Annotated in this window: 47 protein-coding genes; 15 read left to right on the forward strand and 32 right to left on the reverse strand. The window is 72.1% G+C overall.

The window, feature by feature from the left end:
• Positions 1-251: 251 nt before the first annotated feature.
• The 3 genes from DT019_RS36120 to thyX all read right to left on the reverse strand — a co-directional run bounded on the left by DT019_RS36120 (position 252) and on the right by thyX (position 3916).
• Positions 252-1937, reverse strand: a complete 1686-nt coding sequence (locus tag DT019_RS36120; protein WP_114041231.1) for a ribonuclease J — start codon at positions 1935-1937, stop codon at positions 252-254.
• Between the two features lie 126 nt (positions 1938-2063).
• Positions 2064-2963: a 4-hydroxy-tetrahydrodipicolinate synthase gene (gene dapA / locus DT019_RS36125; RefSeq protein ID WP_114041232.1), complete on the reverse strand. Its 900-nt coding sequence runs from the start codon at positions 2961-2963 to the stop codon at positions 2064-2066.
• Positions 2964-3175: 212 nt separating this feature from the next.
• Positions 3176-3916: an FAD-dependent thymidylate synthase gene (gene thyX / locus DT019_RS36130; RefSeq protein ID WP_114041233.1), complete on the reverse strand. Its 741-nt coding sequence runs from the start codon at positions 3914-3916 to the stop codon at positions 3176-3178.
• 199 nt (positions 3917-4115) lie between these two features.
• On the opposite strand from thyX, the gene DT019_RS36135 reads away from it, so the two are divergent.
• Together DT019_RS36135 and DT019_RS36140 are read left to right on the forward strand one after the other, a co-directional pair.
• Entirely contained in the window at positions 4116-4355 is a 240-nt protein-coding gene (locus DT019_RS36135) for a hypothetical protein (protein ID WP_114041234.1), read from the forward strand.
• A gap of 116 nt (positions 4356-4471) precedes the next feature.
• Positions 4472-5032 (forward strand): hypothetical protein, encoded by a 561-nt coding sequence (locus DT019_RS36140; protein WP_114041235.1) that lies wholly within the window; start codon positions 4472-4474, stop codon positions 5030-5032.
• A gap of 16 nt (positions 5033-5048) precedes the next feature.
• Here DT019_RS36140 and DT019_RS36145 read toward each other — a convergent pair whose 3' ends face one another.
• The 6 genes from DT019_RS36145 to eccD all read right to left on the reverse strand — a co-directional run bounded on the left by DT019_RS36145 (position 5049) and on the right by eccD (position 12189).
• Positions 5049-5501: a tetratricopeptide repeat protein gene (locus tag DT019_RS36145; protein ID WP_114041236.1), complete on the reverse strand. Its 453-nt coding sequence runs from the start codon at positions 5499-5501 to the stop codon at positions 5049-5051.
• A gap of 17 nt (positions 5502-5518) precedes the next feature.
• Positions 5519-6271: a 4-hydroxy-tetrahydrodipicolinate reductase gene (gene dapB, locus DT019_RS36150; RefSeq protein ID WP_114041237.1), complete on the reverse strand. Its 753-nt coding sequence runs from the start codon at positions 6269-6271 to the stop codon at positions 5519-5521.
• Between the two features lie 19 nt (positions 6272-6290).
• Positions 6291-7670 (reverse strand): M16 family metallopeptidase, encoded by a 1380-nt coding sequence (locus DT019_RS36155; protein WP_114041238.1) that lies wholly within the window; start codon positions 7668-7670, stop codon positions 6291-6293.
• Positions 7667-9886: a polyribonucleotide nucleotidyltransferase gene (locus DT019_RS36160; RefSeq protein ID WP_114041239.1), complete on the reverse strand. Its 2220-nt coding sequence runs from the start codon at positions 9884-9886 to the stop codon at positions 7667-7669. The genes DT019_RS36155 and DT019_RS36160 overlap by 4 nt, the downstream gene beginning before the upstream one ends.
• A 321-nt stretch (positions 9887-10207) precedes the next feature.
• Positions 10208-10498 carry a 30S ribosomal protein S15 gene (rpsO, locus tag DT019_RS36165; RefSeq protein WP_006346214.1) on the reverse strand — a complete coding sequence of 97 codons (291 nt, stop codon included), beginning with the start codon at positions 10496-10498 and terminating at the stop codon, positions 10208-10210.
• 191 nt (positions 10499-10689) lie between these two features.
• Positions 10690-12189, reverse strand: a complete 1500-nt coding sequence (eccD, locus tag DT019_RS36170) for a type VII secretion integral membrane protein EccD (RefSeq protein WP_114041240.1) — start codon at positions 12187-12189, stop codon at positions 10690-10692.
• A gap of 248 nt (positions 12190-12437) precedes the next feature.
• Between eccD and eccCa the strand changes: the two genes are divergently transcribed.
• Positions 12438-16403, forward strand: coding sequence for a type VII secretion protein EccCa (eccCa, locus tag DT019_RS36180; protein WP_114041241.1), 3966 nt, complete (start codon positions 12438-12440; stop codon positions 16401-16403).
• A gap of 199 nt (positions 16404-16602) precedes the next feature.
• Positions 16603-16896 (forward strand): DUF397 domain-containing protein, encoded by a 294-nt coding sequence (locus DT019_RS36185; RefSeq protein ID WP_114041242.1) that lies wholly within the window; start codon positions 16603-16605, stop codon positions 16894-16896.
• Between the two features lie 79 nt (positions 16897-16975).
• Here DT019_RS36185 and DT019_RS36190 read toward each other — a convergent pair whose 3' ends face one another.
• The 7 genes from DT019_RS36190 to eccB all read right to left on the reverse strand — a co-directional run bounded on the left by DT019_RS36190 (position 16976) and on the right by eccB (position 24376).
• Positions 16976-17278, reverse strand: a complete 303-nt coding sequence (locus DT019_RS36190) for a WXG100 family type VII secretion target (protein WP_114041243.1) — start codon at positions 17276-17278, stop codon at positions 16976-16978.
• A gap of 71 nt (positions 17279-17349) precedes the next feature.
• Positions 17350-17715 (reverse strand): WXG100 family type VII secretion target, encoded by a 366-nt coding sequence (locus DT019_RS36195; RefSeq protein WP_114041244.1) that lies wholly within the window; start codon positions 17713-17715, stop codon positions 17350-17352.
• A 115-nt stretch (positions 17716-17830) separates the two neighbouring features.
• Entirely contained in the window at positions 17831-19012 is a 1182-nt protein-coding gene (locus DT019_RS36200; RefSeq protein WP_223279939.1) for a S8 family serine peptidase, read from the reverse strand.
• Positions 19013-19161: 149 nt separating this feature from the next.
• Positions 19162-20829, reverse strand: a complete 1668-nt coding sequence (locus DT019_RS39970; RefSeq protein ID WP_189390246.1) for a WXG100 family type VII secretion target — start codon at positions 20827-20829, stop codon at positions 19162-19164.
• Positions 20830-20831: 2 nt separating this feature from the next.
• The gene (locus DT019_RS36205) at positions 20832-21257 is read right to left on the reverse strand and encodes a hypothetical protein (RefSeq protein WP_114041246.1); all 426 of its coding nucleotides are present in this window, start codon (positions 21255-21257) and stop codon (positions 20832-20834) included.
• Between the two features lie 321 nt (positions 21258-21578).
• Positions 21579-22835 (reverse strand): type VII secretion-associated serine protease mycosin, encoded by a 1257-nt coding sequence (mycP, locus tag DT019_RS36210; RefSeq protein ID WP_114041247.1) that lies wholly within the window; start codon positions 22833-22835, stop codon positions 21579-21581.
• A gap of 14 nt (positions 22836-22849) precedes the next feature.
• Positions 22850-24376, reverse strand: a complete 1527-nt coding sequence (gene eccB, locus DT019_RS36215; protein ID WP_114041248.1) for a type VII secretion protein EccB — start codon at positions 24374-24376, stop codon at positions 22850-22852.
• 184 nt (positions 24377-24560) lie between these two features.
• On the opposite strand from eccB, the gene eccE reads away from it, so the two are divergent.
• From eccE to DT019_RS36255, 8 genes are all read left to right on the forward strand, one after another.
• The gene (eccE, locus tag DT019_RS36220) at positions 24561-25922 is read left to right on the forward strand and encodes a type VII secretion protein EccE (RefSeq protein ID WP_114041249.1); all 1362 of its coding nucleotides are present in this window, start codon (positions 24561-24563) and stop codon (positions 25920-25922) included.
• On the forward strand, positions 25922-26656 hold the full coding sequence (locus tag DT019_RS36225) for a hypothetical protein (protein ID WP_114041250.1): 735 nt from the start codon (positions 25922-25924) through the stop codon (positions 26654-26656). The genes eccE and DT019_RS36225 overlap by 1 nt, the downstream gene beginning before the upstream one ends.
• A 359-nt stretch (positions 26657-27015) precedes the next feature.
• A complete protein-coding gene (locus tag DT019_RS36230; RefSeq protein WP_223279940.1) occupies positions 27016-30585 on the forward strand; it encodes an SCO5717 family growth-regulating ATPase in 3570 nt (1189 codons plus the stop codon).
• Positions 30586-30803: 218 nt separating this feature from the next.
• On the forward strand, positions 30804-32651 hold the full coding sequence (locus DT019_RS36235) for an ABC transporter substrate-binding protein (RefSeq protein ID WP_114041252.1): 1848 nt from the start codon (positions 30804-30806) through the stop codon (positions 32649-32651).
• 3 nt (positions 32652-32654) lie between these two features.
• Complete coding sequence (locus DT019_RS36240; RefSeq protein WP_114041253.1) at positions 32655-33722, forward strand: ABC transporter permease; 1068 nt, start codon at positions 32655-32657, stop codon at positions 33720-33722.
• Between the two features lie 31 nt (positions 33723-33753).
• Complete coding sequence (locus tag DT019_RS36245; RefSeq protein ID WP_114041254.1) at positions 33754-34662, forward strand: ABC transporter permease; 909 nt, start codon at positions 33754-33756, stop codon at positions 34660-34662.
• The gene (locus tag DT019_RS36250; protein WP_114041255.1) at positions 34659-35627 is read left to right on the forward strand and encodes an ABC transporter ATP-binding protein; all 969 of its coding nucleotides are present in this window, start codon (positions 34659-34661) and stop codon (positions 35625-35627) included. Before DT019_RS36245 ends, DT019_RS36250 begins: the two co-directional genes overlap by 4 nt.
• A complete protein-coding gene (locus DT019_RS36255) occupies positions 35624-36616 on the forward strand; it encodes an ABC transporter ATP-binding protein (RefSeq protein ID WP_114041256.1) in 993 nt (330 codons plus the stop codon). The genes DT019_RS36250 and DT019_RS36255 overlap by 4 nt, the downstream gene beginning before the upstream one ends.
• On the opposite strand, the gene DT019_RS36260 is transcribed toward DT019_RS36255, so the two are convergent.
• From DT019_RS36260 to rimP, 13 genes are all read right to left on the reverse strand, one after another.
• Positions 36603-37109 carry a hypothetical protein gene (locus DT019_RS36260; RefSeq protein ID WP_114041257.1) on the reverse strand — a complete coding sequence of 169 codons (507 nt, stop codon included), beginning with the start codon at positions 37107-37109 and terminating at the stop codon, positions 36603-36605. The genes DT019_RS36255 and DT019_RS36260 overlap by 14 nt on opposite strands.
• Entirely contained in the window at positions 37087-38409 is a 1323-nt protein-coding gene (locus DT019_RS36265; protein WP_114041258.1) for a WXG100 family type VII secretion target, read from the reverse strand. Before DT019_RS36265 ends, DT019_RS36260 begins: the two co-directional genes overlap by 23 nt.
• Complete coding sequence (locus DT019_RS36270) at positions 38406-38708, reverse strand: DUF6317 family protein (RefSeq protein ID WP_114041259.1); 303 nt, start codon at positions 38706-38708, stop codon at positions 38406-38408. Before DT019_RS36270 ends, DT019_RS36265 begins: the two co-directional genes overlap by 4 nt.
• Positions 38705-39100, reverse strand: coding sequence for an SAV_915 family protein (locus tag DT019_RS36275; RefSeq protein ID WP_223279941.1), 396 nt, complete (start codon positions 39098-39100; stop codon positions 38705-38707). The genes DT019_RS36270 and DT019_RS36275 overlap by 4 nt, the downstream gene beginning before the upstream one ends.
• Before the next feature lie 182 nt (positions 39101-39282).
• Positions 39283-40242: a bifunctional riboflavin kinase/FAD synthetase gene (locus DT019_RS36280; RefSeq protein WP_114041260.1), complete on the reverse strand. Its 960-nt coding sequence runs from the start codon at positions 40240-40242 to the stop codon at positions 39283-39285.
• A gap of 44 nt (positions 40243-40286) precedes the next feature.
• On the reverse strand, positions 40287-43853 hold the full coding sequence (locus DT019_RS36285; protein WP_114041261.1) for a serine protease: 3567 nt from the start codon (positions 43851-43853) through the stop codon (positions 40287-40289).
• Between the two features lie 183 nt (positions 43854-44036).
• Complete coding sequence (gene truB / locus DT019_RS36290; protein ID WP_114041262.1) at positions 44037-44942, reverse strand: tRNA pseudouridine(55) synthase TruB; 906 nt, start codon at positions 44940-44942, stop codon at positions 44037-44039.
• Entirely contained in the window at positions 44939-45382 is a 444-nt protein-coding gene (gene rbfA, locus DT019_RS36295) for a 30S ribosome-binding factor RbfA (protein ID WP_114041263.1), read from the reverse strand. The genes truB and rbfA overlap by 4 nt, the downstream gene beginning before the upstream one ends.
• A 33-nt stretch (positions 45383-45415) precedes the next feature.
• Complete coding sequence (locus tag DT019_RS36300; protein WP_114041264.1) at positions 45416-45709, reverse strand: DUF503 domain-containing protein; 294 nt, start codon at positions 45707-45709, stop codon at positions 45416-45418.
• Positions 45710-45886: 177 nt separating this feature from the next.
• Positions 45887-49006: a translation initiation factor IF-2 gene (infB, locus tag DT019_RS36305; protein WP_114041265.1), complete on the reverse strand. Its 3120-nt coding sequence runs from the start codon at positions 49004-49006 to the stop codon at positions 45887-45889.
• A gap of 148 nt (positions 49007-49154) precedes the next feature.
• Positions 49155-49433 (reverse strand): YlxR family protein, encoded by a 279-nt coding sequence (locus tag DT019_RS36310; protein ID WP_114041266.1) that lies wholly within the window; start codon positions 49431-49433, stop codon positions 49155-49157.
• A 126-nt stretch (positions 49434-49559) separates the two neighbouring features.
• Complete coding sequence (nusA, locus tag DT019_RS36315) at positions 49560-50549, reverse strand: transcription termination factor NusA (RefSeq protein ID WP_114041267.1); 990 nt, start codon at positions 50547-50549, stop codon at positions 49560-49562.
• Positions 50550-50551: 2 nt separating this feature from the next.
• Positions 50552-51088: a ribosome maturation factor RimP gene (rimP, locus tag DT019_RS36320; RefSeq protein ID WP_114041268.1), complete on the reverse strand. Its 537-nt coding sequence runs from the start codon at positions 51086-51088 to the stop codon at positions 50552-50554.
• 233 nt (positions 51089-51321) lie between these two features.
• Between rimP and DT019_RS36325 the strand changes: the two genes are divergently transcribed.
• From DT019_RS36325 to DT019_RS36335, 3 genes are read left to right on the forward strand one after another with little or no spacing between them, the layout of a single operon-like run.
• Positions 51322-51795 carry a hypothetical protein gene (locus DT019_RS36325; protein ID WP_317617848.1) on the forward strand — a complete coding sequence of 158 codons (474 nt, stop codon included), beginning with the start codon at positions 51322-51324 and terminating at the stop codon, positions 51793-51795.
• Positions 51792-52238 (forward strand): ferritin-like domain-containing protein, encoded by a 447-nt coding sequence (locus DT019_RS36330; RefSeq protein ID WP_114041270.1) that lies wholly within the window; start codon positions 51792-51794, stop codon positions 52236-52238. Before DT019_RS36325 ends, DT019_RS36330 begins: the two co-directional genes overlap by 4 nt.
• Before the next feature lie 39 nt (positions 52239-52277).
• Positions 52278-53177 carry an aminoglycoside phosphotransferase family protein gene (locus DT019_RS36335; RefSeq protein ID WP_114041271.1) on the forward strand — a complete coding sequence of 300 codons (900 nt, stop codon included), beginning with the start codon at positions 52278-52280 and terminating at the stop codon, positions 53175-53177.
• Between the two features lie 237 nt (positions 53178-53414).
• Here the strand turns inward: DT019_RS36335 and DT019_RS36340 are convergent, their stop codons facing one another.
• From DT019_RS36340 to DT019_RS36350, 3 genes are all read right to left on the reverse strand, one after another.
• Positions 53415-55115: a proline--tRNA ligase gene (locus DT019_RS36340; protein WP_114041272.1), complete on the reverse strand. Its 1701-nt coding sequence runs from the start codon at positions 55113-55115 to the stop codon at positions 53415-53417.
• 91 nt (positions 55116-55206) lie between these two features.
• The gene (locus tag DT019_RS36345; RefSeq protein ID WP_114041273.1) at positions 55207-55770 is read right to left on the reverse strand and encodes a GNAT family N-acetyltransferase; all 564 of its coding nucleotides are present in this window, start codon (positions 55768-55770) and stop codon (positions 55207-55209) included.
• Between the two features lie 15 nt (positions 55771-55785).
• Positions 55786-56631: a GNAT family N-acetyltransferase gene (locus DT019_RS36350; protein ID WP_189390248.1), complete on the reverse strand. Its 846-nt coding sequence runs from the start codon at positions 56629-56631 to the stop codon at positions 55786-55788.
• Positions 56632-56953 lie beyond the last annotated feature (322 nt).

A 56953-nucleotide genomic window follows, 5' to 3' on the forward strand; every position in this document is an offset into this window, starting at 1 on the left:
TTTTGGCACGCTGTTGAGTTCTCAAGGAACGGACGCTTCCTTCGTACTCACCCTCACGGGCTTTCCTCCGGGCGCTTCCCTTCGGTATTTCGTGTTCCGACTCTATCAGACTCTTTCGTGTCCGATTCCCCGTCGAATTGGGGTTCGCTTTCCGGTTCCCGCTTTCGCGTTTCCCTTTCGGCGTGGCCCGACTTTATCAGAGATTCTGGAGCCGGATTCCCGCCCCGCTCCGGGTGTGCGATCGCGGTGCGTCAGACCTCGACGACCACGGGGAGGATCATCGGGCGCCTGCGGTAGGTGTCCGAGACCCACTTGCCGACCGAGCGGCGGATCAGCTGCTGGAGCTGGTGAGGCTCGACGACGCCGTCCTGGGCGGACCTGTTCAGCGCTTCCTCGATCTTCGAGACCACGGGTCCGAAGGCCGAGTCGTCGATGCCGGAACCGCGCGCCTGGATGTGCGGGCCGCTGGTGATCTTGCCGCTGCTGGAGTCCACCACCACGTACACCGAGATGATGCCCTCGTCGCCGAGGATGCGGCGGTCCTTCAGGGAGGTCTCCGTGACGTCGCCGACCGAGAGGCCGTCGACGTAGACGTAACCCGCCTGGACCTTGCCGACGATGCGCGCGGCGCCGTCGACCAGGTCGACGACCACGCCGTCCTCGGCGATGACGATGTGGTTCTTCGGCACGCCCGTGAGGGCTCCGAGCTCCGCGTTCGCCCGCAGGTGGCGCCACTCGCCGTGGACCGGCATGAGGTTCTTCGGCTTGCAGATGTTGTAGAAGTACAGCAGCTCGCCGGCCGAGGCGTGGCCCGAGACGTGCACCTTGGCGTTGCCCTTGTGGACGACGTTGGCGCCCCAGCGGGTCAGCCCGTTGATGACGCGGTAGACCGCGTTCTCGTTGCCCGGGATGAGCGACGACGCGAGGATCACGGTGTCGCCCTGGACGATCCGGATCTGGTGGTCGCGGTTGGCCATGCGGGACAGCGCGGCCATCGGCTCGCCCTGCGAACCCGTGCAGACCAGTACGACCTCGTCGTCCGGCAGGTCGTCCAGCGTCTTGACGTCGACGACGAGGCCGGCCGGGACCTTCAGGTAGCCCAGGTCGCGCGCGATGCCCATGTTGCGGACCATCGAGCGGCCGACGAAGGCGACCCGGCGGCCGTACTCGTGGGCCGCGTCCAGGATCTGCTGGATGCGGTGCACGTGGCTGGCGAAGCTGGCCACGATGATGCGCTTGTCGGCGTTCGCGAAGACGTTGCGCAGGACGTTGGAGATGTCCCGCTCCGGCGGCACGAACCCGGGGACCTCGGCGTTCGTCGAGTCGGAGAGGAGGAGGTCGATGCCCTCCTCGCTCAGCCGGGCGAAGGCGTGCAGGTCGGTGAGGCGGCCGTCCAGCGGGAGCTGATCCATCTTGAAGTCGCCGGTGGCGACGGCCATGCCCGCGGGGGTGCGGATGGCCACCGCGAGGGCGTCCGGGATGGAGTGGTTGACCGCGACGAACTCGCAGTCGAAGGGGCCCAGGCGCTCGCGGTCGCCCTCGGCGACCTCCAGCGTGTAGGGGCGGATGCGGTGCTCCTGGAGCTTGGCCTCGATCAGCGCGAGGGTCAGCTTGGAGCCGATCAGCGGGATGTCCGGCTTCTCGCGGAGCAGATACGGCACGCCGCCGATGTGGTCCTCGTGGCCGTGCGTCAGGACGATGCCCTCGATGTCGTCGAGGCGGTCCCGGATCGAGCTGAAGTCCGGCAGGATCAGATCGATGCCCGGCTGCTCCTCCTCGGGGAAGAGGACGCCGCAGTCGACGACGAGCAGGCGGCCGCCGAACTCGAAGACGGTCATGTTCCGGCCGATTTCGCCGAGACCGCCGAGCGGGGTGACGCGCAGGCCGTTCTTGGGAAGCTTCGGCGGGGTGCCGAGTTCAGGATGCGGATGACTCAAAAGACTCTCCTCACCACACGCGCCACGTACCGGTAGGGCACGTGGCGCGTATGTCATTCGTGCACTTGCTGTTGTGTGTGGGTTTCGCGCGTACTTCCGGCGCGTATTCAGTTGTGAAGTCTGTGGTTAGAGCTGTACCCCACCGGCCGCCAGATCGAGCGCCAGCTGGCTGGATTCTTCCGGCGTGAGCTCGACCAGGGGAAGGCGCAGCGGCCCGGCGGGCAGGCCCTGGAGAGCCAGGGCCGCCTTGGTGGTGATGACGCCCTGGGTGCGGAACATGCCCGTGTAGACGGGGAGCAGCTGCTGGTGGATCTCGGTGGCCTTGCGCACGTCGCCCGCGAGGTAGGCGTCCAGCAGGGCGCGCAGCTCGGGGGTGACGAGGTGGCCGACCACGGAGACGAAGCCGCAGGCCCCGACGGAGAGCAGCGGCAGGTTGAGCATGTCGTCGCCGGAGTACCAGGCGAGGCCGGAGCGGGCGATGGCCCAGCTGGCGCGGCCGAGGTCGCCCTTGGCGTCCTTGTTGGCGACGATCCGGGGGTGCTCGGCGAGCCGGACGAGGGTCTCGGTGTCGATCGGGACGCCGCTGCGGCCGGGGATGTCGTACAGCATCACCGGGAGTTCGGTGGCGTCGGCGATGGCCGAGAAGTGCCGGAACAGTCCCTCTTGCGGGGGCTTGTTGTAGTAGGGCGTCACGGCGAGCAGGCCGTGCGCGCCGGAGCGTTCGGCCGTACGGGCGAGTTCGAGGGTGTGGCGCGTGTCGTTGGTGCCGATTCCGGCCACGACGTGGGCCCGGTCTCCGACGGCCTCCAGTACGGCCCGTACGAGCTGGTCTTTCTCCGCGTCGCTGGTGGTCGGGGACTCGCCGGTGGTGCCGTTGACGATCAGTCCGTCGTTGCCTGCGTCGACCAGATGGGCCGCCAGTCGCTGGGCGCCGTCGAGGTCGAGTGCGCCGTCCGCCGTGAAGGGCGTGATCATGGCGGTGAGGACCCGCCCGAAGGGGGTCTGCGGAGTGGAGATCGGAGCCATGGGTAACACGCTACTCGCTGCTCAACGCCAGGTGCCCCCTCGGGGGCCGGTGGCTGAGGGAGCCCGGCACTGCCTGCTCGGGGGTTCAAGCAGTGCCGGGTCCGTTTGATCAGCCTAGATGAACTTCACGAAACGCCGCAATACGGACACTTTGCGCGGCGTATCCGCACATCTGTGCCGGTATGACCGGCGCACCTCGCGGGACGACCCGGTTACGGGGCCACCCGGCCGTTGGTGTTGAAGGCCGCATAGGTGAGCGGCATCAGCGCGGCCCACTCCTGCTCCATCTTCTCGCCGACCATCTCGATCTCCCGCTGCGGGAAGGAGGGGACCTTCGCCAGCTCGTGCTGGGTGCGCAGACCGAGGAAGTGCATCAGCGAACGCGCGTTGCACGTCGCGTACATCGAGGAGAAGAGCCCCACCGGGAGGGTGGCCCGGGCCACCTCGCGGGCGACGCCGGCGGCCAGCATCTCCTGGTACGCCTCGTAGGAGCGGCGGTAGGAGTCCTCCATGACGCGGGAGGTCAGCTCCTGCTGGTCCGCCGAGCCCTCGACGAACTCGTACTTGCCGGGGCGGCCCTGCTGCACCAGCTTGCGCTCGGCGCCCGGGACGTAGAAGACCGGCTGGAGCTCCCTGTACCGACCCGACTCCTCGTTGTACGACCAGCCCACGCGGTGCCGCATGAACTCGCGGAACACGAAGATCGGGGCGCTGATGAAGAAGGTCATCGAGTTGTGCTCGAAGGGGCTGCCGTGCCGGTCCCGCATCAGGTAGTTGATGAGGCCCTTGGAGCGCTCGGGGTCCTTCTGCAACTCCTCAAGGGACTGCTCGCCCGCCGTGGAGACACGGGCTGCCCACAGCACGTCCGAGTCGGAAGCCGAGTGCTTCACGAGCTCGACGGTGACGTCGCTGCGGAAGCTGGGCTTGAGGTCTGGGGCGGGGGTGTCGGTCACCGGCGGGTCCTTCCGATTGCGTCGCTCGGGCGGCGCCCACTCTACGGCCCGGCACCGACAACTCTGTCCCTGACGGGTCGTCACCACATTCTTCGGCCAATTCGGGGAATTCGGGCACCAATCGGCACTGCCGTGCGTCTGTACCAGTAAGCAGCAGACAGTTCGACAGCCCCTCGAGTTTCCCAGGAGATGTGCCCCCATGTTCCGCCGGCGTGAGCCCGTTCCGTTCGCATTCGTCGCCGAAGCCGACCGCTACCGCAGCAATGTCGAGCCGCCGCCGCGCCAGCGCGCGAGCGCAGGTCAGCTCGTCGGGCGGACGCTGGTCGGCCTCACCGTCATAGCCGGGCTCACCGGTGCGCTGCTGTTCGGTCTGCCTGCCATGGAGAGCCCCCAGTCCCCCGCGCACAGTCAGCAGTCCGAGGCCTCCAACGGCCGCTGACCGGCGCCGGACGCGCCGACGCGCGCCCGGACCCCCGGAGGTGGCCGCGCGGTGACCTCCTGGGTAGCCTCACCCCGCACAGCCCAATCGAGCGTGCTTGTGAGTGAGGATCAGTCGTGCCCCTGCCCTTCCTGACGGCCGACCGCGCAGTTGACGCACCCGGTGAGTACCCCGACGACATCGCGCTGCCCTTCGACGACCACGACCGCTGGCGGCGGCCCTACCGGCCCGGCCCGTGGCGCGTGGGCGCGGCGGCCGTGCTGCTGCTCCTCGCCTCGTTCGTGCTGCTCGCCGCCGTGATCATCGCGGCCGCCGGTGCGCCGCCGGCCGCGCTCGCCGTGCTGGTCGTCGCCGCGCTCGTGATCGGCTCGGCCCTACGGCTGCTCCGGGTCGGGGTCTGGGTCAGCCGGGCCGGCCTGCGGCGGGTCGCGTTCTTCTCCACCACCACCGTGGCGTGGCCGCGGATCCGGGGCGTACGGACGGTGCAGCAGCCGGTGCGCTGGCTCGGCCTGCCGCGGACCGTGCAGGGGCAGGCGCTGATCGCCGAGCAGGGGAACGGCCAGGCGCTCGCGCCGCTGCTCACCGACCACAACGCGGACTTCCTGGGGCGGCGCGAGGCCTTCGAGCGGGCCGCCGACCTGGTCGAGGCGTGGGGCGACGAGTACCGCCTGGGCTGAGCGGCACCCCGCCCCGCTAGACCGCGGCCGGCCTGTTCTCGTGCAGGGCGATCGCCCGCTGCATCGCCTTGCGCGCCCGCGGGGTGTCGCGGGCGTCCTGGTAGGCGACGGCGAGGCGGAACCAGCAGCGCCAGTCGTCGGGGGCGTCCTCGGTCTCCGCCTTGCGGCGGGCGAAGACGGCGTCGGCCGAGTCGCGGTCGATGCGGCCGCCCGCGGTGCGGACCAACTCGTCGACGGGCAGCCCGCCTTCGGCCTCCAGTTCGGCGGCCAGCCTGTTGGCCTTGGTCACGAACCGGGTGTTCGCCCAGAGGAACCAGATGCCGATCAGCGGCAGGATCAGCACGGCCACGCCCATGGTGACCGTGATCCAGGTGCCCTGCTCGATGAGCAGCACGCCGCGGCTGCCGGCCAGGACGAAGTAGAAGACCAGGACGGCGGCCGTGACGAGATAGGTGATTTTTGCGCGCATGAGGCCGACGGTGCCGCTCAGTTGAGGTCGAGGAAGTGTTCCAGGCCGAAGGTGAGGCCCGGAGTGGTCACCACGCGGCGGGCGCCGAGCAGGATGCCCGGCATGAAGCTGCTGTGGTGCAGGGAGTCGTGGCGCACGGTCAGGGTCTCGCCCTCGGCGCCGAGGAGCACCTCCTGGTGGGCCAGGAGGCCGCGCAGCCGCACGGCGTGCACGGGGATGCCGTCCACGTCGGCGCCGCGGGCACCGTCGAGCGCGGTCTGGGTGGCGTCCGGCGCGGGGCCCACCCCGGCCTCGGCGCGGGCCGCCGCGATCAGCTGGGCGGTGCGGGTCGCGGTGCCCGAGGGGGCGTCGACCTTGTTGGGGTGGTGCAGTTCGACGACCTCGACCGACTCGAAGTACGGGGCCGCGAGCTGAGCGAACTTCATGGTCAGGACCGCGCCGATGGAGAAGTTCGGGGCGATGAGCACACCGGTCCGGGGAGACCCGGCGAGCCAGGTGTTCAGCTGCGCGAGGCGGTCCTCGGTCCAGCCCGTGGTGCCGACGACGGCGTGGATTCCGTGGCGTACACAGAACTCCAGGTTCTCCATCACCGAGGCGGGGGTGGTCAGTTCGACCGCGACCTGGGCGCCCGTCTCGGCGAGCGTCTCCAGCTCGTCGCCGCGGCCGAGGGCCGCGACCAGCTCCATGTCCTCGGCGGCCTCCACGGCTCGCACCGCTTCGGAGCCGATCCGGCCCTTGGCACCGAGGACCGCCACGCGCAGCTTGCTCATTCGCTTGATTCCTTAGGGGTTACGAGACCGCTTCGTGGAGGCGGTCGGCCTGCTTGTCCTTCAGCGGGCCGATGACGGACAGCGAGGGACGCTGCCCCAGGACATCACGAGCCACCTCGCGGACGTCGTCCGGGGTGACCTCGGCTATCCGGGCCAGCATGTCGTCGACCGACATCTGCTCGCCCCAGCACAGCTCGCTCTTGCCGATGCGGTTCATCAGCGCACCGGTGTCCTCGAGGCCGAGCACGGTGGAACCGGAGAGCTGGCCGACCGCGCGGCGGATCTCGTCGTCGGAGAGGCCCTCGTGCGCGACCCGGTCCAGTTCGTCCCGGCAGATCTTCAGGACGTCGTGGACCTGGTTCGGGCGGCAGCCCGCGTACACGCCGAACAGGCCGCAGTCGGCGAAGCCCGAGGTGTACGAGTACACGCTGTAGGCCAGGCCCCGCTTCTCGCGGACCTCCTGGAACAGCCGGGACGACATGCCGCCGCCCAGCGCGGTGTTCAGGACGCCCAGCGCCCAGCGGCGCTCGTCGGTGCGGGCCAGGCCCGGCATGCCGAGGACCACGTGGGCCTGTTCCGTGCGGCGGTTGAGGAGCTCCATCCGGCCCGCGGCCTTCAGGGTGCGCGCTCCGCCGCGCGGGGTGAGGGGGACGGCGTCCGTGCGGGACAGCGCGCCGGCCTTCTCGAACGCCTTGCGGACCTGGCGTACGACGGTGGCGTGATCGACGTTGCCCGCGGCCGCGACGACCAGGTGGCGCGGGTCGTAGTGCTTCTTGTAGAAGCGTGAGATCTGCGCCTGGGTGAGGGAGTTGATCGTGTCCACGGTGCCCAGGACCGGGCGGCCGAGCGGCGTGTCGCCCAGCATGGTGTGCGCGAACAGGTCGTGCACGCAGTCGCCCGGGTCGTCCTCGGTCATCGCGATCTCTTCGAGGATCACGCCGCGCTCGGCGTCGACGTCCTCGGCGAGGATCAGCGAGTCCGTCAGCATGTCGCACACGACGTCGATCGCCAGCGGCAGATCGGTGTCGAGCACCCGCGCGTAGTAGCAGGTGTACTCCTTCGCCGTGAAGGCGTTCATCTCCCCGCCGACCGCGTCGAGCGCGGAGGAGATGTCGAGGGCACTGCGCTTGCTCGTGCCCTTGAAGAGGAGGTGCTCCAGGTAGTGGGTGGCGCCGTTCAGCGTCGGCGTCTCGTCGCGCGACCCCACCTGGACCCAGATGCCGAAGGTCGCGGACCGTACGGAGGGAAGGGTTTCGGTGACGACCCGCAGGCCGCCGGGGAGGGTCGTACGGCGGACGGTGCCGATGCCGTCTCGACCCTTCAGAAGCGTTTGGGTACGGGCGACGGCCCGCCCCTCCGAAGAGGGGCGGGCCGTCGTCGCGGAACTACGGGACGTCACTTGGCAGCGTCGTCCTTGTCACCCTCGGCGGCCTCTTCGCCCTCGATCACGGGGATCAGGGAGAGCTTGCCGCGGGAGTCGATCTCGGCGATCTCGACCTGGACCTTGGAGCCCACGGCCAGGACGTCCTCGACGTTCTCCACACGCTTGCCGCCGGCGAGCTTGCGGATCTGCGAGATGTGCAGCAGACCGTCCTTGCCCGGGAGCAGCGACACGAACGCGCCGAAGGTCGTCGTCTTCACGACGGTGCCCAGGTAGCGCTCGCCGACCTCCGGCATGGTCGGGTTGGCGATGCCGTTGATCGTGGCGCGGGCGGCCTCGGCGGCCGGGCCGTCGGCGGCACCGATGTAGATGGTGCCGTCGTCCTCGATCGTGATCTCGGCGCCGGTGTCCTCCTGGATCTGGTTGATCATCTTGCCCTTGGGGCCGATGACCTCACCGATCTTGTCCACGGGGATCTTGACGGTGATGATCCGCGGGGCGTTGGGGGACATCTCGTCCGGCGTGTCGATCGCTTCCATCATCACGTCGAGGATGTGGAGGCGGGCGTCACGGGCCTGCTTGAGGGCGGCGGCCAGAACGGAGGCCGGGATGCCGTCGAGCTTGGTGTCGAGCTGGAGCGCGGTGACGAACTCCTTCGTACCGGCGACCTTGAAGTCCATGTCGCCGAACGCGTCCTCGGCACCGAGGATGTCGGTGAGGGCGACGTAGTGCGTCTTGCCCTCGATCTCCTGGGAGATCAGGCCCATGGCGATACCGGCGACGGGGGCCTTGAGCGGCACACCGGCGTTCAGCAGCGACATGGTGGAGGCGCAGACCGAGCCCATGGACGTCGAGCCGTTGGAGCCGAGGGCCTCGGACACCTGACGGATCGCGTAGGGGAACTCCTCGCGCGTCGGCAGCACCGGCACGATGGCGCGCTCGGCGAGCGCGCCGTGGCCGATCTCGCGGCGCTTGGGCGAGCCCACGCGGCCGGTCTCGCCGACCGAGTACGGCGGGAAGTTGTAGTTGTGCATGTAGCGCTTGCGGGTCACCGGGGAAAGGGTGTCCAGCTGCTGCTCCATGCGGAGCATGTTCAGGGTGGTGACGCCCAGGATCTGGGTCTCGCCACGCTCGAACAGAGCCGAGCCGTGCACGCGCGGGATGGCCTCGACCTCGGCGGCCAGCGTGCGGATGTCCGTGATGCCACGGCCGTCGATGCGGACCTTGTCCGTGATGACGCGCTCGCGGACCAGCTTCTTGGTCAGCGCGCGGTACGCGGCGGAGATCTCCTTCTCGCGGCCCTCGAACTGCGGAAGCAGCTTCTCGGCGGCCAGACCCTTGACGCGGTCCAGCTCGGCCTCGCGGTCCTGCTTGCCGGCGATCGTCAGCGCCTGGGCGAGCTCGCCCTTGACGGCGGCGGTGAGCGCCTCCAGGACGTCGTCCTGGTAGTCGAGGAAGATCGGGAACTCGCCGGTCGGCTTGGCAGCCTTGGCGGCCAGGTCGGACTGGGCCTTGCAGAGCACCTTGATGAAGGGCTTCGCGGCGTCCAGACCGGAGGCGACGACCTCCTCGGTCGGCGCCTCGGCGCCGCCCTTGACCAGCTGGATGGTCTTCTCGGTGGCCTCGGCCTCGACCATCATGATCGCGACGTCGCCGTCCTCCAGGACGCGGCCCGCGACGACCATGTCGAAGACGGCGTCCTCGAGCTCGGTGTGCGTCGGGAACGCGACCCACTGGCCGTTGATCAGCGCGACGCGGACGCCGCCGATCGGGCCGGAGAAGGGCAGACCGGCCAGCTGGGTGGACGCGGACGCGGCGTTGATCGCGACGACGTCGTACAGGTGGTCGGGGTTGAGCGCCATGATCGTCGCGACGACCTGGATCTCGTTGCGCAGGCCCTTCTTGAAGGACGGGCGCAGCGGGCGGTCGATCAGGCGGCAGGTGAGGATCGCGTCCTCGGAGGGGCGGCCCTCCCGGCGGAAGAAGGAGCCGGGGATCTTGCCGGCCGCGTACATCCGCTCCTCGACGTCCACCGTGAGGGGGAAGAAGTCGAGCTGGTCCTTGGGGTTCTTGGACGCGGACGTGGCCGAGAGGACCATCGTGTCGTCGTCCAGGTACGCCACGGCGGAGCCGGCGGCCTGCTTGGCCAGGCGGCCCGTCTCGAAGCGGATGGTGCGGGTGCCGAAGGAGCCGTTGTCGATGACGGCCTCGGCGTAGTGGGTCTCGTTCTCCACTAGCGTTTTCTCCATTTGCTTGGCTGCAGTGTCGTCTTTTCGTCCCGGAGCCCGTGTGGCGCGGGGACGGTGGTGACGGCGGAGAAGCGCTCCTGGGGGCGGGCCGGTCTTCGATCGAAGCACCCGGGGTGCCTTGCGTTCCGGGGGCCACTACCGAGGACCGGCGGCGGGAGGAGGCTTCTGCTCGCTCGTCGGTGAAGCGTCTTGCGGTGAAGCTTGTTCTGTTGTGCGTACCAGACTACTGAGCGTTCGGTACGTCGCGCATGTACAGCAAAGGGAGCGGCCCCCTAATAGGTGGGAACCGCTCCCTCGACCGCATGCTTACTTGGCGCCGCCGGCCGCACCGCGACGGATGCCGAGGCGGTCGACCAGCGTACGGAAGCGCTGGATGTCCTTCTTGGCCAGGTACTGCAGAAGGCGGCGGCGCTGGCCGACGAGGATCAGCAGACCACGGCGGGAGTGGTGGTCGTGCTTGTGCGTCTTGAGGTGCTCGGTCAGGTCCGAGATGCGGCGGGACAGCATGGCGACCTGAACCTCGGGGGAGCCGGTGTCGCCCTCCTTGGTGCCGAACTCGGCCATGATCTGCTTCTTCGTAGCGGCGTCGAGAGACACTCGGTACTCCTCAGTGGTGTTCGTGCGCCCACGAGTGCCCCTGGTCTTGATCTCAGGGGAGCTTCCGTGACTCGGAGGCGAAGGTCCGATGAGCGCAGCTTCCAGATCATCCGGAAACGCGTACACAAACGGCCGTCACACAGCGTACCAGCACCCCGGGTGGCGGCTGACCCGCGGTGAGCGGGCCCCGGTCAGCTGGTCAGGGCCCGGGCCCTGGCGTACACGTCGAAGACGGCCAGGGTCAGCGGCAGCAGCGTGAGCAGCACGAACCCCTCGGCGATCTCCAGGAAGCGGCCCCAGAACGGGGTGACGCCCCGGTTCGGGACGATCAGCGCGATCGCGGTGACCAGCGCCGCCGCGGCGGCGATCGCGGCGATCAGCCACAGGGTGCGGATGTCGAGGGCCGCGGTGTCGCCCTTGAGGGCGTCCGCCATCAGACCGCGGGGCGCGTTGATGCACAGGCCGAGGCCGAGCAGGACGAGTGCGCCCAGGCCCGCGGCCAGGGTGGCGCCGACCTGCGCGGTGTAGCGGAAGAGGTGGGCGCGCATCAGCAGGGCCACGCCGGTGGCCAGCGCGAGCAGCCGGCCCCAGGTGTCGTCGCCGAAGCCGAGCACCGCGGCGCCCGCGACGGCCAGCAGGGCGCAGCCGCCCACCAGGCCGACGAGCAGCTCGTGGCCGCGCCGGGCCTGGGCGGCGACGCGCTCGGCGTCGACGGGCTGCGGGGCCGGGTCCTCGCCGAGGTCGCGCTGGGAGCCGTGCGGCGCCTCGAAGCCGATGGGCAGCCGGGCGAAGCGCATGGACAGGCCGGGCAGGAACGCGAGCGCGCCGACGGCGAGCTGGGTGCACACGGCGGCGGTCTCGGCGGGCTTCATGCCGGTCAGGATCGAGACGAACACCACGAGCGCGCCCACCGCCGAGGCCAGCACGAACGCCACGAAGGGCCCGTCGCCGCGGGGCGAGAGCAGGGTGAGCACCAGCGAGGCGATCAGCACGGCGGCACAGGCGAGCAGCAGCTGGAGCCGTCCGACGCCGTGGTGGGCGGCGAGCGGGAGGAGGCCGGAGCCGGCCACCGCGATGTTGGGCAGCGAGCCGAGGCCGAGGGCGACGGCGGACAGCTGGTCGTCGTAGATCCGGGCGCGTACGGCCGCGAGGGTGAGCAGGAGCACACCGGCGACGGCGGCGAGGATGCCGGGAAGGCCGTGCATGTCGTGCCGGGGGTCGGCGGTCCAGGCCGCGAAGGCGAGCAGGGCGGGCAGGACACCGCCGCCGACGAGGCCGGCCGCGCGGGTCAGCTCCGGGTTCCACAGGGTGCGGTCCTGGGTGACCGCGGAGGCGACGGCCTCGGACACGTCGTCGAAGACGGCGGGCGGCAGCGACTCGGAGAAGGGGCGCAGGCTGAGCAGCTCGCCGTCGAGGATCGACTGGGCGGCGAAGGAGCGGGCGCTGTCGAGGACGGTGCCGTCCCGGCGCACCAGCGAGTAGCCGACGGGGGCGCCCTCGGCCGGGCTCTGCTGCGACAGGCGCAGGATCTCCGGGTAGATGTCGGCGACCGGGATGTCGTCGGGCAGCGCCACGTCGACGCGGCCGTCCGGCGCCACGATCGTCACGCGGCAGAAGCCGAGGCCCGCCCCGGTCGCCTGGGCCGGCCGGTTCGGCTCGGCGGCCGTCGTCGTGGTGGTGGTCGTGCTCACCCTCGGCTCCCCCTTCACTCGCTTCACTCGCTTCACTCGCGGTGCCCGGTCCGCCCGTGCCGGGCCGTCCGTTCGGCGCGCCAATTGCCCGCTTTTCTTCGCTCTGTTCGCGGGTGCTTACGCGAACAGACGGCACCCTATCGCCAGCCGATCACATCGGATGTCAGTAGGATCCCACCGCGGTCGGCGTTCGCCGGACACGGGGCGGCGGGCTGAACTTCTCCGGCTGCCAAGAGAATTGGTGCGTTGTGAGCCACATCATCGTCAAGCGCCCGCCACGGGTCCTGCCGTCCGAGGTGCCCACGGAGGAGGTCGTTCTCCAGCCTCCGCCGGAGCTGCCCCGCGGACAGCAGGAGGGTGCGCTGATGCAACTGCTGCCCATGCTGGGCATGGGCGGCTCGGTCGTGTTCTTCTTCATGCCGAATTCGCAACCGTTCATGAAGGTCATGGGCATGGTGATGGTCGCCTCGACGGTGGCCATGTCGGTGGCGATGATCGTCCGCTACCGCAAGGGCTCCCAGGGCCAGTTGGCGGACCTGCGCCGCGACTACCTGCGCTACCTCGGCCAGACCCGCCGCTCGGCCGCCGAGGCCGCGCGCAAGCAGCGCGACGCGCAGTACTACCTGCACCCCTCCCCCGAGCAGCTGTGGGCGCTGGTCGCCGAGGGCAGCCGGGTGTGGGAACGACGGGCGGGCGACGAGGACTTCGGGCAGGTGCGCATCGGGCTCGGCCCCCAGGCCCTCGCCACCCCGCTGGTGCCGCCGGGGACCGCGCCGGTCGACCAGCTGGAGCCGCTGACCGCGGGCGCCATGCAGCGCTTTCTGGCCACCCACCAGACGGTGGAGGACCTGCCGATGGCGGTCTCGCTGCGCGCCTTCTACCACCTGACGGTCAGCGGGGAACCCCAGACGGTCCGCGCCTGCGCCCGCGCCCTGACCGCCTCGCTCGCCTCCCTGCACTCCCCCGAGGACCTGGTGATCGCGGTCGCCGCGTCCCCGTCCGCGTCCGCGCAGTGGGAGTGGACGAAGTGGCTGCCGCACACCCAGGCACCCGGTCTCACCGACGGCGCGGGCAGCCGCCGCCTGATCAGCCGCAGCGCCGCCGAGCTCGAAGAGCTGCTCGCCCCCCGCCTCACCGGCCGCCCCCGCTTCCACCCCGAAGGCGCGCCCCTGCCGGAGGAGCCGCACATCGTCATCGTGCTCGACGGGGTGTCACCGCCCCCGATGTCGGTCCTCGCCTCCGCCGAGGGCCTCCAGGGCGTCACCGTCGTCGAGGTCGTCCCCGGCGAACTCACCGGCGCCCGCGGCGACCTGGCCGTCGTCGTGCACCCCCGGGCACTCCGCCTCGAATCGGGCCACGGCCTCGTGTACGAGGGCACGCCCGACCTCCTGTCCTACGAGTCCGCCGACGCGCTGGCCCGCCAGCTCGCCCCCCTGCGCATGGCCACCGGTGGCGACGACGACGAACCGCTGCTCGCCAACCTGGAGTTCACCGACCTGCTGAACCTGGGCGACGCCGACTCGGTGGACACCGCGCGCACCTGGCGGCCGCGCTCCAACTCCGAACGGCTGCGGGTGCCCATCGGCGTCGGCGAGGACGGCCGCCCGGTCATGCTCGACCTCAAGGAGGCCGCGCAGGACGGCATGGGCCCGCACGGCCTGTGCGTCGGCGCGACCGGCTCCGGCAAGTCCGAGCTGCTGCGCACCCTGGTGCTCGGCCTCGCCGTGACGCACTCCTCCGAAACCCTGAACTTCGTCCTCGCCGACTTCAAGGGCGGCGCCACCTTCGCCGGGATGGCGCAGATGCCGCACGTCGCGGCCGTCATCACCAACCTCGCCGACGACCTCACCCTGGTCGACCGCATGGGCGACTCGATCCGCGGCGAGCTCAACCGCCGCCAGGAGATGCTGCGCGACGCCGGCAACTACGCCAACATCCACGACTACGAGCGGGCCCGGCTCGCGGGCGCCGCGCTCCAGCCCGTCCCCTCGCTCGTCCTGGTCATCGACGAGTTCAGCGAACTGCTCACCGCCAAGCCGGACTTCATCGAGATGTTCGTGCAGATCGGCCGCATCGGCCGGTCCCTCGGCGTGCACCTGCTGCTCGCCTCGCAGCGCCTGGAGGAGGGTCGCCTGCGCGGTCTGGAGACCTACCTCTCCTACCGGATCGGCCTGCGCACCTTCTCCGCCGCCGAGTCCCGCGCGGCGCTCGGCGTGCCGGACGCCTACCACCTGCCCAGCATCCCCGGCTCCGGCTACCTGAAGTTCGGCACCGACGAGATGACCCGCTTCAAGGCGGCGTACGTCTCCGGCGTGTACCGCAACGGGGCCGAACGCTCCGCGGCGCTCGGCGGACCGGTGCCCGTGGACCGGCGGCCGGTGCTGTTCACCGCCGCCGAGGTGCCGGTGACGTACGCCCCGCAGACCGTGCCGGGGCCGCGCGCCGAGAGCGGGCCGCGCACCGACGACGCGCTCGCCGACACGGTGCTCGACGTGATCGTGCGCCGCCTTGAGGCGCGCGGGCCCGCCGCGCACCAGGTGTGGCTGCCGCCGCTGGACAGCCCGCCGGCGCTCGACTCGCTGCTGCCCGGCCTCGCCCCGGTGGCGGGCCGCGGGCTCACCCCGCCCGGCTACGAGGGCGCCGGACGCCTGGTCGTGCCGCTCGGCCTCGTCGACAAGCCCTACGAGCAGCGCCGCGACCCACTGTGGTGCGACTTCTCGGGCGCGGCCGGCCACCTGCAGATCCTGGGCGGCCCGCAGTCCGGCAAGTCGACGCTGGTGCGCACCCTGCTCGCGTCGTTCGCGCTCACCCACACCCCGCACGAAGTGCAGTTCTACGGGCTCGACTTCGGCGGTGGCGGCATGGCCGCGGTCGCCGGTCTGCCGCACGTCGGCGGGGTCGCCTCGCGCCTGGACCCGGAGCGGGTGCGGCGTACGGTCGCCGAGGTGTACGGCGTGCTGACCCGCCGCGAGGAGTACTTCCGCTCGGCGGGCATCGCCTCGATCGCCGACTTCCGGACCCGCCGGGCCCGCGGCACCATCTCGGTCGCCGACCAGCCGTGGGGCGACGTCTTCCTCGTCATCGACGGCTGGGGCAACTTCCGTACCGAGTACGAGGGCCTGGAGCAGGTCGTCCTGGACATCGCGGCCCGGGGCCTCGGCTACGGCATCCACCTGGTGCTGACCGCGTCGCGCTCCATGGAGGTGCGGGCCAACCTCAAGGACCACCTGATGAACCGCCTGGAGCTGCGGCTCGGCGACACCATGGACTCCGAGTTCGACCGCAAGGTCGCCGCCAATGTGCCCGTCGGGGTGCCCGGCCGCGGCCAGTCGCCGCAGAAGGCGCACTTCATGGCGGCCGTACCGCGCATCGACGGCCTCCAGTCCGACACCGACCTCGCCGAGGCGACCGCCGCGCTGGCCACCGAGGTCGCCCGGCACTGGACGGCGCCGGGCGCGCCCGCGGTCCGGCTGCTGCCGCGCGAACTCCCGGCGGCCCAACTGCCGCCCGGCTACGCCTCGCCCGACCGCGGCATCGCCTTCGCGCTCGACGAGAACAACCTGGAGCCGGTGTTCGTCGACTTCGAGCAGGACCCGTTCTTCCTGATCTTCGGCGAGGGCGAGTCCGGCAAGTCGAACCTGCTCCGCCTCCTGATCACCCAGCTCACCCAGCGGTACGAGGGCGACGCCTGCAAGCTGTTCGTGGTGGACAACCGGCGCGCCCTGCTCGATGTGACCCCGCCCTCGCACCTGGCCGAGTACATCCCGATGTCCAACGCCATGGACCACCACATGGACGCCCTGGCCGATCTGATGCAGCGCCGCGCGCCCAGCGCGGAGGTGACCGCACAGCAGCTGCGCGACCGCAGCTGGTGGCGCGGGCCCACGGTCTACGTGGTCGTCGACGACTACGACCTGGTGTCGACGTCGAGCGGCAACCCGCTGAGCAAGCTCACCGAGCTGCTGCCGTTCGCCCGTGACGTGGGTGTCCGCTTCATCATCGCCCGCTCCACGGCGGGCGCGGGCCGCGCCTCGTACGAGCCGTTCATCCAGCGCATGAAGGAGCTGGGCGCCCAGGGCGTGGTCCTGGCCGGCGACCCCGCCGAGGGCGACATCCTGGCCGGCGTCCGCCCCCGCCCGATGCCGACGGGCCGCGGCACCTTCGTCTCCCGCAAGCGCGGCAAGCCGCTGGTGCAGACGGGGTTCATGGGGTAGGGCCGCCCCGTGCGGAGGGGGCGCCCGCCGCGCCGTGCGGAGGGGGCGCCCGGCGCCCCCTCCCCCGTACCCATGAATCCTCCCCGGCCCGCCGTGCGCGCCGGGTGGTGCCAAGTAGGGTGAGCGGACAGCTGGTTGGTGCCCGCACCGCCGCGCTGGGCACGCCCGGGTCGGCACGTCTGGAAGGAATCGCTCCGTCATGGCTGAGGAACAGGACAGGGAACTCCAGGAGCGCAAGGAGCGCGAGAAGAACGAGCTGTACGCCCTCGACATCTCGGGGGTCGAGTGGCACAGCGCGCCGGGCACCTCCGAGGACGAGGAGCGCGTCGAGATCGCCTATCTGCCGGCCGGCGCCGTGGCGATGCGGTCCTCCGTGGATCCCGACACCGTGCTGCGGTACACCGAGGCGGAGTGGCAGGCGTTCGTCCTGGGGGCGCGGGACGGGGAGTTCGACCTGGAGCCGTCGGTGCGCAACGGGGGTATCGAGGCGTAGCGCCCGCCGCGCGCGGACGCAGGACGGGGCGGGCACCTCCCGCGCGTGCCCACCCCGTTCCTGCCGCTGTCCGGCGCCTCTACTGGAAGTAGCCCGCCGCCTTGTGGTCACCGGCACGGTAGGTCGGGCCCGCCTCGGCCACGGCGTTGGCGATCTGCGTCAGCGAGGTCTGAACGCTCTGGGCGGTGTTGGTCCAGTCCCGCTGCTTGGTGGCGTACACCTCGTGGGCCTGGCCGTGCCAGTTGTTGGCGGCCCTGTCGACCAGCTTGCGGATGTCCTCCAGATCCTGCTGGAGCTTGCCGGCCTGCTTCCGGATGCTCTCGGCGGCTTCGGTCAGGCTGCCGTAGTGGACTCCGAGGACATCGCCGCTGTTGTCGGGCATGACTTCCCCAATCTCTGTGGTGAACAAGGTGGTGGTGGGCCGGCACCGCGAGGCGGGCGAGCCCGGCGCGACTAGTACGTGCTGAGGTTCGAGGTGATCGCGGCCGTGGCCCCCGCGTCACCGCTGTAACCGTCCACGACGTCGACGCCCATGAGGGCCTTGCGGACCTCGTCGTCGGTGTCGCCCTTGAGGGTGCGGGTCGCCTTCATCGCCTCGAGGAAGTCCAGGAGCAGCCGCCCCATGTGGACCATCTTGTGGTTGATGTCGGTCTGCTTGCGGTCGAACGCGTGGGCACCGATGCCCTCCCACGCCCCTTCGAGGCTGTTGATCACGTTCTGGAGATGGTTGACCTGGCTCTTCACCGAGTCGAACCGGTGGAGGATCTGCTCCTCCAGCTTGGCCATCTCGCTGTCTGATACCCGCTGGTCCTGCGTCATGCCAGACCTTCCCTTCGTGGTGGTGTTGATGGTGGTGCGGATGGCTGTGGTGGTTGCGTCGGCTCGGCGCGCCGCGGCGGCCGATGCGGTGGGCCGATGCGGTGGGGCCGGCCGCTCAGGCGCCGCGGCGGCGCGTCCTGAGCACGGCGAACACGCCGCCCGCGATCACGACGAGCCCGGCGAGCACCCCGCCGACGACCCAGGGCGTGCTTCCCCCGCCCCCGCCCGTGCCCTCACCCTTGGCAGCGGCCTGCCCCTGGGCGGGTGCCGAAGCGCTGGGCGCGGCGGATGCGGCCGGGGGCGTGCCGCTCCCCCCGTTCTCCTTGCCGAGCGGGTCGACGTCGGCGGGCCCGGGATTGATGTCCGCCTTCTCCAGGACGAGCCGGGGCCGGATCAGCCCGTAGCCGAGGTATTTGCTGGGAGTGTTCCTGTCCCAGGACCGCCCAGCGGTATCGATCATGGTGCGCAGCACTTGATCGGCGGTCCAGGTGGGATGCGCGGACCAGATCAGCGCGGCCGAGGCGGACGCGATGGCTGAGGCGGCGCTGGTTCCGTCGGCGGTGCAGTAGGCCTGGAAGTCCGCGGTGCACCATCGCGAGACGTTGAGGCCTGGCGCCGCCAGATCGACGAAGTCACCTGAATGAGAGAACTTGCCAACGTTCCCACTGGCGTCCGCAGCGGCAACGCCTACGACATCGGGCAAGGCGGCAGGGAACTCGACCAGATCGTTGCTCTCTTCACCGTCATTGCCGGTTCCGGCGAACATCAACTTTCCTTTGGATGCGGCGTATTTGACCGCCTCCTCAAGACCAGGTCCCTTGGTGTGCGCAGCGAAGGACATGTTGATGACCTTCGCGTCCGAATCTGCCGCCGCCCGGATCGCTTGAGCCGGGAGGCTCGTGCGTTTCAACTCCGCAGGGTCCTTCAAGGTGCTCAGCGCGATCCTGAAGGGGATGACCTTTGCGTCTGGAGCCAACCCCTTGATTCCGCCGCCCTGGCCCGTTCCGGCGATCATCTCCGCCATCGTCGTACCGTGGCCGTCGTAGTCCTTGGTTGCTCCGTACGCAGCCGCCGCCGGCACCTCCTGTGCGAGCACTTGCCCCTTCAAGGAGGGTGTGTCGGGATTGACGCCCGTGTCCACAACAGCGACTTTGACGCCCTTCCCGGTACTGACTTTCCACAGGTCTGGTGCGTGCATGGCACCCAAGTACCACTGCTCCGGCGGTGCGCTATCGGCAATGGCATGAGGAGCCAACCCCGCCGACGCAGCGACCAGCGCGGCGAGCGCTGCGCTCACGGAGACTGCCCGCCGCCCCAGGGGCGTCCGCAACTTCGGGCCAAACCCCTCGCGCCGACTCATTGGTGGCTTCATGCGTCCTTACATCCTCAGCTGTGCCTAGTCGATCGTGCTGGTGAAGCGCCGCCGTGTGGTCCCGGCGTTCGCCTTCAGTCAGCCTCAAGCCCCGAGGCGTCATCGCCCTCCGAGCTTGGAGCCTGCTCTCTCACGAGGCCTTCGCCTCCCTTGGTGAACGCGTTGCGTCCGGAACGAGAGTTGACCGTTCGCCCCCTCGGGGCACCGACAATGCCATCCGGATTGCCCATAGGCGGTCGGCTCTTCTGCCCTGCTCCCGAGCTGGCTGACTTGGTCGCTCCGACGACTCCACGCTGCCCCGGCCCACCAACTGGCTTGGCAGGTGCTCCCGCCTCGCCGCCGACCACAGCTCGCCTCGGAGCACGGGAGGTAGCAGACTCTGACGCCCCGGCATTCGGGCGCCCGCCGACGATCCCATTGCTTCGGCCTGTACCCGCGGGCGATCCCGCACGTGCGGAACCGGCTCCCCCGGCACGCGGAGTGCCTCCCGAAACACCGCGCCCCATCGGAGATTGCCCCGCTGTGGAGGTCGCACCCCTACCGAGGCCCTGAGCCGTGCTGGCTGGGCGCTCCACCGGGCCCGATGCTGATCGTCCAGCACCACTTGTCCCCGAAATCCCTTGCCGCCCTGCGGACCCAGCTCGTGCCTGGGCAGGCAATCCACCCACGCCACGAGGTGCCCTTGCCGCATCACCAGCCGTCTGGTTCCAAGGACTACCCATGAGCGGCAGAACAGGGCCGCCAACAGGCCCGGCTGTCTTGGGAACCTGAGGCGTCGCCGGTGCTACCTGGGCCGCTGTCGTGGGCGCCAGGTCGGTGACACTGTTCAGCTGCGTGCCCGCGTTGTGATCGGGGAGGGGCAGAGCACCACCGGTTGCCTGCTCATGAGGGTGGACAGGGGTGTCCGTGCGGGCATGGTCCGCCATCGGTTCCACAAACCCGCGGCTGGATGAATCCCCGCTATGAGCCGTGTGGGCATGAGCCGACGTCGTATGGTCGGGTGCTCTGCCAGGGATGACCGGGTCACCGCCGCCAGGCAACGGCTGAGGCACCCCCACCTGGGGCATGGGCTCGAAGACGGGGGGCTGTTGGGCGGCCAGGGTTTGTTCTGAGACCGAGTAGAAGGACGACAGGCGGTTCATCTGGTTGATGGCCTCCTGGCGGTCCTTCTCCACCTTCACCGCCGCCTCGTACTCCGCGTTGCCCGCGACCCGCTTCGTCGGCGGGATGTCCGCGACCTTCACCGGCTGGGCGCGCTGGTCGCGCTGAGGCATCGCCTTGCTCACCGAGGCCAGGCCCGAGCCCGCCGCGCTGATCTGGACGGCGGCCACGTCGGCGAAGTCCGACAGCTTCTGGCTGTGCCCGGCGAGCTTGTCCCCCCAGGCGCGGAAGGCGTTGCCCGCCTCTCCCTCCCAGTGGACCGCCCGGACGTTGGCCTGGAGTTCCTGCGCCGCCTTCTTGATCGCGTCCCGGGCCCTGAACAGCGCGTCCCCCGCACTGGTCAGGTGCTCGGGGTTGGCGTGGGCGACCAGGTCGATCATGTCGTTGAGCTGGTGGTTCTCGAAATCGGTCGTCCCGAAGAAGCGGACCGGCCCCCCGAAGGGGAAGAAGCCGGACAGCGCTTCCCCCGCGGTGGTGGTCATGTCGGTGACGCCGACCTGCTCGCTCACGCGCTGCTCGTCGGTCGGCTTCGGGGGCGCGGGCTGGGGCGGGTGGGACGGCTGGGGCTTGTTGTCGGTCATCGCTACCACCCCGTTCCGGCGGACTTGTCGTCGGTGCGCTGCGGCTTCGGCTTGCCGTCCTTCTCGCGCTGCGCCTGTTCGGCGTCGTAGTCGATCGCGGACTTGATCGCCCAGAACCGCTGCCGCATCTCCTCATCCAGGTTGTCGAAGCCGATATCGGCTCCGTGCGCGGCGATTCCCATGGCCTCGATCTGATGACCGAGCGACTTCGACAGCGAGGTCAGTCGTTCGTGTACGCGGTGGTACTGGGTGAAGAGGCCGTCGGCCTCGGGGAACGCGGCGGTTCCTGAGCTGAAGGACGTGCGGGCGATCCGCTGGTCCGCGAGCCTGGTGGGGCTGCCGTGGGAGCCCTCGAACTCGGTGAGCATCGTGTCCACCCGGTTCTTGAACGTCTTCAGCGCCTCCATGCCCTTCTCGAGGTCACCCATCGCCGCCGCCTTCGCCCCTGTAGGCAGGACGCCCCATGACACCTCTCCCCGTAAACCCATTGCCGTTCCCCGCGTCGCGATCCGCCCTGTGGACGCCGCTTGTCGCACCGCGGTCACTCTAATCACCACGTGTCGCCGGCCCAACGGACTATCGGCGGGACCGAGTTGCCCCGGCCACCCCGATAGTACGAGGGCTCATCTCACGTCGCATGAGTACGTCTACTCACTTCTGATCTTTTCCGCACCAGCATCAGCCACCTGCTGGTCCACGCAGAACAGACCTGGATCGGGCTTGACCCGTTCTGCACGAAGCCCTCGCATTCATCCCGCTCCCGTCACCCTCCGGCTCCGCCGCCGGGCGTCGCGGATCGCCACCGCGGACCCGCTCAGGACCGCCGCCAGGACCGCCACCCCGACGGCCACGTACGTGGCCAGGCGTTCGGTGCGCTGTTCGTCCGTCTCGCCCAGGTGGAGCGCGGCGGGGGTCGGGGCCCGCGCCGGGGTGACGCCCTCGTGGGCGGTGGGGGTCTCGATCGGGTGGTCGTCCTCGGTGAGGGCGCGCACCGGGTCGACCACGCCCCAGCCGACCAGGCGGTCGTGGCCGGACACCGAGCGTTCGGCGGTCTGCTCGAGCTGGGCGACGATCTCGCGCGGGGTCCACTTGGGGTGCTTGGCCTTGATGAGGGCGGCCACCCCCGCGACGTACGGGGCCGAGAAGCTCGTACCGCTGTCGGCGCAGTGGCCGCCGCCGGGCACGGTGGAGACCATGTCCACGCCGGGCGCGGCCACGCCGACGAACTCGCCGGACTGCGAGAACGCGGCCCGTTCGTTGTTGCGGTCCGAGGCGGCGACGGCGAGGACCCCCTCGTACGAAGCCGGGTACGTCTGCTTCACGTTGCCGCCCAGGCCGTCGTTGCCGGCCGAGGCGACCACCACGATGCCCTTCGCCAGCGCGTCGTCCACCGCCTGTTTCAGCGCGGCCGCGGGCTCCACCGCGTTCGCGGTGTCCTGGGAGATGTTGATGATGTCGGCGTCGGCGCTCATCGCGTAGCGGATGGCCTCGGCCAGGGTCTGCGCCGTGCCGTGGCCGCCGGCGTCGTTCTGCTCGATCGGGATGATCGCCGCGTCGGGGGCCAGGCCCACGAAGCCCGTTCCCTTGGCGGGGCGGGCCGCGATGATCCCGGCGACCTTGGTGCCGTGCCCGACGGTGTCCGTCGTGCCGTTCTCCGCGCCGCGCGGCAGCGGCTGACCGGCCGAGTCCTTGAGGTCCTTCTGCAGCAGGTTCTTGCCCTTGGAGGCGTCCACCGCGTCCTTGAGCTGGCCGTTCTTGACGTCGACGCCCGTGTCGATCACCGCGACCCGCACGCCCCTGCCGGTCGACTGGCGCCACAACTCGTCGAGCAGCACGCGCTGGAGCGCCCAGGGGCGGCCCGCGTACGGCTTCGACGGGAAGGTGCACTGGTCGTTCCCGGCGTCGTCGGCGGGGGCGGCGGCCGCCGGGGTCGCGAGCAGGGTGAGGGCCGCCGTCGTCGACAGGGCGAATGCCTTCAGGGCAAGGGCCTTCGGTGGGTACGCCATGGTCCGGTCGCCCCTCACGAACCCTGGGGCTGGCGCGCGGCCCCGGTGGACAGGCGGGGGCCGGTGGGCAGGAACGTGGACCAGCTGATCGGGATCGGCGCCGGCTCGGACTTGGCGTAGCCGAGCCGGGTCTGGGCCTGCTGGGCCTCCTGGTCGAGCTGCTTGCGCTGGTCGGCGGTCAGGCCCGCGCCCGAATCGCCGTCGGCACTGTCGCTGTTGGACTGCATCGCGTAGCGCAGCCCCGTGTCGGTCACCAGGAAGACGCCGCCCGCCTTGGTCTCGGAGCCCTGGATCTGGCGGAAGAGCTGGCCGGAGCCGGGCGTCACGTACGCGCTGCTCGAACCGGTGGGCAGCGGCGCCGGGAAGTCGGTGCCCGCCCACGTGCTCATGGTGGTCTCGCCGTTGTCCTTGTTCACGTCGCGCAGCACGTTGCACACCGTGTTGCGGCTGCCGTTGGCGGTGCCAGCGTCGTTGACGGCGACCGGCATCCGGCGCGGCCAGTTCTTGCGGGGCGCGAACTCGGTGGCCTCGGGGGTGAACGCGGCCGCGTTGGTCTCCGTCGCCTGTCCCGTCTTCATCAGCCCGCGCAGGTCGCGGCTGTAGAGGAGCAGCTTCGCGGTGAAGTCGGAAACCGGCGAGACCTTGCCCTGCTGGACCACGTAGTACTGCGTGCCCGCGCCGTTGGGCGCCTTCAGCACCATGCCGATCCGGTTCGCCTCGGGGGCCAGGCCACCGGCCACCCCCGCCGCGCCGCCGATCTTCCCCTCGATCCGGGGGAAGGCGATGGGATCACCCGAACGGAGGGTCTCCAGCCACTCCCTGGACACCCGCTCGGGGTCGCGGCCGGCGCCGACGAGGGCGCGCAGCAGGAGTTCGTCGGAACCGACCTGGTACTTGGTGCCCTGCGCGTCCACCACGTAACGCGTCTTGTTGTCCGGCCCCACGACGTACATCAGCTCGCCGCCGGTGAGCCGCTCGGCGCCGTCGGTGCGCTTCTGGTCGCGGTCGGCGAGGACGAAGGCCGCCTTCTGGATGGCGCGGCCGCCGTCGCCGGGGCGCTCGCAGACCGCCCAGCGCTTGGCGGATCCGGCCTCGTCGGCAGAGGGCAGGCGGTCGGGCGCGTACGGGATGCCGAGGGTGGCGCCGTGCGTCAGGGAGCCCTTGTCCAGGACGGACTCGTCCACGTTGACGACCTGGCCCTTGGCCGGGTCGAGCAGGAGTTTCGCGGACGCCATGTTGAGGACCGGGTGCAGTTCCTTCTTGCCGTCGGTGGTCAGCACGACGTAACGGGTGGTGGACTTGCTGGCGATGATCACCTTCTCGCCCGGGGTGTCCCAGCCGGGCGGCGCGGTGGGCTTGAACATCCCCCACGCCCCGAACGCGGCGAGCAGCACCACTGCCACGATGCCGCCCGGCAGCACGGCGTGCAGCGGACGTGGAGCCCCCTCTTCCGAGCCCGTCGGGGAGGGCTGGATGAACGCCGCGAGCGTGCGACGCTTCGCGAAGGTGTACGCGTTGAGCTCGTCCCGCCGTGATGCCATGAGTGTCCGAGTTTCTCCGTTGTCCCCGTGCGGAGCCGTCGGGGAGCCCGTCCCCCGCCCCTCGTTGTCAGACCGGCCCCCTACTATGCCTGTTACGTGATCGTACGCCTGGGGCGGGTAGGGTGGACGGGTCCTCAAGGGCCCTACTGGCCAGGGGTTTTCGAGGAGTTCGGGGGGTTCGGGGATGGTTTCGGCGACAGGGACGCGGTCGCGCTCCCGTGAACGATCCGGTGCTCCGAGCGGCGCGGACTCCCGCTCCGCGCGGCGTGCGGAACCGCCCGCTCCGGTCCGTCCGGCGGCGCCGGGCGCGGCCCCGGGACCGGTCACCCCTCACCTCAAGTCCCGTTCCGGACGCTTTGGTTCGTTTCGTCTGCAACAGCTAATTCTGATCGAGTCGGCCGCCGCCCTGCTGCTCGCCGCGTGGGTCGTCCACCCCATGGCGCTGGTGCCCGCGGGCATCCTTGCGCCGGCCCTCGTGCTGCTCGCGGTGGTACGCCGCAGAGGGCGCTCGCTGCCCGAATGGCTGGGCACCGCCTGGGCATTGCGCGCGCGACGGCGGCGGGCGGCCACCCTCGCCGTGCCGCCCGGCACCCTTCCCGGCCTGGCCCCGGCCGTGGAGTGCGATCCCACGCTGCGTACGTACAGCCACGGCGACCGGGACCAGCGGCCGATCGGGATGATCGGCGACGGCGGCTTCCTCACCGTCGTCCTCCAGGTGGAGTCGGACGCGACGGCGCTCCGCGTCGACCGGGGGCAGCGTCCGCTGCCCATCGCCCTGGTGCGCGACGCCCTCGAAGTGGACGACATCCGGCTCGAGTCGGCGCAGGTCCTGCTGCACACCCAGCCCGCGCCCGCGCTGCGGCTGCCCCAGCAGTCGCTGGCCGTCACCAACTACGCGCCGCTGCACGCCCAGACGGCCTCGCCCGCCGTCCGCATCACCTGGATCGCGCTGAAGCTCAACCCGGAGCTGTGCCCCGAGGCGGTCGCCGCGCGCGGCGGCGGCCTGGAAGGCGCCCGCAAGTGTGCGGCGCGCGCCGCGCTCCACCTGGCGAGCCGGCTGACCGGGGCGGGGCTGCGCGCCACCGTGCTCACCGAGGAGGAGCTCGCGGACGCGGTGGCCACCTCGGCGTGCGCCAATCCGCTGGTGACGGCGCAGGCGGGCCGCGCGGAGGCGCCCCAGCGGCGCACCGAGGAGTCGGCGCGCTCCTGGCGCTGCGACAACCGCCGGCACACGACGTACTGGGTGCGGCGCTGGCCGAGGATGGACGCGGGCTCCGGCTCCGCGGGACTGCCGCACCTGGTGGCCCTGCTGACCGCGGTGCCCGCGCTCGCGACCACCTTCAGCCTCACCATCGCCCGCACCGGCCCCCAGGAGAGCAGCATCAGCGGTCACCTCAGGGTGACCGGCCGCAGCGAGGCCGAACTGGGCACGGCCCGCCAGGAGTTGGAGGGCTCGGCGCGCCGGGCGAAGGCCCAGATCGTGCCGCTGGACCACGAGCAGCTGCCCGGCATGCTCGCCACCCTGCCGTTCGGAGGCGCCCGCTGATGGCCACGACGACATCGACGACAGGTCCGCTCGGGGACCTGCGCACCGGCTTCGGCCTCATCGGCCCCCGCCACCGCCGGCACACCCTGCCCACCGAGCAGTTGGACACCCTGGCCCTGCCGATCGGGGACGACGGGGTGGTCGTCGGAGTGGACGCCGAGGGGCGGCCCGCGGTGCTCGGGGTGAGCCGGCCGACGGCGTACGACATCGTGCTGATCGGCGGCCTGTGGACGGCCCAGGTGCTCGCACTGCGGGCAGCGGCGACGGGCATACGGGTCGCGGTCGAGACCGGCCGGCCGCAGGCCTGGGCCCAGTTGGTGCACGCGATCGCCAGTCAGAGCGGCATGACCGTGCACGACGTGGGCCGGGTGCCCCCGCTCGGCGCCTCGGCCGGTGAGCCGGTGCTCGTGGTGCGGGACTGCGGCATGCGTCCGCCGCGCGGCCGCGTGGTGTCGGCGCCCTGGCAGGCGGTGCTCACCCTGCTCCCCTACCTCAGCCCGGTCGCGCCCCGCCTGGTGCGCCAGGCGCGGCTCGTCGGGGTGCAGCGCGTCTCGCCGGACGAGGCCGCGCAGCTGGGCCGCATCATGAATCTGCCGCGCACGGAACAGGAAACCCTCTCGACGCTCGCGGACGGCGTCACGCTCTGGTGCAACGAGCGCGACCGCTCCTTCGCGATGACCCAGGCCACCGACACCGAGACCGGATTGTTGGGGAACGCCCGACGGGTCGACTGAACAGCGATACCAGGGCGAAAGTTGACCTGATCTGACCGATTCGCCCACCACGCTCCGCCCCCGGCCGGTCACTTCGGCGTCACTCCTGAGGCGAGGGTGACGAAAGGGACAGGAGCCCGGGGTGGCCGGGCCTGCCCCGGCGGTATTGCCGACGATTAGGGTGGGACGGACCGGGGGCAGGGACTCCACGGCGAGCGCGTGTCATCCGTACCTCCGGAGGGCGCGGCACTCGTCGCGGACAAGGGGCGGGCGAGGCGCACGATCGCGCGCCCACCGCACAGGGGCTGCCCCACCCCGGCCCGTACATGCCAATGAACCCCACGGCCTACACCCGGTCACAGGCGAACGAAAGGAAACCGGTGAACAGCGACCAGGACCAGTTCCGCACCGGCGGGAACGCGCGCGACGAGAATCGGTCCGACGCCGATCCCGAGACCACGGGTGAGTTCACCATCGACTACACCCCGCCTGCCTGGTACACCCAGGGCGCGCAGAACACTCCCGCCCCGGCCCCGGCCCCAGCCCCGGCTCCGGCTCCGGCTCCGGCTCCGGCCGCCGAGCAGGGCGTCGCCCAGGGAGTTCCGCTGCCGCCCCCGCCGCCGGCCGGGCCGCCCCTCGACGTGCCCGGGCTGCCGCAGGGCGGCGGGTTCCAGCCGAACTGGGGCGCCACGCCGCCGCCTCCGGGCCCGGCGCCCACGGCCTCCCCCACTCCCCCGCCCGCCTTCCCGGCACCCGCGCCACCCGCGCCCGAGGCCAACCGGCCCGCGGACCAGGGCCAGGCCTTCGGCGGCGGCGACATCGAGAGCGGCGCCACCATGCGCTTCTCCCCCTCCGCGCTGAAGCGGGAGTTCGAGCAGCTCGAAGCGGCGGCGGCCGCGGCACGCGGCGAGACCGCGCCGGTGACCGCCGCGACCCCTGACGCCCCGTCGGCCGAGGCCCCCGACAGCGCCGCCCAGGCACCGTCGCCCACGACCGAGGCCCCCGAGGCGCAGACGACGGACGCGGCGCGCGACAACGACGCCGACGCGGAATCCGCCGACGCCCAGGACCGCCCTGCGGCTTCCCCCGACTCCTCGGACCCGGCCGACGCCGACGCGCCCTCCGGCGCCACATCGACCGACGCGTCCACTGGCACGTCGACCGGCGCGTCGTCCGACGCCGAGGAGACGCCCGAGCCCGCCAAGTCGCCCGACGCGCCCGTCACTTCGGCTGACGATGCGCGTGGAGCCGATGGCACCGACGGAGCCGACGCGCCCCACGACGGCGGGGACGCTTCCCCGCGCCAGGACGCCGCGCCCACCGACGGCACACCCGCCCACACGTCTGAACCGGTCGATGCCGCCCCTGCGGACGCCGCCACCCCCGCGACCGCTGAGGCGGCCGAAGCGGGACGCGCGCCGGTCGCGGATGCCGCGCCCGCGCCGGACGCGGCGCAGGACACCGATCCCGCGGCGGCCGCGGACGCGGCCCCGATCGCCGATGCCGTTCCGGCTCCGTTCGCGGCCCCCGTCGCGGATGCCGCGCCGGTCGCCGACGCCGTGCCGTCGGACGCCTCCGCGCCGGAGCCGCAGGACGCGCCCCCGGCCGACCAGCCGTGGGCCGCCGCGGCCGGTCCGCAGCCCGGGTTGCCTCCGCTGCCCCCGGCGTTCCAGCCCGCCGCGCCCACCGCGACGCCTCAGTGGCCGGGCCAAGCGCAGCCGAATCCGGGCCCGTACCCGGCTCCGGGCGCCCCGGCCCCCGCGTGGCAGCAGCAGCCCCAGCCGCAGAACGGGTACGGCTTCCCGCACCAGGCCCAGCCGGGGCCCACGCCGCCCGCCCCCAACTCTGCGGCGCCGCAAGGGAGTTACGGCTTCCCCCACCAGGGGGCGGCACCGGCCGACGCCCCGAACGCACATGCCGAGCAAGGCGGCCACGGGCTCCCCCAGCCCGGAGCCGACCCCCAGGCAGCGGCCTCCGCCCCTGCCCAGCAGGCTGGTTACGGGTTCCCGCGACCGGAGGCCACCCCCCCGGCGGCGCCCACCGGCGCCCCCACCGCACCCGCCCAGCAGAACGGGTACGGATTCCCCCACCAGGGGGCGGCACCGGCCGACGCGCCCAACGCCCCTGCCCAGGGGGCTGGTTACGGGTTCCCGCCACCGGGAGCCAACCCCCCGGCGGTCCCCACCGGCACCCCCGACGCCCCCGCCCAGCAAGGCGGCTACGGCTTCCCCCAGCCCGGAGCCAACCCTCCGGTCGGGTCGCAGGCCCTGCCGCAGCCCCAGCCGGGGCCCGCCCAAGGTGCCCTTCCTCCGCAGGTTCAGCCCGGGCCGCAGGGGCCGGCCCACCCGCAGGTTCAGCCCGGACCACAGGGGCACCCCGGACCGCAGCCCCTGCCGGGGCTCCAGGCCGCGCCGCCGGTGGATCCGCGGACCGGTGCCGCCTGGCCGTCGCCCGTGACGCACGACCAGCGGGAGCGGTCGATGCCGGGCGCTCCGCTCGGGTACACCGCCGCCGTCGAGCTGTCCTCCGACCGGCTGCTGCGCAACAACAAGCCGAAGGCGAAGAGCAGCCGGGGCCCGGCCGCCGGAGCCTCGCGCTTCAAGTTCGGGGCCAAGAAGGAGGAGGCCGAGCGGCAGCAGAAGCTCAACCTCATCCGCACCCCGGTCCTGTCCTGCTACCGGATCGCGGTCATCTCGCTGAAGGGCGGCGTCGGCAAGACCACCACGACGACCGCGCTGGGCGCGACCCTGGCCACCGAGCGGCAGGACAAGATCCTGGCGATCGACGCCAACCCGGACGCCGGCACGCTCGGCCGCCGGGTGCGGCGCGAGACCGGGGCCACCATCCGCGACCTGGTCCAGGCGATCCCGTACCTCAACTCGTACATGGACATCCGCCGGTTCACCTCGCAGGCGCCGTCCGGCCTGGAGATCATCGCGAACGACGTCGACCCGGCCGTGTCCACGACGTTCAACGACGAGGACTACCGCCGCGCGATCGACGTGCTCGGCAAGCAGTACCCGATCATCCTCACCGACTCGGGTACGGGTCTGCTGTACTCGGCGATGCGTGGGGTGCTCGACCTCGCCGACCAGTTGATCATCATCTCGACGCCGTCCGTGGACGGTGCGTCCAGCGCCTCGACCACGCTCGACTGGCTCTCCGCGCACGGCTACTCCGACCTCGTGCAGCGTTCCATCACCGTCATCTCCGGGGTCCGCGAGACCGGGAAGATGATCAAGGTGGACGACATCGTGCAGCACTTCCAGACGCGCTGCCGCGGCGTGGTCGTGGTGCCGTTCGACGAGCACCTGGCGGCGGGTGCCGAGGTGGATCTCGACATGATGCGGCCCAAGACCCGGGAGGCGTACTTCAACCTCTCGGCGATGGTGGCCGAGGACTTCGTACGGGCTCAGCAGCAGCAAGGGCTGTGGACGGGCGACGGCCTCAACCCGCCTCCGCACATGGCCCCGCCGATGCCTGGTCAGCAGGGCGCGCCCGGCCAGCCGTTCCCGCAGCAGGGCCAGCCTCAGCCCGCGCCGGGCCAGCCCTTCCACCCCGGGCAGCCCCAGCCGCACCCCGGGCAGCAGCCCTACCCGGCACAGGGGCAGCCCGCGCCGGTACAGCCGTACCCCCAGCAGGGCCCGCCGCAGCCCGGTCAGCCGTTCCCGCAGCAGGCTCAGCCCCACCCGGGCCCGCCGCAGCCCGGCCAGCCGTTCCCCGGGCAGCCGTACGGGGCCCAGCCGGGGCAGCCCGCCCCCGGCCAGCCCTACCCCGCGGCCCCGCAGCAGCCGTCCGAGTGGCAGCTCCAGCCGCCGCAGCCGCTGCCCGCGCCGGGTGAAGGCGGCCCGGGGCAGCCGGAGTCGCAGGGGCCCGTCCCCCCGGCCGGATGGCCCGGGCAGGACGGCGGCGGACACGCTCCGCAGCCGCCGTCAGCCCCTCAGCAGTAAGGCGTCACAGGACTGGACCAATGAGGGCCCGCACCGTTCGAACGGTGCGGGCCCTCTGGCGTTTTCGCAGACCAAATGGCCTGCGATGCGCCGTTGACACGTCTAGACCACCGCTGGTAGACCTGCGCCAAAACGGCCGCCACCTCCTGTTCAACCGGCGCTCAACCTGCGATCAACCCTGCTTTTCCGTGCGAGTGATGACGCGAGGTCACCGTCCCATGGCAAGAACAGCTCCATCGCCGAAGTCCCCGCGGCCGTCGCGGCCGCGCCGCCTGACGGCCGCGGGCGCCGCCGTCCTCGTCCTGGCGGCCGGGGCCGTGCTCGGCGCCCAGGGTGCGGCGGCCGACGACGCCAAGGGCGGCGAGAAGGTCCTCACCGTCGCGGTCTCCCAGAGCGTCGACTCCCTGAGTCCCTTCCTCGCCCAGCGCGTGATCAGTACCAGCGTGCACCGGCTGATGTACGAGTACCTGACGAACTACGACCCCAAGGACGGGCACCCGGTCCCGGGCCTCGCCACCTCCTGGCAGGCCTCGCCGTCCAAGCTGACGTGGACGTACACGATCCGCAAGGACTCGAAGTGGTCGGACGGCGTCCAGGCCACCGCGCAGGACGCCGCCTGGACGTTCAACAAGATGATGACCGACAAGGGCGCGGCCACCGCCAACGGCAGCTTCGTCGCGAACTTCAAGAAGGTCACCGCCCCCGACCCGGCCACGCTCGTCGTCGAACTCAAGCAGCCCCAGGCGACGATGACGGCGCTGGACGTGCCGATCGTGCCGCAGCACGTGTGGGAGAAGGTCGGCGACTTCACCAAGTTCAACAACGACAAGGTGTTCCCGGTCGTCGGCAACGGGCCCTTCGTCCTGACCGACTACAAGGTCGACCAGTACCTCAGGCTCAGGCCGAACAAGGCCTTCTGGCGGGGCGCGCCCAAGTTCGACGAGCTGGTCTTCAAGTACTACAAGGACAATGACGCGGCGGTCGCGGCGCTGCGCAAGGGCGAGGTGTCGTTCGTCTCCAACCTGACGCCCGCGCAGGCGAGTTCCCTGGGTTCGGCGCCGGACATCAAGGTCAACGACGCTCCCGGGCGACGCTTCTTCGCGCTCGCCACCAACCCCGGCGCGCAGTCCAAGGACGGCCAGAAGTTCGGCGACGGCAACCCCGCGCTGCTCGACCCCAAGGTGCGCCAGGCGCTGTTCGCGGGCGTCGACCGCAAGACGCTCGTCGACAAGGTGTTCCAGGGCCACGCGGTGGAGGGCGAGGGCTACATCCCGCCCCGGTTCGCCCCGTACTTCTGGAAGCCGGCCCCGGCCCAGAAGATCGCGTACGACCCGGCGAAGGCGGCCTCGCTGCTCGACGAGGCGGGCTACCGGGCGGGCGCCGACGGCAAGCGGGTCGGCAAGGACGGCAAGCCGCTCGGTCTGCGGCTGCTGTGCCACGCCACGTACCCGGAGGACAAGGCGGTGAGCAAGTACCTCCAGGAGTGGTGGGGCAAGCTCGGCATCGGCCTGACGGTGCAGTGCGTCGACAACGTCACCGACCCGTGGACCGCCGGCGAGTACGACCTCGCCCTGGACGGCTACTCGGTCAACCCCGACCCGGACTACGTCCTGTCCATCCACACCTGCGCCGCGCTGCCCGCGACCCCCAGGGCGACCGGCCAGACGGACGACTTCATCTGCGACAAACGCTTCGACGAGCTGTACGCGCGGCAGTCGGCCGAGTACGACACCGCCAAGCGGGCGGACCTGGTCCAGCAGATGGAGTCGCGGCTGTACGACACCGGGTACATGAACGTCATGGCGTACCCCAACGCGGTCGAGGCGTACCGCACCGACCAGATCAGGTCGATCACGACGATGCCCGAGGCCGCGGGCAACATCTACGGACAGGACGGCTACTGGAGCTGGTGGTCGGCGGTCCCGGCGGCCGGCTCGTCCGCGAAGTCGGGCGGCGGCTCGTCGGGGGTGGTCGTCCTCGGCATCGTGGCGGGCGTCGTCGTCCTGGCCGGGATCGGCTCGTTCCTCGTCCTGCGCCGCCGGGCCGGCGCCGACGACCGCGAGTAGGCCATGACGACAGCGAGTTCGGCCGACACCCCCGCGGTGGTCGCCGAGGCACGCACCGAGCCGCGCGGCCGCCGCTTCGCGGCCGCGAGCCCGGCGCTCACCTATCTGCGCCATGCGGGCGGCAAGCTGGTCGGGGCGGTGGTCTCCCTGTTCGCCGTCCTGGTCACCAGCTTCTTCCTGTTCAGGATCATCCCCGGCGACCCGGTCCGCACCATGACCCACGGCCGCCAGGTCTCCGCCGAGCAACTGGCCAATCTGCGCGCCCAGTTCGGGCTCGACCTGCCGGTGTGGCGGCAGTTCACGGACTTCTGCGGCAAGGCGCTGACCGGGGACCTGGGCACCTCGTACCAGTTCCACGCGCCGGTCGGCTCGCTCATCGCCGAGAAGCTCCCGGCGACACTGCTCCTGACCGGGACCGCCGTCGTCCTGTACTCGGCGCTCGGCATCTGGCTGGGCACCCGCTCGGCCTGGCGCCGGGGCGGGCTCGGCGACCGGTTCAACACGGGGCTCGCGCTGACGCTGTGGTCGGTGCCCTCGTTCTGGCTGGGCCTTCTGCTCATCATCACGTTCTCGGTGGGCGCGGGCCCGATCCCGGGCCTGTTCCCGACCGGCGGCATGGAGTCGGGCGACACGACGGGCTTCGCGTACGTCTTGGACGTGGCGCACCACATGGTGCTGCCGGTCCTCACCCTGGTCGCGGTGCAGTACGCGCAGACCCTGCTCGTCATGCGGTCCTCGCTGCTCGACGAGATGGGCGGCGACTACCTGACGACGGCCCGCGCCAAGGGCCTGCGCGACGCCGCGGTGCGCCGCCACCACGCGGTGCCGAACGCCCTGCTGCCCACGGTGACGATGCTGTTCATCAATCTGGGCCATGTGGCGGCCGGTTCGATCCTGGTGGAGACGGTGTTCTCCTGGCCGGGCCTGGGCGGCCTCTTCTACCAGGCGCTGAGCGTGCCCGATCTCCCGCTGGTGCAGGGCCTCTTCGTGGTCTTCGCGGGCGCGATGATCGTGATGAACCTCCTGGCCGACCTGCTGTATCCGCTGCTCGACCCCCGGGTGGGCCGATGACGACGACCGCGTACGGGAACGGGGTTGCCCCATGAGCACGACCACCGCTCCCGAGAAGGCCGGCTCGCTGGCCTGGGCGCGCCGCCGGGACTCCCTGGCACGCTTCTGGCGCTCCTACCGCACCCATCGGGCCGGACTGTACGGTCTGGCGGGGCTCGCCCTCATCGCGCTGATCGCGCTCTCCGCGCCGCTCACGGTGGGCGGGGACGTCCAGAGCGTGACCGGCGCGAGCGGCACCGCCCTCGCCTCCCCGAGCCGCCAGTTCCCGCTCGGCACCGACCAGTTCGGCCGCTCGCTGCTGGGGCTGCTGATCTGGGGCGCCCGGATCTCGCTCGCGGTGGGGCTGCTCGCGGCCGCCCTGAGCGTGGCGATCGGCACCCTGGTCGGGATTCTGGCCGGGCACTACGGCGGCTGGCTCTCCACGGCCCTGATGCGGATCACCGACTGGTTCCTGGTGATGCCCACCCTCGTCCTCGCGATCGTGCTGGCCACCGTCATGTCGCACAGCGTATGGACGGTGATCCTGGCCATCGGCGTGACGTCCTGGCCGACGACGGCCCGCCTGGTGCGGGCGCAGACCATCGCGGTCGAGTCGCGGCCCTACATCGAACGGGCCCGCGCGCTCGGCGGCGGCCACGGCCACATCATGAACCGGCACGTCCTGCCGAACGTGATGCCGCTGGTCCTCGCGCAGACCACGCTCGGCATCTCCAACGCCATCCTCACCGAGGCCACCCTCGCCTTCCTGGGCCTGGGCGATCCGACGGTGGTGTCCTGGGGCGGCATGCTCCAGGACGCCCGCGAGGCGGGCGCGGTCTCCTCCGGCCACTGGTGGTACCTGGCCCCGCCGGGCATCGCGATCGCCCTGGTGGCCCTCTCCTTCACGCTCTGCGGCCGCGCCGTCGAGGCGGTACTGAACCCGAAGCTGGGGGCCCGATGAGCCTGCTGGAGATCAAGGACCTGTACGTCACGTACGGGACCGGCGCGGCGGCCGTGCGCGGGGTGGACCTGACGATCGCACCCGGCCAGAAGCTGGGCGTCGCGGGCGAGTCGGGGTGCGGGAAGTCCACCCTGGCGATGGCGCTGCTGCGGCTGCTGCCCGCGTCGGCGCGGCTGACCGGATCGGTGCTGCTCGACGGCGAGGACGTCCTCACCATGAGGTGGGGGCGGCTGCGGGCCGTGCGCTGGGCGGGCGCCTCCATCGTCTTCCAGGGGGCGATGCACTCGCTGAACGCCGTGCACCGCATCGGCGACCAGATCGCCGAGCCGATCCTGCTGCACGGCCTGGCCACCCCGGCCGGGGCCCGCGCGCGGGTGGCCGAACTCCTCGAACAGGTCGGCCTGCCGGCCGCCCGCGCGGACGCCCACCCGCACGAGCTGTCCGGCGGCCAGCGCCAGCGCGTGATGATCGCGATGGCGCTCGCCTGCGCCCCGGAGCTGATCGTCGCGGACGAGCCGACGACGGCCCTGGACGTGATGATCCAGGCCCAGATCCTGCGCCTGATCGAGCGCCTGGTGGCCGACCAGGGCATCAGCCTCATGATGATCAGCCACGACCTGGCGGTCCTCGCCGACACCTGCGACCGGCTCGCCGTGATGTACGCGGGCCGCATCGTGGAGGAGGGCCCGGCGCGTGAGGTGTACACGGCGGCCCGCCACCCCTACGGCCGGGCCCTGTCCGCCGCCTTTCCCCGCATCGGGGACCCGGCCTCGCGCCGCGCGCCGCGCGGTCTGCCGGGCGATCCGCCCGACCCGTCCGCGCTGCCGCCGGGCTGCACCTTCCATCCGCGCTGCCCGGTCGCGATGGACGTCTGCGCCGCCGACGACCAGCCGCTGCGCGACGCGGGCCCGGACCACAAGGCGGCCTGTGTGCACGCCGGGTCCCTGTCGAGGAGCACCGCATGACCACCACCACGACCCCCCTCCTCAGCGCCACCGGCCTGCACGTCACCTTCCCCGGGCGGCGCGGCGCCCCGCCGGCCCGCGCGGTCGACGGCGTCGAACTCACCGTCGGCGCGGGCGAGATCGTCGCCCTGGTCGGCGAGTCGGGCTGCGGCAAGACGACGCTCGCCCGGACCCTGCTCGGCCTGGTCACCCCGACCGCGGGCACGGTCGCCTTCGACGGCAGCCCGCTGGACCACCACGCCCGCGCCCTCAAGGCGTACCGCAGACGGGTCCAGCTGGTCCTCCAGGACCCGAGCGGCTCGCTCAACCCCCGGCACACGGTGTACGACGCGGTCGCCGAGGGCCTGCGCATCCACGGATCCCCGCACGACGAGCGGGAGTTGGTGGCGCAGGCGCTGTCCCGGGCCGGGCTCCGCCCGCCCGAGCGGTTCTTCCTGCGCTACCCGCACGAGCTGTCGGGCGGCCAGCGCCAGCGCGTGGTCATCGCGGGCGCGCTCGTCCTGTCCCCCGAACTGATCGTCGCCGACGAGCCGGTGGCCTCCCTGGACGCGTCGGTACGGGGCGAGATCCTGGCCCTCCTGCTGCGCCTGCGGGACGAGCTGGGCCTGTCCGCGCTGGTCGTGACCCACGACCTGGGGCTCGCCTGGAACATCGCGGACCGGGTGGCGGTGATGTACCTGGGCCGCATCGTGGAGACGGGCCCCGTCGAGGATGTCCTGACGAGCCCCCAACACCCGTACACCCAGGCCCTGTTGTCGGTGCTGCCCGAGTCGGCGGGCGATCCGGTGGTGCTCACGGGCGAGCCTCCGGACCCCTCGCGCGTCCCGTCCGGCTGCCGCTTCCACGCCCGCTGCCCCGTCCTCGCCTCCGGCGAGGCGGAACGCGCGGGGGTGGCCGACCGCTGCCGCACCGAGGACCTGCCGGTCCTGGCGGGCGGCACGGCGGCGCGGGTGGCCTGCCACTGGGCGGCGGCGGTCAGACCTGGTTGAGGGCTTCGCGGGCGCCCGCCTCGGAGGGGAGTTCGCGCAGGCAGGCCATGGCGACGAGCACGCCCAGGAGCCACGCGAACACCGGGGCCATGAACGGCAGCAGGAACAGCGCGGGGAGTCGGCCCGCGCTGGCCAGGCCCGGCGCCCGACGCTGCGCGCTGTCATGGAGACGCCGGGTCTTCGCAGGGCTCGCGGCCCGCGCCCGGGCTTCGCGCGCCTTACGGCGGTAGGAGGCCCAGCCCCACCCCGCGGCGCCGGTGGAGGCAACCGCCTGAAGGCCGTAGCAGAGGTGACGCCAGCCGTCGCTCAGCCCGCCGACGACCGTGCGGAACGCGTCCAGCGTCACCCCGAACATCAGGCCCGCCACGATCAGCATGGACACGGCGAAGGCGGTGCGGCGCAGCCAGTAGGCGGGGCCCCGGCGGTACCACGTGGTGCCGACGATGGGGAGTTTCGCGGGCCCCGCGCTCTCAGAAGAGACCCGTGAACCCATTCCATGCCTTCTTCCCCAGGCCCGCCGCGTCGTCGCCGAGCCGCTTCAGGTCGTCTCCGGTGTTGGACAGCACGTTGCCGGTGCCGTGCCAGATGCCGCCCACGACGCCGTGGTCGTGGATGTCCTCGCTCCAGTGCTCGTGGAAGCCCTCGTCGATCAGGTCGGTCGCGCCGATGACCACGGCGCCGCCGACCCCCGCGACCACGGCCACCGGCACGGTGATCTCCGCGCTGGCCGCCAGCGCCACGCCGCCCGCCGTGGCGGCCGCGCCGACCGCGAGCCCGCCGAGCGCCGCCCCTCCGTCGACCACCACGGAGTGCGTCCAGGACCACCCCTTGTCGTGGTCGTCCTTGGCTTCGAGCAGGCCGCAGGCGGCGGCCGCCGCGACGTCCACCACCGGGATCTCCTTCAGGAACTCCGGAACGCTCTCCAGGCTCCTGCCCACCCGCAGGCCGTCCGCCACATCCGCGATCTTGGTGTTGAGGGCGTGGTCGTAGGGGAGTTTCGAACTGCCCGCCTCGCCCCGGGCGATGTCCGCCTCCAGGCTGTCGAGCTTGCTCAGCGCGTCCTTGTAGGCGACCCGCGCCCCGGCGTCCTTGGGGAGGGTCTTGCCCTCCTTCTGCCACGCCTTGCGTTCGGCGCGCAGGTCCTTCTTCGCGTCGTCCGCCTGCTTCTTCGCGTCGTCGAGCGCGTCGGCCGCGTCGTGTCCCTTGACCCGGGTCCGCTCGGAGTCGTAGGCGTACAGGCCGCGCAGGTAGTCCGCGACGGTGATCTTGTCGCCGGGCGAGACCGCCGCGCCGGTGTCGTCCGCGTAGAGCTTCTGCAGGGCCTCGGCCGCGTCCAGGCGGGCCTGCTGGGCGGTGTGCAGGATCTCGTCGCGCACGGTGCCGTAGTCGTGGAGGGCCTTGATGGCCTTCTGCCCGGCCGCGTCCGGATGGGTGCTGGTCATCAACTGGCCGGGTACGCCGCCGGGTTGGATTGGCGCGCCGGCCCGCACGGCGACATCCTCGGCGTTCTGCAGGGCCGACTCCGCCGTGCCGAGGTGGTCCGCGAGGTCGGTGAGGATCTGGCCGGTCGCCTGGACCAGCTCGGCGAAGCCTCCGGCCGTCATGGCGTCCTCGGTCCACTTGGCCCGGAACGAATCCGCCGACTCGCCCTGCCATCCGGTGTCCTTGGCGAGCGCCTCGACACACGCGCTCAGCGGCTTCACGACGGACTCCAGATCGGTCTTGGCCTTCTTGTAGGCCTCCCCCATGGCGCGCAGCCCGCCGATGTCGCCGCCGACCCAGCTGTCCGTCATGTGCGGTCCTTCATCAGGTCGTCGAACAGGCCGTGCACGTCGATGTCGTGGCGCTGCATCGAGTCGTGCGCGTACTTCACCTTGTCGCTGCGGTCGTCGAGGCGGTCCGACAGCTTGTCGTGCAGGCCGGCTATCAGGTCGGCCATCGCCTTGATCGCCGCGTCGCACCCGGCGTCCCCGGAACCGGCGACGGCCGGCTTCACGTTCTGGTGCATCTTGCGGTAGTTCTCGGCCTCCGTGTGGAAGGTGGCCGCCATCGTGCTCAGGTCCGACAGGACCAGCCTCACGTCCACGCTCATCGCGCGCCCTCCTCGCCGCCGTACGCCCGTTCCAGATCCTCGGCCCGCCATCTGCGGCCCCCGGGCGCCACCACCGGGTCGAGCCGCACCTTGGGCAGCCCGGCCTGCCGCATCGCCTCGGTGAACGGGCCGAGCGAGACGGCGACCCAGGGCTGGGCCGGGCCGAGCGCCTCGACGAGCGCCGAGAGGCGGGTGAACGCGACCGGCACGGGCGGGCCCGAGGGGTTCTTGAGGAGTTCGTAGTCGACGCGGGGCGGGGCGCCGCCGCCCGGGTAGCGCGGATGGGCCGGCACGAACACCGCGGTGCGGTACGGCGGTACACCTGGCTGTGCGGCCTGCGCCGGCGCGTCGCCGACCAGGCCGAGAAGGCGGGACACGGGCTGCTCGCCCACGCGTTTCCCCCTTGCGGGACATGGCTGAATCGGCGCTCAACCTACGCGCAGCACGGCGGCCCCAGTACGCCAAAAACCGCCCATACCCTGCCCTCCATGCGCAATGGATGCCAGGACTTGGACGGTTTCAGGCCACTGATTGACCGTTACTTGACCGGCCGACGCGTCCTCGGCGGACCGGGCTAAGCCCGCCGGGCCTCGTACGCCTCGATGAGCTCGGTGGAGCGCTTCACGTCGTTGCCGATCGCCTCGAGGAGGTCCTCGATGGAGTCGAACTTGGCCATGCCCCGCACATAGGCGAGGAAGTCGACGGCGACATGCAGCCCGTACAGGTCGAGCCCCACGCGGTCGATGGCGTACGCCTCCACCGTGCGCTCGGTGCCGTCGAACTGCGGGTTGGTGCCGACGGAGATCGCGGCGGGCATGCGCTCGCCGTCGGCGGTGAGCCAGCCCGCGTACACGCCGTCCGCCGGGATCGCGGTGTGCGGCAGGGTCTCGACGTTCGCGGTCGGGTAGCCGAGCTCACGGCCGCGCTGGGCGCCGCGCACGACGACGCCCTCGACGCGGTGCGGCCGCCCGAGGATCTCGGCGGCGCCCTCCATGTCGCCCTCGCCGACCAGCCTGCGGGTCAGCGTGGAGGAGAACGGCTCGCCGCCGCCCGCCTCGCCGCGCACCCGCAGGTCGATGACCTCGACCTCGTAGTCGTAGGTGCGGCCGAGCTCGGCCAGCACCTCGACGTTGCCCGCCGCCTTGTGGCCGAAGCGGAAGTTGGGGCCCTCGACGACGAGCCGCGCGTGCAACTTGTCGACCAGCACCTTCACCACGAAGTCGGCGGCCGAGAGCTTCGAGAACTCGCTGGTGAAGGGGAGGATGAGGATCGCGTCCACACCGAGCTCCGCCATCAGTTCGGCGCGCCGGTGGTGCGGGGCGAGCAGCGGCGGGTGGCTGCCGGGGCGCACGACCTCGCTCGGGTGCGGGTCGAAGGTGACGACGACGGAGGGCGCGCCCAGCTCACGGGCGCGCGCCACGGCCCGCCCGATGATCAGCTGGTGTCCGCGGTGCACCCCGTCGTAGGAGCCGATGGTGACGACGCTGCGTCCCCAGTCCTGGGGGATGTCCTCCAAGCCACGCCAGCGCTGCACTGTGACCGCTCCTCGAACCCGTGTACGTCGTTGACCCTTACGCGTTATGCAGGTCTAAGACTGCCATGCCCGGCGGCCCGGGATCGCATCGGCATGGGACTGCCCAGCGTCTCCACCGAGCGGCGGGCGCTCGGACCGACCACCGCGGCCCACTCGTGCGGCGCCTCGATCAGCCATCCCGCGACCTGCGCGGCGAAGCCCGGCACCTCCTGGCACAGCTCGACCAGCCGCCGGTCGAAGCGGGCCGCGCCCTCGGGCGTACGGACGAACAGGAGCCCGGTGCGGTGGACGAGGTCACGGGTGCGCGCCTCGGCCCGCTGCCCCGAACCGGCCGCCGCGGCCCCGAGCAGCGCCTCCACCACGGCGAGGTCGCGGGACTGGTGGCGCTCGAATTCCAGGAGCACGTCGAGCAGCTCGGCGCGCAGCGGGCGCGAGGCCCGGGTGCCGGGGGCGGCGAGGACGGGGGCCAGGGCGCGCCGTACGGGGTGGGCGTGGCCGCGCAACAGGCTGGTCACCATGGGAAAGAGGACCGCGCGGGCCGCGGGGCCATGGGCGAGCCGCCGGTCCACGAAGGCCGCCGCGTGCCCGGCCGCCTCCGGGTGCCGCTCGACGTGCTCCTGCACGAGGGCGGCGGCGCGCCGGGCGAGCGCCGGGGTGTTGATCTCCGCGAGCGCGTCGAGGACGTCGGCCGCCGCGGCCCCCTCCTGGCGCAGGCGCGTCTGGAAGGCGGCGAGGACGGGCTCGGGGTGCGTGGTGAGGGCGGCGGTCAGCGCCGCGGCAGGGATGCCCGGGTCCTGGGCGGTGAAGGCGGCCAGCGCCTCCTCCAGGTAACGCCCCCGCGTGTGCGGGTCGCGCACGAGCAGGGCGAGCGCGGCCCCGTGCAGCGCGGCGTCCGCGGGGCGGGCGAGCAGCGCGAGAGCCGCGTAGCGCAGCAGGTCGCGGTCGGCGGCGCTGCGGATGCCCAGCGCGACCCGCGGCCCGTAGAGCGCGGCCGCGGCCCGCCGTTCGGGCCGGTCGTCATGGGCCCAGCGGTCCACCGCCCGGCAGAGCGCGGACGGCTCGTCCTCGGCGAGCTGGGTGAGGAGCTCCTCCGCGCGGACGTGGGCGGTCGCCACGAGCGCCTCGGTGAGGTCGTCGACGGCCAGCGCCCGGCGCGCGTAGAGCAGCGCCTGTGCCGCCCGCGCGACGGTGGGCCGCAGCTCGGTGCCGGGCGCCACCGGCAGCGGCCGCTCGTCGGTGAACCAGCGGCACAGCAGCGGCTGCACGGTCCGGGGTTCGACGGCGAGCCGCCGGTCGACCGCGTCGAGGTAGCGCTCCCAGCCGGGCGCGGCCCCCGGCACCCCGTCGGCGGGCAGCAGCCGCCGCAGCAGTTCGAGCCGGCGGTCGTCGCTGAGCCGCAGCCGCATCCAGAACCAGGGCCCGAACTCGCCGAGCGCGCCCAGCTTCGCCGGGCCCCCCTCGCGCACCGAGCGTCGGCTGATCCGGTCGGCGAGCAGCCGCAGGACTTCCTGGTAGGGGCGTACGTCAGGGACCCTCAGCAGGGTCTCGGCGAGCAGGTGGACCGCCCACCACTGGGCGTCCGCGAACCGGTCGCGCCCGGCGCCCGCCGCCGGCGTCCGGTCCAGGGCCTCCACCAACTCCTTCAGCTTCAGGGCGAGTTGAGTGGAGCCATGTCTGCTTCCGAGCAGTAGCATCGCCTCCAGGACGGGACCGATGCGATGGCGGGGCACCGGCAGGGAGCGCCCGGCGGGGGCGGGCCCCGAGCCCGGCGGGGGCGGCACGTGACCGTCGGGCACGGCGCTGAGGGCGGGGCGCGAGGGGAGCCGGACGACGGTCTGTGGCTCGCTCTCGTCGTACCAGCGGTGCACCAGCGCGTACAGGGCCCCGTCCAGGTCGAGATGGGCGGCCTGCACCCAGTCGGCCAGCTCCTCGTGGGCGAACCGGTAGCCGGACCCGGCCGGCACCAGCAGCCCCTCGGTGAGCACCGCGGAGGCGGATCCCGTACGCCACGGGAAGATCTCCTCGAAGGACTCCCGGTCCAGCTCGCCCTGGCCGGGCCCCAGACAGCGCCGGGCCGCCTCGTGCACCTGCCCGGCGACGCGCGCCGCGAGCCGCCGCACCGCGCCGCCGCGCACCGGCGGGCGGGCGGCGGCCGCGATGCGTACGGCGATGCGCAGGCACATCAGGTCCAGGTGCGCCGAGAAGACGTCCTCGCGGTCCGGCCTTCCCCCGATCCCGCCGGGCAGCGCGGCCCGCACCTCGGCGAGCAGCCGCAGGGTCAGCGGGTGGCGGGCATCGCGCTCGGCCAGCGCGCCGTCCGGGATGCCGTAGCGCTCGCGGGCCCGGGCGGCCTCCTCGTGCCCGAGGTCTCCGACGTGCACGGCGTCGGGCAGCCGGGGCAGGTGGGCCGGGTGCAGCACGCCGTCGGGGTAGTGGGCTCCGGCCTGCTCCCAGTGCTCGGGCCGGCAGGCCACCACCATGCGCACCCCGGCCGCCCCGAGCCACTCGACGCTGCCCGCGGTCCATTCGGCGAGCCGGTGGGCGAGCACGGGCGGCATCTCCTCGGGCCCGTCGAGCAGGACGAGCAGGGGGCGCCCGGCGTCCCGGGCCAGCCGCGCCACCCGGTCGGGGGTGGCCCGGTCGCCCGACTCGGGCGCGGCCACGATCCGGGCCGCGTGGTCGAGGGCGCGGCCGACGGCGTCGGCGACCGAGGTGTCGTCGGCCCGCAGGTCGGCGCCGCGCAGCCACAGGGTGGGCGCGGGCGCGGCGCCGCTCGCCCGGCGGCCAGCCAGCGCGGCGAGCTCGGTGGTGCGCCCGGTGCCGGGGTCCCCGACGAGCCCGAGCACGAGGGCGTCCCCGGTGGCGAAGGCCTCGAACCCGGCGCGCGTGGACCGCCGTTCGACGGGGTCCTGCCACGCGCTGGGGCCTCCGACGGACCCGACGGAGGTGGCGGTGAGCTGGAGCGCACCCGCCAGGTTCAGATCGCGGCCGTAGGCGGGCACGGTGGCGGCGTTGCGCCGCAGCAGTTCGGCGAGCGGGCCGTGCTCGGCGCGCAGCGGCACCGCGAAGCCCGAGGCCTGGTGCGCCGCGTGCAGCGCGGTCCCCACCACCCCGAGGACGGCGCCGGTGACGGTGTCCACGACCGGACCCCCGCTGGCCTCGCCGCCCAGCCGCATGGCCTCGCTGCCGGCCGTCCCGATCGCCAACTCCAGGACGCCGCCCAGGAGATGGAAGCGATCGGTGGCGGTGTAGGTGACCGGGGACGTGCCGAGCACCCGCGCCTCGCGCCAGCCGCGGGCGGCCACCCGCAGATAGGTGCCCGTACGGATCTCGGCGCGTGCGGAGATCGGCAGCGGCCGCACCCCGAGCCCGTCGGTGCGCACCAGGGCGAGGTCCGCCTCGGGCAGCGGGGTGAGGTCCTCGGCCTCGGCCAGCCAGGTCCGCTCGCCGGGCGCGTGCAGCACCACTCTGGTCAGCCCGTCGACGGCTTCGTGACTGGTGACGACGGTCCCCCGGTCGTCCGCGACGAACCCCGTCCCCCGGGTGCGCCCGGCCAGATCACAGATCCGTACGAGCGTCTCCCCGCCCTCGCCCCCAGCCCCGCGTCCCATGTCCGAAACGGTAGTTCTGGGGTGATCCGCCCGAGAAGAACGTCACGGGAAAGCGCCCCCCTGTGCTCCCGTGGTTCACTCCGAGCGCCTGCTCATAGGGGTGAATCCCCCAGGCCCGGCGGATAGACCCCTTGCGAGGGGGATCGTGGAGCGGGCCGCCCCGCCCGCTCCACGGTGGGTCTCTCAGCCGAACACGGCGAGGCTCTTGGCCTTGCCCTTCCGGTTCTCGACCAGCGCGAGGAAGGTGCCCCCGGGCCCGAACACTCCGACCGGCTTCCCGGCCTCGTACTCGTCGGGCATGTCGAGCCGTACGCCGTTGAGCAGCAGCCCGCCGCGGCGCGCGTCGACGTCCCAGCGCGCGAAGGCGGCGGCCGCGGCCTCGGCCACCGGCATCACGGTGAGCGACTCCTGGAGCTGGTCCAGGGTGCGGGCCGCGTCCAGGCCGTAGGGGCCGACCCGGGTGCGGCGCAGCGCGGTGAGGTGTCCGCCCACACCGAGCCCGGCCCCGAGGTCACGGGCGAGGGCGCGGATGTAGGTGCCGGAGGAGCACACCACGGAGACGACGAGGTCGATGACGGGGGTGCCGTCCTCGGCGACGGCCTCGCGCACGTCGTAGACGCGGAAGGAGGAGACGGTCACCGGACGGGCCGGGATGTCGAACTCCTCGCCGCCACGCACCCGCGCGTAGGACCGCTTGCCGTCGATCTTGATCGCGGAGACCTTGGACGGCACCTGCATGATGGCGCCGGTCAGCTCCGCGACCCCCGCGTCGATGCCCTCGCGGGTCACCTTGGAGGCGTCGGTGGACGAGATGATCTCGCCCTCGGCGTCGTCGGTGACGGTGTCCTGGCCGAGCCGGATCGTGCCGAGGTACTCCTTCTCGGTCAGGGCGAGGTGGCCGAGCAGCTTGGTGGCCCGCTCCACGCCCAGGACGAGCACACCGGTCGCCATCGGGTCGAGGGTGCCCGCGTGGCCCACGCGGCGGGTCCTGGCGATGCCGCGCATCTTGGCCACGACGTCGTGCGAAGTGAAGCCCGACGGCTTGTCGACAATGACCAGGCCGTCGGGCGTCTTTGCTGCGGTGCTCATGCGGAGGCGTCGTCCTCGTCGCCGGGCTTCTTGTACGGGTCGGCGTCACCGGCGAACTGGGCGCCCGAGGACACCTCGCGCACCGCGGCGTCCGAGGCCCGTGCCTTGTCGAGGAGGTCCTCGATGGTCTTGGCGTTCTCGGGGAGGGCGTCCGCGATGAACGTCAGGGTGGGCGTGAACTTGGTGCCGGCGGCGGAGCCGACCGCGGAGCGCAGGATGCCCTTGGCGCTCTCCAGACCGGCCGCGGCGGCCGCCCGCTCCTCGTCGTCCCCGTACACCGTGTAGAAGACCGTGGCCTCCCGCAGGTCGCCGGTGACCCGGGTGTCCGTGATCGTCACATGCGTTCCGAGACGCGGGTCCTTGACGCCACGCAGCAGCTTCTCGGCCACCACCTCCCGGATGAGGTCCGCCAGCTTCTTCGCCCGCGCGTTGTCGGCCACTGGTCCTTCTCCTTCTCAAGCCTTGCTTGGTGTTCAGTCTTCGTCGCTGTGGAGCCTGCGTCTCACCGAGAGCAGTTCCACCTCGGGCCGGCCGGCGACGAGCCGCTCGCACCGGTCGAGTACGTCTGTCAGGTGCCCCGTGTCGCCGGACACCACCGCGAGGCCGATCTCAGCCCTGCGGTGCAGGTCCTGGTCGCCCACCTCCGCCGCGCTCACCGCGTACTTGCGCTGGAGTTCGGCGACTATCGGCCGGACGACGGAGCGTTTCTCCTTCAACGACCGTACGTCGCCGAGGAGCAGATCGAAGGACAGTGTCCCCACATACATGGATGTCCGGATGTCCCGCCGGTACGGGTTAGAGGACCCCGCCAAAGCCTTGGCAGGGACATCAGAACCGTACACGGAACGGCCGGGGCCGATCGACGGAAATATCTTCCGCCGATCGGCCCCGACACTCGTTCCTCAGGAGGCCGCGCCTCCAGGGGTACGGATCAGCTGCACGGACTAGCCGCGCGGCTTCTCGCGCATCTCGTACGTCGCGATGACGTCGTCGATCTTGATGTCGTTGAAGTTTCCGAGGTTGATACCGCCCTCGAAGCCTTCGCGGATCTCGGTGACGTCGTCCTTGAAGCGGCGCAGACCGGAGATGGTGAGGTTCTCCGCGATGACCTTGCCATCGCGCAGCAGGCGCGCCTTGGTGTTGCGCTTGACCTCGCCCGACCGGACCAGGACACCGGCGATGTTGCCCAGCTTGGACGAGCGGAAGATCTCGCGGATCTCCGCCGTGCCGAGCTCGACCTCTTCGTACTCCGGCTTGAGCATGCCCTTGAGGGCCGCTTCGATCTCTTCGATCGCCTGGTAGATGACCGAGTAGTACCGGACGTCGACGCCTTCGCGCTCCGCCATCTGCTGGGCACGCCCGGCAGCGCGGACGTTGAAGCCGATGACGATCGCGTCGGAGCCGGTCGCCAGGTCGATGTCCGACTCGGTGACCGCACCCACGCCGCGGTGCAGGACGCGGATGTCGACCTCGTCGCCGACGTCGAGCTGGAGCAGCGAGGACTCGAGGGCCTCCACCGAACCGGACGCGTCGCCCTTGATGATGAGGTTGAGTTCCTGCACCAGACCGGCCTTGAGGGCCTCGTCCAGGTTCTCCAGGGAGAACCGCACGCCCTTGCGGGCGAAGCGGACGTTGCGCTCACGAGCGGCACGCTTCTCGGCGATCTGACGGGCCGTACGGTCCTCGTCGACGACCAGGAAGTTGTCGCCGGCGCCCGGGACGTTGGTGAGACCGAGGACGAGGACCGGAGTCGAGGGACCCGCCTCTTCCACGTTCTCGCCCTTGTCGTCGAGCATCGCGCGGACTCGGCCGTACGCGTCGCCGACCACCATCGTGTCGCCGACCCGCAGGGTGCCTCGCTGGACCAGGACGGTCGCGACGGCGCCGCGACCGCGGTCGAGGTGGGACTCGATCGCGATGCCCTGCGCGTCCTGCTCCGGGTTGGCCCGCAGGTCGAGCGAGGCGTCGGCGGTGAGGACGACGGCCTCCAGGAGGGACTCGATGTTGAGGCCCTGCTTGGCGGAGATGTCGACGAACATCGTGTCGCCGCCGTACTCCTCGGCCACGAGACCGAACTCGGTCAGCTGACCGCGCACCTTGGTCGGGTCCGCGCCCTCGACGTCGATCTTGTTGACCGCGACCACGATCGGCACGTCGGCCGCCTTGGCGTGGTTCAGCGCCTCGATCGTCTGGGGCATCACACCGTCGTTCGCCGCCACCACGAGGATCGCGATGTCGGTGGACTTCGCACCACGGGCACGCATGGCGGTGAACGCCTCGTGACCCGGGGTGTCGATGAAGGTGATCTTGCGCTCTTCGTCGTTGACCTCGGTCGTGACCTGGTACGCACCGATGTGCTGCGTGATGCCACCGGCCTCGCCCGCCACGACGTTCGTCTTGCGGATCGCGTCCAGAAGGCGGGTCTTACCGTGGTCGACGTGACCCATGACGGTCACGACCGGCGGACGCGCGACGAGAGACTCCTCGCCACCCTCGTCCTCGCCGAACTCGATGTCGAAGGACTCGAGCAGCTCGCGGTCCTCCTCCTCGGGGCTGACGATCTCGAGGATGAAGTTCATCTCGTCCGCGAGCAGCTTCAGCGTCTCGTCGGAGACCGACTGCGTGGCGGTGACCATCTCGCCGAGGTTCATCATCACGCCGACGAGCGACGCCGGGTTGGCGCCGATCTTCTCGGCGAAGTCGGTCAGCGAGGCACCGCGCGACAGGCGGACGGACTGTCCGTTGCCGCGGGGCAGCATGACGCCGCCCACCGACGGGGCCTGCATGGCCTCGTACTCCTGGCGCCTCTGACGCTTCGACTTGCGACCACGACGGGCGGGCCCGCCGGGACGGCCGAAGGCACCCTGCGTGCCACCGCGGCCACCCGGGCCACCGGGACGGCCCTGGAAGCCGGGACGACCGCCGAAGCCGCCGCCACCACCGGGAGCGCCGCCACCCGGACGGGGGCCGCCGAAGCCGCCGCCGCCACCGGGACGACCGCCGCCACCGGGACCGGCCGGACGGCCGGCGAAGCCGCCGCCACCACCGGGACGACCGGCACCGCCGCCGCCACCGGGACGGCCGCCGGGGCCACCGGGACCACGGCCACCGGGGCCGCCGCCGGGACGCGGGCTCGCGGCCGGACGCTGCGGCATCATGCCGGGGTTCGGACGGTTACCGCCCGGAGCACCACCCGGACGCGGGGCGCCGCCCTGCGGACGGGGCATGCCGCCCGGGCTCGGACGGGCGCCGCCCTGACCCTGCGGACGCGGAGCGCCGCCGGGGCCGCCCTGCGGGCGCGGGGCGCCACCGGGGGCACCGGCACCGCCGGGACGGGGCGCGCCGCCGCCGGGACGGGGCGCCTGGGGGCGCGCCATGCCGGTGGAGCCGCCGGAGGTGAAGGGGTTGTTGCCGGGACGCGGACCGGCCGGACGGGCACCGCCCGGACGGGGTGCGCCCTGACCCGCGGGGCGGGCCGGACGGTCGCCGCCACGGCCACCGTCGCGCTGGCCACCGTCACGCTGACCGCCGGCCGGGGCCGGACGGGAGGCGGCGGGACGCGGGCCGGGGGTGGCACCGGCGGGACGCGGGGCCTGGGGCGCCGCGGGCTGGGCCGGAGCCGGGGCCGAGAACTCGGCGGCGGGCACCGGGGTGACCGGGGCCGGCTTGGCCGGGGCGGGCTTCGGACCCGGGCGGGGGCCCGAGGCGGCCGGAGCCGGAGAAGGGGTGCTGCTCGCCGGGGCGGCCGGAGTGACCGGGGCCGCGGGCGCGGCGGGGGCCGGCTTGGGGGCCGGGGCGCCGGGCTTCGGGGCAGCAGGACGTGCCGCGGCGGGCGCCGCGGGCTTGGCAGGCGCGGCCTTGCGGGGCGCGCCGGGCTTCGCAGCGGACTTGCCGGCGTTGCCGCCGGGCCCCTGCAGCGCGTCAGTCAACTTGCGTACAACCGGCGCCTCGATCGTCGAGGACGCCGAACGGACGAATTCACCGAGTTCTTGGAGCTTGGCCATGACGACCTTGCTCTCCACCCCGAACTCCTTGGCGAGTTCGTATACCCGGACCTTAGCCACTTCGCTCCTTTTAGGTCCGGGTTACCGCCGGACCGTCGCTACTTCATGGGCGTACTCATCGCGTACTCATCGAGTGCTCATCGCAATCTCGACCTACTTCCAACTCGCGAGGTACCTGACCGCACGGGATTCCGTGCCGTACTTCTTCTTACGTTGCTGCCTGCTCGACGTACTCCCGCAGTGCCGCGGTGTCGAGCGCCTCCTTGACCCTGAAGGCCCTGGAGAACGCCCGGCGGCGGACCGCCAGGTCGAGACAGACCGAGGCGGGGTGTACATACGCACCCCGGCCGGGCAGCGTACCGCGAGGATCAGGGGCGCAAGCACCCTCGACCGCCACGATGCGCAGCAGATCGCTCTTGGCCGCTCGCTCCCGGCATCCCACGCAGGTTCGCTCAGGGCAGGCGCGGGCGTGCGTCCGGCCAGACACGTTTAAGTCTACCTCCCCGCACCGACCTCACCCCTGTGGGGCAAAAATCGAACGGTTGTTGTCTGGAAAGCTCACCCTGCCTCCTTGAGCAGGGGCAGGGCCACTTCTTATTCCCGAGGGGGCCGGTCAGTCCTCGGCCGGCTGCTCGGTGTCCGGGCGGATGTCGATGCGCCAGCCGGTGAGGCGGGCGGCGAGCCGGGCGTTCTGGCCCTCCTTGCCGATGGCGAGGGAGAGCTGGTAGTCCGGCACGGTCACCCGCGCGGAGCGGGCGGCGAGGTCCACGACCTCGACCTTGGAGACCCGGGCCGGGGACAGCGCGTTGGCCACCATCTCGGCCGGGTCGTCCGACCAGTCGACGATGTCGATCTTCTCGCCGTGCAGCTCGGCCATGACGTTGCGGACCCGGCCGCCCATCGGGCCGATGCAGGCACCCTTGGCGTTGAGGCCGCTGCGCGTCGAGCGCACCGCGATCTTCGTACGGTGACCGGCCTCACGGGCGATCGCCGAGATCTCCACCGAACCGTCGGCGATCTCCGGGACCTCGAGCGCGAACAGCTTCTTGACCAGGTTGGGGTGGGTGCGCGAGAGCGTCACGGACGGCCCGCGCACACCCTTGGCCACCCGCACGACATACGTCCGAAGGCGCAGCCCGTGCGTGTACTCCTCGCCCGGCACCTGCTCCTGCACCGGCAGCATGGCCTCCATCTTGCCGATGTCGACCAGCACGTTCTTCGGGTCCTTGCCCTGCTGGACGACGCCGGTGATGACGTCGCCCTCGCGGCCGGCGAACTCACCGAAGGTGATGTCGTCCTCGGCGTCGCGCAGCCGCTGCAGGATGACCTGCTTGGCGGTGCTCGCCGCGATCCGGCCGAAGTCCGACGGGGTGTCGTCGAACTCCTTGGCCTCCTGGCCCTCTTCGAGATCGGCCGGGTCTTCCTTCGCCCACACCGTGACATGACCGTTCTCACGGTCGAGCTTCACGCGCGCACGCCGGAAGCTGCCCTCGGTGCGGTGGTAGGCGATGAGGAGCGCCGACTCGATCGCCTCGACCAGCAGGTCGAAGGAGATCTCCTTCTCCCGGACCAGACCCCGCAGGGCACTCATGTCGATGTCCACGGCTACGCCTCCTCTTCGTTGTCAATGTCGTTCTGGGTGTCGCTCACGCTGTCGCGCTTGCCGTCCTTGCGGTTGAACTCGATCTCGACCCGCGCCTTCGCGATGTCCGCGAAGGCGATCCGGCGGGCGGTGGGCTTGCGCCCCTTCACACCCGGGATCTCGGTGTCGATGCCGTCGTCGTCGGCCTTCAGGATCCGCGCGACCAGCTCGCCGCCGTCGTGCAGCTGGATCCGGGCGAGCCGTCCGGTGGCGCGCAGGTAGTGGCGGAGTTCGGTGAGCGGGCGCTCGGCCCCGGGAGACGTCACCTCGAGGACGTACTCCTCCTCGCCCATGACGTCGCTCTCGTCGAGCAGCTCGGAGGCGGCCCGGCTCAGCTCGGCACAGGCGTCGAGCTCCACGCCCTCGTCGGAATCGACCACGATCCGCAGCACGCGCCGACGGCCCGCCCGGGACACCTCGATCTCCTCGAGGTCCAGATCCTTCGCGCTGACGAGCGGTTCAAGAAGACCGCGCAGCCTGTCGCTCTGGGTCGTGCTCATCCGGGTGACTCCTCGGCCGCGTCTGCTGTTGTGGGGATCGTCGTCGCGCACGGCAGCCGTCATCGATCGGCCGCCGTCAGATCAAAGGGTATCCGGTCCCGGAGGGTGTTGCCGTCCACGGCCCGGGGCCCGCGGGTACGCTCGCCTGCGGTGATCAGCCGGTCACCGGCGGACGGCACACAGGGGAGAGACACGTGGGGCACCCGGGGACCACGCGAAGGCGTGTGCTGGCCGTGACGGGAGCGGCGGCCGCAGGTGTGCTGGCGGGCTGCTCCGGCGGCGGCACGAGCGGTTCCGCGACCGGGTCGCGCGAGGCGGCGGCCCGAGCGGAGGCGGCGCTGCGCGCGCGGACCGCGGCCGCCAGCCGGGCGCTGGTCACCCAGTACGACGCGGTCCTCACGATGCATCCGGCGCTGCACACCCGGCTCGCGCCGCTGCGCGACCAGGCCGCACAGCACACCACCGCGCTCGCACCGGCCGCACCGCCGTCCCCGACGCCCCCCTCTCCCACGGCTCCGGGCGCGCTCTCGCCGGTCCCCACCGACGCCGACGAGGCCGTCAAGGAGCTCGCCGAGGCCGAACGCCGCACCTCCGACGCCCAGTTGGCGGCGCTGGCCACCGCTCCACCGGAGCTCGCCCGGCTGCTCGCCTCGATCGCGGCCTCCGGGGCGGGCCACGCCTACCTCCTCGGCGGCGGTGCCCGATGAACCCGACCCTGGAGGCGTCCCAGGCCGCGCTCGCCGCCGAACACGCGGCGGTGTACGGGTACGGCGTGCTCGGCGGGCGGCTCACCGACACCCGGGCGAGCGAGGCCCGCGAGGCCTACGCCGGGCACCGATCGCGCCGGGACTCCCTGGCCCGTACGGTGCGTGACCTGGGCGGATCGCCGGTGGCGGCGGCCGCGGCCTACGCCCTGCCGTTCGCCGTGCCGGACGCCGCGGCCGCGCTGCGGCTCGCCGCCGAGCTGGAGGACCGGGTGGCCGACGTCTACTCCGACCTCGTCCGGGCCGCCGAGGGGCCGCTGCGCCAGGAGGCGGCCGCCGCCCTGCGGGAGGCGGCGGTGCGGGCCGTGCGCTGGCGGGGCGGCAGCGTAGCCTTTCCTGGGCTCGCGGAACGCCCGAGCGCACCGGTTCCACCGGCCAGTACCTGAGTTCCACCGGCTAGTACCTGAGCAAGGGGCAATACACGCATGGCTTTCGAACCGCCTGAGCGGCTGGTCCGCGCGCTCGGCGAGACGTACGGGGACGCGCTGGCCGGGCCCTGGCTGGACCGGCTGCCCGCGGTGGCCGAGGAGTCGGCGGCCCGGCGCGAGCTCACCGTCGACCGGGTGCAGGCGCCGGGAGGCCGCTCCAGCCTGGTCGCGCTCGTCCACCGCCCGGACGGCTCCCCCGCCGCCCTCAAGGTCGCCCCCTCCTTCGCCCGCCCGGACCTGGAGCGCGCGGCCCTGGCACACTGGAACGGCTGGGGCGCGGCCCAGTTGATGGAGGACGGCGCCCCCGACGACGCGCTGCTCCTGGAGCGGCTGCACCCCGAGGTGTCGCTGCGCTCGCTGCCCGAGGCGAAGGCACTGCTCGAAGCCGCCGGCACGGTGCGGCGCCTGTGGGTCGAGCCGCCCGGCGGCCACGCCTTCGAGACGGTGGCCGAGCGCACCGAGCGCCAGAGCGTGCCGATGCGGACGCCGCAGGACGCCGAACTGGCGCCGCTGGTTGCGGCGGCGCTCGCGGCCCGCGACGAACTCGCCGCGAACACGCCCGAGTTGCTGCTCCTGCACGGCAACTTCCGCCAGAGCAAGGTGCTTTCGGGCGAGCGCGCGCCCTGGCTCACGGTGGGGCCCGAGCCGCTCGTGGGCGAACGGGCCTACGACCTGGCGCGGTTGGTGCGGGACCGGGTGGAGGACCTCATCGCGGCACCGAGCGGGCCCTCGGCCGCCCGCCGCCGCGTCAAGAAGCTCGCGGACTCCCTGGACGTCGACGCCGACCGGCTGCACGGCTGGACCCTGTTCCGCGCGGTGGAATCAGGCCTGCGCGCCCGAACAGCGGGCCGCCACGGCGACGCGGAACTCCTCCTGGAATTCGCTGGCTGGCTATAACCCCCTGGGCGCCGCCCCCGAAGACGCCACCCCTGCCCACCACCGACACTGCCCAGGGGTGCGGGGAACTGCGCGAGAAGCGAGCACGGTCCGCAGGTGAACGAGGGTTGGGGGCGCGGGGAACTGCGCGAACAGCCACGCACGGCCCGCACGCCAGCCCTCCCCCGGCCCCACCCCACCCCCGGAGGGTCACGGGAAGGGGCGGGGTGGGGAAAACCATCCCGTCAGGCGGACAGCTCAGGCGGACAGCCGAGCCACCGCCTCCGCCAGCGGAAGCTCCTCGCGCTCACCACTACGCCGATCCTTCAGCTCGAAGACACCCTCGGCGACCCGGCGCCCCGCGACCAGGATCTGCGGCACCCCGATCAGCTCGGCGTCGGTGAACTTCACACCCGGCGAAACCCCGGCCCGGTCGTCGACCAGGACCCGCAGCCCGGCCGCACGCAGCTGCTCGGCCGCGTCGAGGGCGGCCTCGACCTGGGCCGCCTTGCCGGCGGCGACGACGTGCACGTCCGCCGGGGCGATCTCGGCCGGCCAGCACAGCCCCTTGTCGTCCGCCGTCTGCTCGGCGAGCGCCGCCACCGCGCGGGAGACGCCGATGCCGTACGACCCCATCGTGACCCGGACCGGCTTGCCCTCCTTGCCGAGGACGTCGAGCTGGAAGGTGTCGGCGTACTTGCGGCCGAGCTGGAAGATGTGGCCGATCTCGATCGCGCGGTCGAGCTTCAGACCGGCGCCGCAGGAGGGGCAGGGGTCGCCCTCCTCGACCACCACGACGTCGAGGTAGTCGTCGACCTCGAAGTCACGGCCGCAGACCACGTTCCGGGCGTGGGTGTCCGGCTTGTTGGCACCGGTGATCCACGCGGTGCCGGGCGCGACGCGCGGGTCGGCGATGTAGCGGACCTTCTCCAGACCCTGCGGGCCGACGTAGCCGCGCACCAGGTCGGGGCGGTCCGCGAAGTCCTCGGCGGTCACGAGCTCCACGACGGCGGGGGCCAGGTGCTCGCCGAGCTTGCCGAGGTCGACCTCGCGGTCGCCCGGGACGCCGACGGCGACGATCTCGCCGTCCACCTTGACCAGCAGGTTCTTCAGGGTGGCCGAGGCCGGGACGCCCAGGTGGGCGGCGAGGGTCTCGATGGTGGGGGTGTCGGGGGTGGCGAGCTCCTCGACCGGGCCGTGCGCCGAGCCGTCGACCGGGGCGGCCACGAAGGTCACGGCCTCGGTGTTCGCCGCGTACGCGCAGGCCGGGCAGTCCACGAAAGTGTCCTCGCCCGCGGCGGCCGGGGCCAGGAACTCCTCGGACGCGGAGCCGCCCATGGCGCCGGAGACGGCGGACACGATGCGGTAGTCCAGGCCCAGGCGCGCGAAGATCTTCTGGTAGGCGGCGCGGTGCAGCGCGTACGACTCAGCGAGGCCCTCGTCGGTGGTGTCGAAGGAGTACGAGTCCTTCATCTGGAATTCGCGGCCGCGCAGCACGCCGGAGCGCGGGCGGGCCTCGTCGCGGTACTTGGTCTGGATCTGGTACAGCATGACCGGCAGGTCCTTGTAGGACGTGCACTGGTCCTTGACCGTCTGCGTGAAGATCTCTTCGTGCGTCGGGCCGAGCAGGTACTCGCCGCCCTTGCGGTCCTTGAGCCGGAACAGCAGGTCGCCGTACTCCTCCCAGCGGCCGCTCGCCTCGTACGCGTCCTTGGGCAGCAGCGCGGGAAGCAGGACCTCCTGCGCGCCGATGGCGTCCATCTCCTCGCGCACGACGGTGGAGATGTTGTCCAGGACCTTCTTGCCGAGCGGCAGCCAGGTCCAGATGCCGGCGGCGTTGCGCCGGACGTAACCGGCGCGGACCAGGAGCTTGTGGCTGAGCGTCTCGGCGTCCGCCGGGTCGTCGCGCAATGTCTTGGCCAGCAGACGGGACATGCGCTGAACCTGGGCGGCTGCCATGGATTTCTCTCCTGTACGTGCACGGGGTGATGCCTGGAGGTTATCCGGGCCTCCCGAGTGCGCGGAAATCCGTTTAACGGAAATTCCGTGGCTACCGGTATTCCTCGGGCCCGTGGCGCAGCAGCGGGAGGGGGGCGCCCATCACGGCGTACGGTCGTGCCGCGCTCGGGAAGTGGACCTGGCCGGCCAGGTCGATGTAGCCGAGCGACCGGTACAGGGCGCGGGCGGGGCTCTCCGTGTCGATCGCGGAGAGGATCGAGCGGGGCTCGGTGGCGGTGTCGGTGATGGTGGTGATGAGCGCGCGGCCCAGGCCCCGGCCCTGGAAGGCGGGGTGGACGTGCAGCTCCGTGATCACGAAGGAGTCGTCCAGCCACCATTCGGCGCCGTTGTTGCGCAGATACGGTTCGACGACGGTGGACCACCAGTGGGCCCGGTCGTTGGGCATCCCGTACACGAAGCCCGCCAGGCGGCCGTCGGCGGTGGTGGCGCCGAGCGCCCTGGCTCCCGGGTAGGACAGGTGGCGCAGCACGATGTGGCGGCGCACCCCGACCTCCTCGGCGCTGAGTCCGAAGGCGACCGCCTGTACGGCGAGGGCCTCGTCCACGCGGGCCGCGAGGTCGAGCGGTCCGACCAGTACGTCAGAGTCAGCAGGCATGGCCGCACCCTAACCTCAGAACAGCACGCTCATGAACGCCCCGGTCTCACGGAAACCGACCCGTCGGTAGCAGGCCCTGGCGGGGGCGTTGAAGTCGTTCACGTACAGACTCACGACCGGGGCCACGTCCGCCAGCGCGTAGCGCAGGACGGCCGCCATTCCGGTGGCCGAAAGGCCCTTGCCCCGGTGTTCGGGGGCGACCCAGACGCCCTGGATCTGGCAGGCCTGGTTGGTGGCGGCGCCGATCTCGGCCTTGAAGACGACCTTGCCGTCCTCGATGCGGGCGAACGAACGCCCCGAGCCGACGAGTTCGGCGACGCGGGCCTGGTAGAGCAGCCCGCCGTCGCCCGCGAGCGGGGAGACGCCGACCTCCTCGGTGAACATGGCGACGCAGGCCGGCATGATCACGTCCATCTCGTCCTTGCGGATCCGGCGGACGTAGGGGTCCGGGACGATGTCCTCGGGCATCTTCTCGGCGACCATCAGCGGCTGGTGCGGACGTACCTCGCGGGCCGGGCCCCAGTGCGGTTCGAGCAGCCGCCACAGCTCGGCCGTGGGCTCGGCGGGGCCGACGATCGAAGAACAGCGGCGGCCGGTGCGGCGGGCGCGGTCGGCGAAGGAGCGTACCGCCTCGGGCGTCGCGCAGATCGGTACGAGGTTGGCGCCGGAGTAGCACAGGGAGCGCAGCCGGCCGTCGGCGTACCAGCCCCACATCTCGCCGCCCAGCCGCCAGGGGTCGAGGCCGGCGATCTGCACGCGGGAGGTCACGAAGGCATTGGCGACCGGGTCGCTCTCCAGGATGGCGAGCGCCGCGCCGAGGTCGCCGGGTTCGAGGACCCGGGTGGTGGTCTGCGTCAACACGAGGGGGCCTCACGGTACGGTCTGCTGATCTCCGCACTGTACCCGCCACCGTCCCACCCGCGCCGCCCCTGCCCCCACGGGCCGGTGAGCCAAACCCCGGGGCTCCGCCCCAGACCCCGGGGTCGCTTGCCCACCCACCCGCCCGTGCGGGGGTTGGATGGGCTGAGCCTTTAGGGCTGCGCCCCCAAACCCCCTTGAGGGGCTCCGCCCCTCGAACCCCGGCGGGGGCTCCGCCCCCTGCACCCCCGTTCGCGCCTGAACGGCGCTCGTCCTCAAACTCCCCCAAGGCCTTAAGGGCCAGGGGGGACCCCCATGACGGGCT

Origin of the sequence: Streptomyces sp. SDr-06 (genome assembly GCF_003324565.1) — a bacterium.
Taxonomy (GTDB): Bacteria; Actinomycetota; Actinomycetes; order Streptomycetales; family Streptomycetaceae; genus Streptomyces.

What these genes read in the sequence shown, in the direction of transcription:
- dapA (WP_114041232.1), bottom strand. Translation starts at nt 2,963, where the DNA reads ATGGCTCCGATCTCCACTCCGCAGACCCCCTTCGGGCGGGTCCTCACC.
- DT019_RS36135 (WP_114041234.1), top strand. Translation starts at nt 4,116, where the DNA reads ATGTTCCGCCGGCGTGAGCCCGTTCCGTTCGCATTCGTCGCCGAAGCC.
- DT019_RS36145 (WP_114041236.1), bottom strand. Translation starts at nt 5,501, where the DNA reads ATGCGCGCAAAAATCACCTATCTCGTCACGGCCGCCGTCCTGGTCTTC.
- dapB (WP_114041237.1), bottom strand. Translation starts at nt 6,271, where the DNA reads ATGAGCAAGCTGCGCGTGGCGGTCCTCGGTGCCAAGGGCCGGATCGGC.
- DT019_RS36185 (WP_114041242.1), top strand. Translation starts at nt 16,603, where the DNA reads ATGGCTGAGGAACAGGACAGGGAACTCCAGGAGCGCAAGGAGCGCGAG.
- DT019_RS36190 (WP_114041243.1), bottom strand. Translation starts at nt 17,278, where the DNA reads ATGCCCGACAACAGCGGCGATGTCCTCGGAGTCCACTACGGCAGCCTG.
- DT019_RS36195 (WP_114041244.1), bottom strand. Translation starts at nt 17,715, where the DNA reads ATGACGCAGGACCAGCGGGTATCAGACAGCGAGATGGCCAAGCTGGAG.
- DT019_RS39970 (WP_189390246.1), bottom strand. Translation starts at nt 20,829, where the DNA reads ATGACCGACAACAAGCCCCAGCCGTCCCACCCGCCCCAGCCCGCGCCC.
- DT019_RS36205 (WP_114041246.1), bottom strand. Translation starts at nt 21,257, where the DNA reads ATGGGTGACCTCGAGAAGGGCATGGAGGCGCTGAAGACGTTCAAGAAC.
- mycP (WP_114041247.1), bottom strand. Translation starts at nt 22,835, where the DNA reads ATGGCGTACCCACCGAAGGCCCTTGCCCTGAAGGCATTCGCCCTGTCG.
- eccB (WP_114041248.1), bottom strand. Translation starts at nt 24,376, where the DNA reads ATGGCATCACGGCGGGACGAGCTCAACGCGTACACCTTCGCGAAGCGT.
- eccE (WP_114041249.1), top strand. Translation starts at nt 24,561, where the DNA reads ATGGTTTCGGCGACAGGGACGCGGTCGCGCTCCCGTGAACGATCCGGT.
- DT019_RS36225 (WP_114041250.1), top strand. Translation starts at nt 25,922, where the DNA reads ATGGCCACGACGACATCGACGACAGGTCCGCTCGGGGACCTGCGCACC.
- DT019_RS36235 (WP_114041252.1), top strand. Translation starts at nt 30,804, where the DNA reads ATGGCAAGAACAGCTCCATCGCCGAAGTCCCCGCGGCCGTCGCGGCCG.
- DT019_RS36240 (WP_114041253.1), top strand. Translation starts at nt 32,655, where the DNA reads ATGACGACAGCGAGTTCGGCCGACACCCCCGCGGTGGTCGCCGAGGCA.
- DT019_RS36245 (WP_114041254.1), top strand. Translation starts at nt 33,754, where the DNA reads ATGAGCACGACCACCGCTCCCGAGAAGGCCGGCTCGCTGGCCTGGGCG.
- DT019_RS36250 (WP_114041255.1), top strand. Translation starts at nt 34,659, where the DNA reads ATGAGCCTGCTGGAGATCAAGGACCTGTACGTCACGTACGGGACCGGC.
- DT019_RS36255 (WP_114041256.1), top strand. Translation starts at nt 35,624, where the DNA reads ATGACCACCACCACGACCCCCCTCCTCAGCGCCACCGGCCTGCACGTC.
- DT019_RS36260 (WP_114041257.1), bottom strand. Translation starts at nt 37,109, where the DNA reads ATGGGTTCACGGGTCTCTTCTGAGAGCGCGGGGCCCGCGAAACTCCCC.
- DT019_RS36265 (WP_114041258.1), bottom strand. Translation starts at nt 38,409, where the DNA reads ATGACGGACAGCTGGGTCGGCGGCGACATCGGCGGGCTGCGCGCCATG.
- DT019_RS36270 (WP_114041259.1), bottom strand. Translation starts at nt 38,708, where the DNA reads ATGAGCGTGGACGTGAGGCTGGTCCTGTCGGACCTGAGCACGATGGCG.
- DT019_RS36285 (WP_114041261.1), bottom strand. Translation starts at nt 43,853, where the DNA reads ATGGGACGCGGGGCTGGGGGCGAGGGCGGGGAGACGCTCGTACGGATC.
- truB (WP_114041262.1), bottom strand. Translation starts at nt 44,942, where the DNA reads ATGAGCACCGCAGCAAAGACGCCCGACGGCCTGGTCATTGTCGACAAG.
- DT019_RS36300 (WP_114041264.1), bottom strand. Translation starts at nt 45,709, where the DNA reads ATGTATGTGGGGACACTGTCCTTCGATCTGCTCCTCGGCGACGTACGG.
- rimP (WP_114041268.1), bottom strand. Translation starts at nt 51,088, where the DNA reads ATGAGCACGACCCAGAGCGACAGGCTGCGCGGTCTTCTTGAACCGCTC.
- DT019_RS36330 (WP_114041270.1), top strand. Translation starts at nt 51,792, where the DNA reads ATGAACCCGACCCTGGAGGCGTCCCAGGCCGCGCTCGCCGCCGAACAC.
- DT019_RS36335 (WP_114041271.1), top strand. Translation starts at nt 52,278, where the DNA reads ATGGCTTTCGAACCGCCTGAGCGGCTGGTCCGCGCGCTCGGCGAGACG.
- DT019_RS36340 (WP_114041272.1), bottom strand. Translation starts at nt 55,115, where the DNA reads ATGGCAGCCGCCCAGGTTCAGCGCATGTCCCGTCTGCTGGCCAAGACA.
- DT019_RS36345 (WP_114041273.1), bottom strand. Translation starts at nt 55,770, where the DNA reads ATGCCTGCTGACTCTGACGTACTGGTCGGACCGCTCGACCTCGCGGCC.